Source organism: Gemmatimonadaceae bacterium (assembly GCA_019637355.1).
Lineage (GTDB): Bacteria > Gemmatimonadota > Gemmatimonadetes > Gemmatimonadales > Gemmatimonadaceae > Pseudogemmatithrix.
Genome location: JAHBVT010000001.1, coordinates 975,752 through 1,033,422 on the forward strand (window position 1 = coordinate 975,752; position 57,671 = coordinate 1,033,422).

50 protein-coding genes, 1 tRNA gene and 1 pseudogene (2 of these 52 running past the window's edge) are annotated in these 57,671 nt (G+C 69.0%); 40 read left to right on the forward strand and 12 right to left on the reverse strand.

All coding sequences use genetic code 11. The annotated features are described in order from the left end of the window. Nucleotides 1-1,246: the 3' portion of an HlyC/CorC family transporter gene (locus KF689_04425; protein MBX3132616.1), read on the forward strand. 71 nt of this gene lie to the left of the window's left edge; only the last 1,246 of its 1,317 coding nucleotides appear in the window; its start codon lies off the left edge, out of view; the stop codon is at nucleotides 1,244-1,246. Nucleotides 1,247-1,268: 22 nt separating this feature from the next. Here the strand turns inward: KF689_04425 and KF689_04430 are convergent, their stop codons facing one another. Beyond that, the gene (locus tag KF689_04430; protein MBX3132617.1) at nucleotides 1,269-2,066 is read right to left on the reverse strand and encodes a phenylalanine 4-monooxygenase; all 798 of its coding nucleotides are present in this window, start codon (nucleotides 2,064-2,066) and stop codon (nucleotides 1,269-1,271) included. Between the two features lie 83 nt (nucleotides 2,067-2,149). Further along, a complete protein-coding gene (locus KF689_04435; GenBank protein MBX3132618.1) occupies nucleotides 2,150-2,872 on the reverse strand; it encodes a hypothetical protein in 723 nt (240 codons plus the stop codon). 141 nt (nucleotides 2,873-3,013) lie between these two features. Here KF689_04435 and KF689_04440 point away from each other — a divergent pair. The 8 genes and pseudogenes from KF689_04440 (at nucleotide 3,014) to KF689_04475 (ending at nucleotide 6,417) form a co-directional block, all read left to right on the forward strand. Further along, nucleotides 3,014-3,087 (forward strand) — tRNA-Pro (locus KF689_04440). 97 nt (nucleotides 3,088-3,184) lie between these two features. Further along, nucleotides 3,185-3,523, forward strand: a complete 339-nt coding sequence (locus KF689_04445; GenBank protein ID MBX3132619.1) for a winged helix-turn-helix transcriptional regulator — start codon at nucleotides 3,185-3,187, stop codon at nucleotides 3,521-3,523. Further along, complete coding sequence (locus tag KF689_04450; GenBank protein MBX3132620.1) at nucleotides 3,520-3,894, forward strand: hypothetical protein; 375 nt, start codon at nucleotides 3,520-3,522, stop codon at nucleotides 3,892-3,894. Before KF689_04445 ends, KF689_04450 begins: the two co-directional genes overlap by 4 nt. Continuing rightward, a complete protein-coding gene (locus tag KF689_04455; protein ID MBX3132621.1) occupies nucleotides 3,891-4,433 on the forward strand; it encodes an SRPBCC domain-containing protein in 543 nt (180 codons plus the stop codon). The genes KF689_04450 and KF689_04455 overlap by 4 nt, the downstream gene beginning before the upstream one ends. Nucleotides 4,434-4,478: 45 nt before the next feature. Beyond that, on the forward strand, nucleotides 4,479-5,144 hold the full coding sequence (locus KF689_04460) for a hypothetical protein (protein ID MBX3132622.1): 666 nt from the start codon (nucleotides 4,479-4,481) through the stop codon (nucleotides 5,142-5,144). Between the two features lies 1 nt (nucleotide 5,145). Next, nucleotides 5,146-5,411, forward strand: a pseudogene (locus KF689_04465) (DUF423 domain-containing protein). 90 nt (nucleotides 5,412-5,501) lie between these two features. Continuing rightward, a complete protein-coding gene (locus tag KF689_04470) occupies nucleotides 5,502-5,783 on the forward strand; it encodes a rhodanese-like domain-containing protein (protein MBX3132623.1) in 282 nt (93 codons plus the stop codon). A 40-nt stretch (nucleotides 5,784-5,823) separates the two neighbouring features. After that, on the forward strand, nucleotides 5,824-6,417 hold the full coding sequence (locus tag KF689_04475) for a hypothetical protein (GenBank protein MBX3132624.1): 594 nt from the start codon (nucleotides 5,824-5,826) through the stop codon (nucleotides 6,415-6,417). Between the two features lie 66 nt (nucleotides 6,418-6,483). Here the strand turns inward: KF689_04475 and KF689_04480 are convergent, their stop codons facing one another. Continuing rightward, a complete protein-coding gene (locus KF689_04480) occupies nucleotides 6,484-7,422 on the reverse strand; it encodes a hypothetical protein (GenBank protein ID MBX3132625.1) in 939 nt (312 codons plus the stop codon). 34 nt (nucleotides 7,423-7,456) lie between these two features. Further along, on the reverse strand, nucleotides 7,457-9,241 hold the full coding sequence (locus KF689_04485) for a hypothetical protein (GenBank protein MBX3132626.1): 1,785 nt from the start codon (nucleotides 9,239-9,241) through the stop codon (nucleotides 7,457-7,459). Between the two features lie 48 nt (nucleotides 9,242-9,289). On the opposite strand from KF689_04485, the gene dut reads away from it, so the two are divergent. Genes dut through KF689_04500 form a run of 3 tightly spaced genes read left to right on the forward strand, consistent with a single transcriptional unit; the run spans nucleotide 9,290 to nucleotide 13,247 of the window. Beyond that, nucleotides 9,290-9,793 (forward strand): dUTP diphosphatase, encoded by a 504-nt coding sequence (dut, locus tag KF689_04490; protein MBX3132627.1) that lies wholly within the window; start codon nucleotides 9,290-9,292, stop codon nucleotides 9,791-9,793. Nucleotides 9,794-9,813: 20 nt separating this feature from the next. After that, nucleotides 9,814-11,175, forward strand: a complete 1,362-nt coding sequence (locus KF689_04495) for an insulinase family protein (protein ID MBX3132628.1) — start codon at nucleotides 9,814-9,816, stop codon at nucleotides 11,173-11,175. Beyond that, entirely contained in the window at nucleotides 11,175-13,247 is a 2,073-nt protein-coding gene (locus KF689_04500) for an insulinase family protein (GenBank protein MBX3132629.1), read from the forward strand. The genes KF689_04495 and KF689_04500 overlap by 1 nt, the downstream gene beginning before the upstream one ends. Nucleotides 13,248-13,490: 243 nt before the next feature. On the opposite strand, the gene KF689_04505 is transcribed toward KF689_04500, so the two are convergent. Both KF689_04505 and KF689_04510 read right to left on the reverse strand, forming a co-directional pair. Then, nucleotides 13,491-16,079 carry a zinc-dependent metalloprotease gene (locus KF689_04505; GenBank protein ID MBX3132630.1) on the reverse strand — a complete coding sequence of 863 codons (2,589 nt, stop codon included), beginning with the start codon at nucleotides 16,077-16,079 and terminating at the stop codon, nucleotides 13,491-13,493. Nucleotides 16,080-16,149: 70 nt separating this feature from the next. After that, entirely contained in the window at nucleotides 16,150-17,376 is a 1,227-nt protein-coding gene (locus KF689_04510; protein ID MBX3132631.1) for a DNA polymerase IV, read from the reverse strand. 48 nt (nucleotides 17,377-17,424) lie between these two features. Between KF689_04510 and KF689_04515 the strand changes: the two genes are divergently transcribed. The 7 genes from KF689_04515 to KF689_04545 all read left to right on the forward strand — a co-directional run bounded on the left by KF689_04515 (nucleotide 17,425) and on the right by KF689_04545 (nucleotide 25,172). Further along, entirely contained in the window at nucleotides 17,425-19,548 is a 2,124-nt protein-coding gene (locus tag KF689_04515) for an acetoacetate--CoA ligase (GenBank protein MBX3132632.1), read from the forward strand. Between the two features lie 269 nt (nucleotides 19,549-19,817). Next, complete coding sequence (hppD, locus tag KF689_04520) at nucleotides 19,818-20,942, forward strand: 4-hydroxyphenylpyruvate dioxygenase (protein MBX3132633.1); 1,125 nt, start codon at nucleotides 19,818-19,820, stop codon at nucleotides 20,940-20,942. After that, nucleotides 20,942-22,123, forward strand: a complete 1,182-nt coding sequence (locus tag KF689_04525) for a homogentisate 1,2-dioxygenase (protein ID MBX3132634.1) — start codon at nucleotides 20,942-20,944, stop codon at nucleotides 22,121-22,123. The genes hppD and KF689_04525 overlap by 1 nt, the downstream gene beginning before the upstream one ends. Nucleotides 22,124-22,200: 77 nt before the next feature. Further along, nucleotides 22,201-22,818, forward strand: a complete 618-nt coding sequence (locus KF689_04530; GenBank protein MBX3132635.1) for a flavin reductase family protein — start codon at nucleotides 22,201-22,203, stop codon at nucleotides 22,816-22,818. 9 nt (nucleotides 22,819-22,827) lie between these two features. Beyond that, nucleotides 22,828-23,226 (forward strand): prepilin-type N-terminal cleavage/methylation domain-containing protein, encoded by a 399-nt coding sequence (locus KF689_04535; protein MBX3132636.1) that lies wholly within the window; start codon nucleotides 22,828-22,830, stop codon nucleotides 23,224-23,226. Nucleotides 23,227-23,253: 27 nt separating this feature from the next. Beyond that, entirely contained in the window at nucleotides 23,254-23,637 is a 384-nt protein-coding gene (locus KF689_04540; protein MBX3132637.1) for a hypothetical protein, read from the forward strand. A gap of 68 nt (nucleotides 23,638-23,705) precedes the next feature. Next, the gene (locus tag KF689_04545) at nucleotides 23,706-25,172 is read left to right on the forward strand and encodes a tetratricopeptide repeat protein (GenBank protein ID MBX3132638.1); all 1,467 of its coding nucleotides are present in this window, start codon (nucleotides 23,706-23,708) and stop codon (nucleotides 25,170-25,172) included. 4 nt (nucleotides 25,173-25,176) lie between these two features. Here KF689_04545 and KF689_04550 read toward each other — a convergent pair whose 3' ends face one another. Then, nucleotides 25,177-25,554 (reverse strand): cupin domain-containing protein, encoded by a 378-nt coding sequence (locus KF689_04550; GenBank protein ID MBX3132639.1) that lies wholly within the window; start codon nucleotides 25,552-25,554, stop codon nucleotides 25,177-25,179. An 81-nt stretch (nucleotides 25,555-25,635) separates the two neighbouring features. Between KF689_04550 and KF689_04555 the strand changes: the two genes are divergently transcribed. Further along, a complete protein-coding gene (locus KF689_04555) occupies nucleotides 25,636-28,947 on the forward strand; it encodes a hypothetical protein (GenBank protein MBX3132640.1) in 3,312 nt (1,103 codons plus the stop codon). A 10-nt stretch (nucleotides 28,948-28,957) separates the two neighbouring features. On the opposite strand, the gene KF689_04560 is transcribed toward KF689_04555, so the two are convergent. Then, on the reverse strand, nucleotides 28,958-29,320 hold the full coding sequence (locus KF689_04560) for a carboxypeptidase regulatory-like domain-containing protein (GenBank protein ID MBX3132641.1): 363 nt from the start codon (nucleotides 29,318-29,320) through the stop codon (nucleotides 28,958-28,960). A gap of 119 nt (nucleotides 29,321-29,439) precedes the next feature. On the opposite strand from KF689_04560, the gene KF689_04565 reads away from it, so the two are divergent. From KF689_04565 to KF689_04580, 4 genes are all read left to right on the forward strand, one after another. After that, nucleotides 29,440-30,612 carry an aminotransferase class I/II-fold pyridoxal phosphate-dependent enzyme gene (locus KF689_04565; GenBank protein MBX3132642.1) on the forward strand — a complete coding sequence of 391 codons (1,173 nt, stop codon included), beginning with the start codon at nucleotides 29,440-29,442 and terminating at the stop codon, nucleotides 30,610-30,612. Beyond that, entirely contained in the window at nucleotides 30,609-31,208 is a 600-nt protein-coding gene (locus KF689_04570; GenBank protein ID MBX3132643.1) for a hypothetical protein, read from the forward strand. Before KF689_04565 ends, KF689_04570 begins: the two co-directional genes overlap by 4 nt. A gap of 74 nt (nucleotides 31,209-31,282) precedes the next feature. Then, nucleotides 31,283-33,403, forward strand: a complete 2,121-nt coding sequence (locus tag KF689_04575; GenBank protein ID MBX3132644.1) for a S9 family peptidase — start codon at nucleotides 31,283-31,285, stop codon at nucleotides 33,401-33,403. 89 nt (nucleotides 33,404-33,492) lie between these two features. After that, nucleotides 33,493-35,088 (forward strand): sodium-dependent transporter, encoded by a 1,596-nt coding sequence (locus tag KF689_04580; protein ID MBX3132645.1) that lies wholly within the window; start codon nucleotides 33,493-33,495, stop codon nucleotides 35,086-35,088. Between the two features lie 167 nt (nucleotides 35,089-35,255). On the opposite strand, the gene KF689_04585 is transcribed toward KF689_04580, so the two are convergent. Continuing rightward, nucleotides 35,256-35,813, reverse strand: coding sequence for a DUF502 domain-containing protein (locus KF689_04585; GenBank protein MBX3132646.1), 558 nt, complete (start codon nucleotides 35,811-35,813; stop codon nucleotides 35,256-35,258). A 79-nt stretch (nucleotides 35,814-35,892) separates the two neighbouring features. Here KF689_04585 and KF689_04590 point away from each other — a divergent pair, with 79 nt between their 5' ends. Beyond that, entirely contained in the window at nucleotides 35,893-38,766 is a 2,874-nt protein-coding gene (locus KF689_04590) for a S9 family peptidase (protein MBX3132647.1), read from the forward strand. Between the two features lie 81 nt (nucleotides 38,767-38,847). On the opposite strand, the gene KF689_04595 is transcribed toward KF689_04590, so the two are convergent. Continuing rightward, entirely contained in the window at nucleotides 38,848-39,750 is a 903-nt protein-coding gene (locus KF689_04595; GenBank protein MBX3132648.1) for a c-type cytochrome, read from the reverse strand. A gap of 145 nt (nucleotides 39,751-39,895) precedes the next feature. Here KF689_04595 and KF689_04600 point away from each other — a divergent pair, with 145 nt between their 5' ends. The 11 genes from KF689_04600 to KF689_04650 all read left to right on the forward strand — a co-directional run bounded on the left by KF689_04600 (nucleotide 39,896) and on the right by KF689_04650 (nucleotide 50,308). Next, a complete protein-coding gene (locus KF689_04600; GenBank protein MBX3132649.1) occupies nucleotides 39,896-40,381 on the forward strand; it encodes a Na+/H+ antiporter subunit E in 486 nt (161 codons plus the stop codon). After that, nucleotides 40,378-40,650: a hypothetical protein gene (locus KF689_04605; GenBank protein MBX3132650.1), complete on the forward strand. Its 273-nt coding sequence runs from the start codon at nucleotides 40,378-40,380 to the stop codon at nucleotides 40,648-40,650. Before KF689_04600 ends, KF689_04605 begins: the two co-directional genes overlap by 4 nt. Further along, a complete protein-coding gene (mnhG, locus tag KF689_04610) occupies nucleotides 40,647-40,949 on the forward strand; it encodes a monovalent cation/H(+) antiporter subunit G (protein MBX3132651.1) in 303 nt (100 codons plus the stop codon). The genes KF689_04605 and mnhG overlap by 4 nt, the downstream gene beginning before the upstream one ends. 2 nt (nucleotides 40,950-40,951) lie before the next feature. Beyond that, nucleotides 40,952-41,479 carry a DUF4040 domain-containing protein gene (locus KF689_04615; protein MBX3132652.1) on the forward strand — a complete coding sequence of 176 codons (528 nt, stop codon included), beginning with the start codon at nucleotides 40,952-40,954 and terminating at the stop codon, nucleotides 41,477-41,479. Beyond that, on the forward strand, nucleotides 41,476-41,916 hold the full coding sequence (locus KF689_04620) for a hypothetical protein (GenBank protein ID MBX3132653.1): 441 nt from the start codon (nucleotides 41,476-41,478) through the stop codon (nucleotides 41,914-41,916). Before KF689_04615 ends, KF689_04620 begins: the two co-directional genes overlap by 4 nt. Then, nucleotides 41,913-42,263, forward strand: a complete 351-nt coding sequence (locus KF689_04625) for a cation:proton antiporter subunit C (protein MBX3132654.1) — start codon at nucleotides 41,913-41,915, stop codon at nucleotides 42,261-42,263. The genes KF689_04620 and KF689_04625 overlap by 4 nt, the downstream gene beginning before the upstream one ends. Then, nucleotides 42,260-43,735 (forward strand): hypothetical protein, encoded by a 1,476-nt coding sequence (locus tag KF689_04630; GenBank protein ID MBX3132655.1) that lies wholly within the window; start codon nucleotides 42,260-42,262, stop codon nucleotides 43,733-43,735. The genes KF689_04625 and KF689_04630 overlap by 4 nt, the downstream gene beginning before the upstream one ends. After that, complete coding sequence (locus tag KF689_04635; GenBank protein ID MBX3132656.1) at nucleotides 43,732-45,210, forward strand: hypothetical protein; 1,479 nt, start codon at nucleotides 43,732-43,734, stop codon at nucleotides 45,208-45,210. Before KF689_04630 ends, KF689_04635 begins: the two co-directional genes overlap by 4 nt. Before the next feature lie 11 nt (nucleotides 45,211-45,221). Next, nucleotides 45,222-46,895, forward strand: a complete 1,674-nt coding sequence (locus KF689_04640; GenBank protein MBX3132657.1) for a hypothetical protein — start codon at nucleotides 45,222-45,224, stop codon at nucleotides 46,893-46,895. A gap of 40 nt (nucleotides 46,896-46,935) precedes the next feature. After that, complete coding sequence (speA, locus tag KF689_04645) at nucleotides 46,936-48,918, forward strand: biosynthetic arginine decarboxylase (protein MBX3132658.1); 1,983 nt, start codon at nucleotides 46,936-46,938, stop codon at nucleotides 48,916-48,918. 100 nt (nucleotides 48,919-49,018) lie between these two features. Beyond that, a complete protein-coding gene (locus KF689_04650; protein ID MBX3132659.1) occupies nucleotides 49,019-50,308 on the forward strand; it encodes a cation:proton antiporter in 1,290 nt (429 codons plus the stop codon). Between the two features lie 116 nt (nucleotides 50,309-50,424). Here the strand turns inward: KF689_04650 and KF689_04655 are convergent, their stop codons facing one another. Both KF689_04655 and KF689_04660 read right to left on the reverse strand, forming a co-directional pair. Next, nucleotides 50,425-51,033 carry a superoxide dismutase gene (locus KF689_04655; protein MBX3132660.1) on the reverse strand — a complete coding sequence of 203 codons (609 nt, stop codon included), beginning with the start codon at nucleotides 51,031-51,033 and terminating at the stop codon, nucleotides 50,425-50,427. 97 nt (nucleotides 51,034-51,130) lie between these two features. Beyond that, nucleotides 51,131-51,760: a VTT domain-containing protein gene (locus KF689_04660; GenBank protein MBX3132661.1), complete on the reverse strand. Its 630-nt coding sequence runs from the start codon at nucleotides 51,758-51,760 to the stop codon at nucleotides 51,131-51,133. A 63-nt stretch (nucleotides 51,761-51,823) separates the two neighbouring features. On the opposite strand from KF689_04660, the gene KF689_04665 reads away from it, so the two are divergent. From KF689_04665 to nrfD, 4 genes are all read left to right on the forward strand, one after another. Next, complete coding sequence (locus KF689_04665) at nucleotides 51,824-52,576, forward strand: hypothetical protein (GenBank protein ID MBX3132662.1); 753 nt, start codon at nucleotides 51,824-51,826, stop codon at nucleotides 52,574-52,576. Nucleotides 52,577-52,705: 129 nt separating this feature from the next. Next, complete coding sequence (locus KF689_04670; GenBank protein MBX3132663.1) at nucleotides 52,706-53,428, forward strand: cytochrome c3 family protein; 723 nt, start codon at nucleotides 52,706-52,708, stop codon at nucleotides 53,426-53,428. Between the two features lie 7 nt (nucleotides 53,429-53,435). Further along, nucleotides 53,436-56,513 (forward strand): 4Fe-4S dicluster domain-containing protein, encoded by a 3,078-nt coding sequence (locus KF689_04675; protein ID MBX3132664.1) that lies wholly within the window; start codon nucleotides 53,436-53,438, stop codon nucleotides 56,511-56,513. Nucleotides 56,514-56,528: 15 nt separating this feature from the next. Next, nucleotides 56,529-57,671: the 5' portion of a polysulfide reductase NrfD gene (gene nrfD / locus KF689_04680; GenBank protein ID MBX3132665.1), read on the forward strand. It continues 261 nt past the right edge of the window; 1,143 of the gene's 1,404 nt are visible here — the first part of the coding sequence; its start codon is at nucleotides 56,529-56,531; its stop codon lies beyond the right edge, outside the window.

Consider the following 57,671-nt stretch of genomic DNA (forward strand, 5'->3'; position numbering starts at 1 on the left):
CGTCGCCGCCGAGTTCGCCATCGTCGGCGCGCCGCGCGCGACGATCGACCGCCTGGCCAACGCCGGCAACCGCGCGGCCAGGCTGGTGCGCCGGATCGTGAGCAGCACCCAAGAGGTGGACCGCTTCATCGCGACGGCGCAGCTCGGCATCACGCTGGCCTCGCTGGGACTCGGGATGTACGGCGAGCACCTGCTCGCCGTGTGGCTGGCCGAACGCTTCGAGGCGCTGGGCGCCGGGCGCTGGGTGGCCGCGCACACCTTGGGCAGCGTCTTCGCCATCGCCTTCCTCACCTACATCCACATCGTCATCGGCGAGATGGTGCCCAAGAGCATCGCGTTGGCCAAGGCGGACCGTGCAGTGCTCTGGATCGCGCCGGTGATGCGCCTCGTCCAGTTCGCGCTCTACCCCTTCGTCGTCGTGCTCAACGGCATCGGGAACGCGGCGCTGCGCGCGTTCGGCGTGCGGCGGCAGGAGGCCAGCGCCGAGTCCGTGCGCACACCCGACGAGCTGGCGTACATCGTGCGCGAGAGCTCGGCCGGCGGCTTGCTCAAGAAGCAGAGCGCCAGCGTGGTGCAGGAACTGCTCGAATTCGGCGACCTGACGGCCGCGCAGGTGATGGTGCCGCGCGTCAGCGTCGTCGGCCTCGACGTGGCGGACGATGCCGTGGCCGTGCACGCCGTGCTCGCCCGCACGCCGCACTCACGCTATCCGGTGATGGACGGCGACCTCGACAACATCACCGGGATGCTGCACGTGAAGGACCTGCTCGCGGGGCTCGCCGACGGTGCGCGCGTGGCCGCCTTGCCCGTGCGGCCGGTGCCCTTCGTGCCCGAGACCGCCAGCGCCGACCAGGTGCTTGCGGCGATGCGCCAGCAGCGCTCGCAGCTTGTGGTGGTGATGGACGAGCACGGCGGGACCGCCGGCATCATCACCCTCGAAGACTTGATCGAGGAGATCGTCGGCGAGCTCACCGAGAACGCGACCGCGCCGGCCGAGCTGCGCGCGCGCGGCGATGGCAGCTTCGTGGTGGCCGGCACGGTGCGCGTCGTGGACGCCGGCGTGGCCCTCGGCGCCGCCGTCGAGCATCCCGACGTGGAATCCGTCAGCGGCCTGGTGCTCGCGCTGCTCGGCCGGCCCCCCAAGGTCGGCGACGTGGTGGAGTTCGAGGAGCTCCGCATCGAGGTGCAGGCGTTGCGCGGGCGCGGGGTGCGCGAGGCGCTGGTGAGCCGGCGCGCCCCGCGCTGATGCCTGTGCTTGGCCGCTGCGGCTAGCCAACGCGCCGCTTGCCCAGGGTCTCCACGGCGTGGAAGAGCTGGTCGAAGGACTCCACGACGAAGAGCACATCCTGCAGCCGGTCGATCGCGAAGTCCTGCGCGATGACGTCGTCCAGCACGAACGGACGCCGCTCGCAGTTCGGACCCAGCGCGTTGGCCGCATCGCCGTGTGAGGAAATGAGCCCGCTGCCGTAGATGCGCACGGCGCCGCGTTCGCGGATGAGGCCGAACTCCACCGTGAACCAGAACAACCGCGCCATCTGCGCCGTCTCCTCCGGCAAACGCGCGCCGGCGGCCAGCGCACCGAAGCGCTGCAGGAAGTCCGCGAAGACCGGGTCCGCGTGCAGCGGGACGTGGCCGAAGACGTCGTGGAAGATGTCCGGCTCCGGGAGGTAGTCGAGCTGGGCGCGCGGCCGCACCGGCAGCGTGGTGGGGAAGCGTCGTTGTGCCAGGCAGCGGAAGAACTGCGCTGCGGGAATGAAGCCACCCACGCCCACCGCGTTCCATCCCGTGCTGGCGTCGAGGCGGCGGTTCACTTCGCGCAAGTCCGGCACGCGATCCGCCTCGAGCCCGATACGGGCCATTCCGTCGAGGAACACGTGGCTGGCCGTGTGCTCCAGCGTGGCCATCCGGCGCTCGAAGAGCAACTGCCAGACGGCGTGCGACTCGGCGTCGTAGGCCTCGTAGCGCTGCGCTTGGAAGGCAGGCAGGTCGGAATCGGCAGGTGCGTCGGTGGCGTGGGCGGTGTGGTCGGCGTGCTGGTGGCCGTGATTGTGCGTGAGCGAAGACACGAGGTGCTCCGGGTTGGGGGACGACAAAAAGCGCCCCGTGGACAATCCACGGGGCGCTGGGGGAACCGAGTGCTGCTGCGACGCTACCTGCGCACGCCTCGAGAACCGCGACCCGTGGGACGGGGCGCGTAGAAATACGAGTTGGTGCGGAGGGAGGCGGACATCGTGTCGGATGCTAGTGGGGTGGAGAGGGCCGCGTCAACCTCGACCGCGACCTCGCTGCCGCAGGCGCTGCCGGATACCTGCAGCCCGGCGCCGATCCCGACGATGGCCAGTGCGAACTCGCAGCGGCTGTCGAGGCTGTCCACCTCGAAGCGCAGGCGGCCCGTGACGCTGCCGAGCAGCCAGGGGTCGGACTCGTTCTCCGTAGGCAGGATCGTCATCTCGTTGCGCAGCGGGGTGTCCGCCGTGAAGCGCCACTCGCGGCCTTCGGCGTGCGGGGTGGCGCAGGCGCGGAAGTCGTCCCGGAAGTCGAAGACGATCGTGCCGTTGGGGGCGCCGAAGTCGATGAGTCCCGTGACGACGTTCACGCCGGCGAGGGGGCAGGGTACGGTGTCGACGAAGAACTCCGGCGGCGTGCCGAGGCCGGCCGGTTGCGTCGGCCCCGGATAGAGCAGGGCCGAGAGGTCGACCGTGGCGATCTGCGAGAGCGCCTCGACCAGTTCGCGCCGCAGCGGCTCCGGCAGCGGGGGCGGTGGGACGGGGGCGGCGGTCGGTGCGGTGCCGTCGCAGGCCGCCGCGGAGATCAGGAGGGCCGCGAGCGCGGTCAGGGAAAGGCGGCGTGGATGGTTGCGGAGTGCGGTCATCGTCGGTCCGAGGCGTGAGTGGTGGATTCCTTCCTCGGATGCGCAACGTGGGCGTCCGGGGCGACAGGCGCCGTGAATGCGGCAGTGGCATCGGGTGTGGGGGTCCGTTAGCTTTCGCGTTCTGTCCGAAGAGCAATCGGACGGGACGTAGCGCAGCCCGGTAGCGCACCTGAATGGGGTTCAGGGGGTCGCGGGTTCGAATCCCGCCGTCCCGATGCACGTGCAAGCGCCCGGCCTCCCTTGGGATGCCGGGCGCTTCACTGCGGCTGAAGGTGCCTTGACAGGTATATACCGACTAACGTATATACAGGTATGCAAGCCGTCTTCGACGTCCTCGCCGAACCCACCCGACGCGCCATTCTCGGGCTCCTCCTCGACTCCGAGCGCTCCGTCGGCGACCTCCAGCGACGCCTCCGCCTCCCGCAGCCGACCGTCTCCAAGCACCTGCGCGTGCTGCGCGAGACGGGCTTCGTTGAAGCCAGCGTCGACGCGCAGCGACGCCTCTACCGCATCCGCCCGGAGCCGCTGCAGGAACTCGATGCCTGGCTCGGCCCCTACCGACGCTTCTGGTCCACGCACATTGACGCGCTCGAACGCCATCTCGCCCGCGTCGCGAAGTCCAAATCCCCCCAACGGACACCACGCAAATGAGCATCCTCCTCTGGATCCTCCAAGCCGCGCTGGCCTTCCTCTACTTGGCCGGCGGCGCCTACAAGACGTTCAAGTCGGCCGACCTGGTCGCGACGATCCCATCGCTGCCGCTGTTCGGCTGGAAGGTCTTCGGCCTCATCGAAGTCGCGGGCGCGCTGCTCCTCATCCTCCCGCCGCTGCTCGGCCGGGGGCAGGCACTGACGCCGGCGGTCGCGGCGGCACTGGCGGTTGAGACGTTGCTGCTCGCGGCGCTCTACGCGCGGCAGTCGCTAAGCTTCTCGGCGGAGAACCCGCTGGTCTGGGCATTGGCGATGGGCCTGATCGCCGCGCTGCTGGCGTACGGACGCTACGCGCAGGGAGCGGCCGCGTGAGCGCGCGCGACCGCTACGCGCCGGGCCCGGAAGACCACGCGCACATCGAGAAGGACGGCGCGCGCTGGGTGCTGGTCCTGCGCCGCGACCTGCTGCATCCGCCGGAACTGGTGTGGGATGCGATAACCGACCCGGCGCAGTTGCGCGAATGGGCGCCGTTCGACGCCGACCGCAACCTCGGCAGCGCCGGCGCACCGGTGCGACTGACGACTGTCGGCGCGCCGATGCTGCACGTGACGGAGACGACGATCGAGCGCGCCGAGCCTCCGACGCTCTTGGTCTATGACTGGGGCGGCGAGCAGATGCGTTGGGAGTTGGAGGCGACAGCCGAGGGCACGCGGCTCACGCTGTGGACGAGCATCGACCGGCAGTATATCGCGATGGGTGCGGCGGGCTGGCACCTCTGCCTCGATGTGCTGGCTCACTCACTCGCCGGGGAGCCGATGGGCCGCATCGTGGGGATGGAGGCGTTGAGCTTCGAACCGTGGCAAACGCTGCACCAGCGGTATCGCGAGCGATTCGGCGTGGAAATGAGCTAGCCGGAAGGGATTCCCGCTCGGGCGCGGCGGCGTATCTTCCCACTCGTGTCCGACCCCATCCCGCTCACACCAGAATTCGCCGAGCCCTCCGGCAAGCCGGAGAAGCTCGAGAAGGCCCTGCGCAAGCTCGAGGCGGAGCGCGGCCTGCTCGACCCGGCCGACCGCTACAAGGCACTCGTCAACGCGATGAAGTACGCCCAGGACCTCATAGAACTGGGCGACCGCAAGGCGCGCTTCGCGTTGGTGGTGATGAGCGTGATGAACGCGGTGCTGGTGCTGCTGGTGGCGCGGGGCGGCACGGGCATCGTGCCGCCGTCGGGCCCGTGGGCGCTGGCGGTGGCGGCCGAGCTCGCGGTGTACGTGGTGCTCACGGTGTTCTACCTGACGCAGGCGATCTCGGCGCTGCGCCCGCGCGCGGCGGCCCCGCCGCCCGTGCAGGAGTTGCCATCGTCGGTGCGGCCAGGCGAATCGATGCGGGTGCTCTTCCACGCCGACGTGGCCGCGCGCGACAAAGCCGCCTACCAGGAGATCTGGGGCGCCCTGCGGATGGACAACCTCAACACCGAGCTGACGGACCAACTGCACACGGTGTCGTGGATCACGCAGCGCAAGTACGAGGCGCTGGACCGCCTCTACGGCGGCCTCAGCAAGATGACGCTGCTGCTCGGCCTGCTCTTGGCGACGCTGGGCCTCTACCACCTGCTCTACTAGGATGCGGCGCTTTGCCGTGCTGGGCGCGCTCTCGGGCGCGCTGGCGGTGGGCGCCGGCGCGTTCGGTGCGCACGCGCTGCGGGCGAGCTTGGAACCGCGCCTGCTCGAGGTCTTCGATACGGCGGCCCGCTACTGTTCTCCGGCTCGCTGTACGCGATGGCGCTTACCGGCCTGCGCGCGCTCGGCGCGATCACGCCGCTGGGTGGCGTGGCGTTCATCGCCGGGTGGCTGCTGCTGGCGCTGGCTGGGAGCCGCCTCGAGCGCTGACTCCAAGGCGGGCTTGACCTGCGGAATGCCACCTAATATACTACTGACTAGTTATGAAGTAGTACAGCGACCTCCCTTTCCTCAAGACCGATGCCTGCCTTTCGTGACAAGCCCGTCGACATTGCCATTGACGTCCGCTCCAAGCTCGAGTTCTGGATGGGTCACCTCGAGGGCGCGGTGAACATCCCGGTGGACCGCTTGCCCGAGGGCTTGGCCGGTCACCAGCTGACCCCCCAGAGCCGGATCCTGGTGTACTGCGCCAGCGGGATGCGCTCGGCCCAGGCGGCGACCATCCTCAAGCAGGCCGGCTACACCCGCGTGGTGGACGGCGGGGGCATCGGCGAGGCCAGCCAGAGCTACCAGGCCGCCTAGCTCCATTGCCGAGCGGCGCGGGCTGGCGTTGTTTTATAGGATGCTCTGCGCCGTCTGCAACAAGGAAAGCAAGAACCAACGGGTCTGCCCCTACTGCTTCACTCCGTATCCGGCGGAGGGGCCGTCGGCCAAGCGTCCGACGCGCGCCTCGCCGGTTGCGAACAGCGGCTCGGCGGCCGGCGCCGCAGGACCATCGCTGATCGACGGACTGCGCGAGAAGGCCGAGGAGGCGCGCGCCTGGTTCCTTCGGCAGACCCCGACGGTGCGCTACACCTCGGCGGCCATCCTCGCGGTGCTGCTGCTGATGTGGCTGACGCGATCGGAGCCGCAGTTCGAGGCCGGCGTGGTGCAGTCAGAGATCATCGCCACACCACTGGAGCGCGACGAAGCGTTGGCGACGATCCGCTCCACGCGCGAGACGGCGTTGGTGGACATCCAGCAGGATGAGGTCTTCGTGACCTACTCCGCCGCGACCTTCCCGGTGCGGGAAGAGGGTCAGTTGGCACTGGTGCAGCTCTTCACGCGCGCCGACGAAATCGTCGAGGGCCGTAAGCGCCGCATCTATTTCTATAATCCCAACGGCAAGATGTTCGCGCAGGCCGATGGGGTGCGAGGGGTGGTGTTGGTGAGATGAGAGACGTGAGACGTGAGACGTGAGCGTTCGCTCATCTCTCAAGTCTCCCGTCTCAAGTCTCCCGTCTCATTGGTACTGCACATACATCACCTTGGGCCGCAGCGTCAGGATCTCCGCGATGGTCGTGCGCGGGTTGTCGTTGCGCTCCTTGTAGAACTGCTTCCATCCCACGAACTGCACGGGTTCGGTGCGGATGTAGGAGTTGAACGTGCTCCGCTTGAGCGTGGGCGTGCCGAAGCCGTCCATATGCATCACGATCTGCACGTGCGGGTCGAGGCGGATGTTCTGCGCGTTGGTGACGCCGCGGCGGGTGAAGCGGTGCACGACGAGGATCTTGGGCGGGATGTTGGCCTCGCGCGCGAGCTCGGAAAGGAAGCGCACGGCGTAGTTGATGTCCTCGGCGTCGAAGGTGCCGATGCGACGCCCCGGGATGCCGCCGTCCTTCATCGAGAACTCGGGGTCGATGCCGAGGTGGAAGTTGGGGCGGCGGAGGAAGGGCGCTAGGCGTGGCAGCTCTTCCTGCAACGTGGAGAGGCCGACCTGCAGGTCGAGGAAGACCAGCGCATTGCGCGTGGCAGCCCACTGTGCGACGCGCTCGACCAGGGTGTCGGCCATCCGGCCGCGATGCTTGCCGTCCGGGCCGGGGTGCTCGCGCGCCACGACGGCGATCAAGTGCAGCGCGGGCACGACCGGCGTCTCGGGATCGGCGGCGCGCCAGGCGGCGACCTCGGCGTCGAGCATCGCGAGCATCTGGTCGGGCGGGTACTCGCCCATCACGCCCATGCGGCGGGAGAGCGGGTTGCCGTAGTAGGCGATGATGCGGTTGTGCGGGAGGATCGCGCCGGGCCGTGGTGTGCCGCCGGGAATGGGCTCGGCGCCGCTGGCGGGCGTCGCGGCGGCTGGACGCGAGGCCTGCTGGGCGGCGGCGACGCTGAACGCGGCGGCGCTGAAAGTTGCCGCGCCGAAGACGGCGGCAAGGGCGGCGACGAGAACGGGGGGGCGCATAGTGGCGTGCAAGATAACCGGCGGCGCGAGGGGCCTACGGGATGACGACCATCCGGCGGTCGGCGCGGATGCTGTACTGCCCGGCGACGGTGACTTCGAGCTGCACCAGGTACTCACCGCGCCGGAGCGTGGAGATGTCAAGCTCGAGCGCGCGGGCCGAGCGGCTGCTGCCGCGGGCGGAGACATCGGTGACGGTGATGCTGACGGGCGCGGATTCCCGGGCCAGCCGCAGGGCGCGGGCGGCGCGGCGCACGGCGCCGGCTTCCTCACTGTCGGTGACCACGGTGAGCGAGATGGTCATCTGCTCGCCGTCGGGATTGGTGCCGTAGGCCTCCCAGAACACACCCAGCTTCTGCGAGCTCCGCACGACCTGGGTGGGCAGCGCGTGCGGGAGGGCTTCCTCGATGCTCGTGGGGAAGTCGCCGTAGGGCTCGTAGAACAACAGGTCCGAGAGTGAGACGCGCGTCCCGGTGGCCAGCGGTGGGCGGATGCCGTAGCGCGCGCGGACGAGCGTGGAGGAGTCGGGCGCGGCGATCTCGGCGCTCATCAGCAGCGGCCCCCAGGGCGCGCGGACGATCAGCGTGCCGCGCGCGGGCGCGGCGCGGCGGATGGTCTGGTTCTGCTGCGGATCGCCGGTAGGCGTGGCAATCAATGCGGCCTCGAGCGTGGTGCCGCGCAGGCGTTCGACCTTGGTGACGTCGTAGGCGAGTACCACGAGGGCAGTGTCGCCGCGGCGGAAGAGGCCCTTCTGGTGCTCCAGCATATAGAGGTGCTTGGCGTACGGCGGCTGGTAGCGCGCGACCACCGGCGGCAACTGCACGGCCCAGTCGGTGGAGTCCGACGTGACGGGCGACGTGAGGACGTAGTACGGCGGGATGTAGCGGTAGGCAGGCGAGGGATCGTGGCCGATGATGTTGACTTGCCGCGGTCCGCCGGCGCCCATCGGGACGTCGGGTCCGCGCGACCAGTGCCGCGACCAGCCGAAGCGCAGCAGCAGTTCCCGCTCGTCCTCGTCGAAGCCGAACATATACGCGCTCGGCGCGGCCCGGAGGAACTCGCCGTAGGTGGTGCGGGCGAAGTGCTCTGACCGCGAATCATTGCCATCGAGTCCGTAGCGCGCCCGCGAGAGCCACCAGGTGCGCCGCTCGAAGGCCTCGCGCTGCGGCGAGCCACAGGCGTTGCGCGAGTACTGGCGGCGCGTGTCGTCGTCGAGGTACAGCGCGATGTCCGTCCAGAGGCAGCGCATCGGCGCGGACATCTGCGCGAGGGTGCTGTCCCAGGCCACCTCGGCCTTGGCGTAGCGCCCGAGTTGGTGCAGCGCGAATCCTTCGAGGGCGTGGCACCACCAGCCGTAGGAGCGGCACTCCCGCGCCGCGGTGAGCGCCTCCTCGTTGCGGCCGGCTTCGTCGAGGTAGCGGATGCGCTGACCCACGAGCCACTCGTCGGAGGGCAGGGAGCGCGCGAGGGAGTCGAGCTGGCGGATGAGCTCGGTGCGCATCCTGGTGACCGCCGGCAGTTCGGGCGCAGGCGGGGGACTCTCCTCGTCGTACCAATAGCAGAACCGCCCGACGCGCTCCTGACATTCGCGGGCCATCCGGCCGCGGTGGGCCGGCAGGTTGGCGCGCCGGAAGCTCTCGAAGCGGGCCTGTGCCCGCTGGCCGACGACACGCGGATCGTCGAACACGGCGGTCGTGGAATCAGTCGGTTCGGACTGTGCCGCCACCAGGCGTGGCAGCATCGCGCAGAGCGCGGCCAGCAGCAGGGCGGCGCCGAGAGCCGTCGGAGCGAGGGAGCGCGCGGCGCGGGCGGAGGGAATCACAGGGGAATGATACCCCGAAGCCCGCGCCACGTTGTAGCTTACGCACCTATGCCTGCCATCGTCTTTGAGGCCCTGCACGAGGGGGTGCAGCCGCCGCGCCGAGCCACCACCGCCAGCGCCGGGCACGATCTCGCCGCTTGCCTGCTGGGCGAAGGGGTGCCGGTCTTCGTGGACGGGGTTCGCGAGACCCGCGCCGCCCAAGCCGGACCGGATGGCCCGAGCGTCACCCTCGCGCCCGGGGAGAAGGCCTTGATTCCGTTGGGGTTCCGCGCGCAGCTCCCTGTGGGGTATGAAGCGCAGGTGCGGCCCCGCTCGGGGACGTCGCTCAAGACGGACCTGGTCATCGTCAACAGTCCGGGCACGATCGATGCCGATTTCCCGGACGAGTGGATGGTGCCGGTGAAGAACGGGGGCACACGCCCCCTGCGCATCACCCACGGCGAGCGCATCGCGCAGATGGTGCTCGCCCGCTACGAGACACTGGAGTTCGAGTCCGGGGCCGTCGCGCGCAGCACGGAGCGCGCCGGGGGCTTCGGGTCCACCGGGCGCTGAGCGCCCCCGAATCCTCGCGTATGCCCCGATTCCGAATCCGCTCGCTTCTCTCGCTGGCCTTGGTGTTCGTCGCCACGGCGCTGGCGCTTCCGCTCGCCGCGCAGGAACCGGCGCCGGTGCGCGTCGAGTCCTTCACGCTCACCAACGGACTTCGTGTCCACGTCGTCGAGGACCGCTCGGCACAGGTGGTGGCCGTGAACCTCTGGTACGACGTCGGTTCGCGCGACGAGCGTCCGGGGCGCACCGGCTTCGCGCACCTGTTTGAGCATATGATGTTCCAAGGCTCCGCCAACGTGGGGAAGATGGAGCACGGCCAGTTGGTGGAGCGCGCCGGCGGCGCGTATAACGGATCGACGCAACCGGACCGCACCAACTACTACCAGGTGCTGCCGTCCAACCGGCTCAACCTCGCGATGTGGCTCGAAGCCGACCGGATGCGTTCGTTGGCGATCACCGAGGAGAACCTCGAGAACCAGCGGCAGGCGGTGAAGGAGGAGCGCCGCCTGCGCGTGGACAACCAACCGTACTTCGGTGCCTTGGTGGACTCGCTGCCGTTGCTCTTTGATGCGGAGCGCTGCTTTGCCTACGCGCACTCGATCATCGGCTCGATGCCCGACCTCGACGCCGCCAGCGTCGAGGACGTCAGTGAGTTCTTCCGCACGCACTACGCCCCCAACAACGCCACGCTGGTTGTGGTCGGCGATGCCAATGTGCCGCAGGTGATGCGGCTGGCGCAACAGTACTTCGGCAACATCCCGGCCGGGCCGCAGCGTCCGGCGGTGACCTGCGAGGCGGTGGGGGGCAGCGGCGAGCCACGGGTGCGCCGCGTGCTTGATGCCAATGCCACCTTGCCGGCAGTCATCGTCGCGGTGCCGGGCGTGCCGCCCGCGCACGCAGACTATCCGGCCCTCTCGCTGCTCTCGACGGTCCTCGGCACGGGCGAGAGCAGCCGGCTCAACCGCACGCTGGTGCGCGAGTCGCAGACCGCGGTCGCCGCGCAGGCCCTGCACGATCCGTTCGGGCCGATGCGCGGCGCGGGCGTGTTCGCGGCGCTGGCCATCGCCAACGCCGGGGTGGACGCAGAGGCAATGCGCGCCGAACTCGCTGGGCAGCTCTTCGATCTGGCCGATGCGGTGACGGCTGAGGAACTGGCGAAGGCCAAGAGCATCTGGCGCGCGACGACGATCTTCGGGCGCCAGCGCGCCGAGGCGCTCTCGGAGGCAGTGCACTACGCCGCGATGTATCTCGGAGGCCCCGAAGCCGTGAATACCGAAGCCTCACGCTACGCGAACGTCACGTTGGCGGACCTGCGCCGAGTGGCCCGTACCTATCTGCGACCGGAGCGTTCGCTGACGCTGGTCATCGCCCCGGAGGACCGCTGATGCGCCCGATCGTGAAGGTGGCCCTCGCGGCCGCAGTGCTCCCGACGCTCGCGATGGCGCAGGAGCGCCAGCGGCCGCCGGCGCCGCTCCCGCTGGCCGAGGCGCAGTTCCCGGCCTTCGTGGAGTTCGAGTTGGAGAACGGGCTGCGCGTGGTGTTAGTGCCGAGCGAGAAGCAGCCGGTGCTCTCGATGCAGTTGTCGGTCCTGGCCGGCACGGTGTTCGATCCGCCGACCAAGAGCGGGCTCGCCGATCTCGTGTCGGGACTGATGACGAAGGGTGCCGGCTCGCGCAGCGCCGATGAGATCGCCGAGACCATCGAGCGCGTGGGCGGATCGCTCTCGGCGGCGGCCGGACCGGACTTCCTCAGCGTGTCGGCGTCGGTCCTGACGACCGACCGCGAGCTGGCCTTCGAGCTGGTGGCGGACGCCCTGCTGCGCCCGACGTTCCCGGCGGACGAGCTGGACCTGCTGCGTACGCAGACGCTCTCGGCCTTGGCGCTGGCGCGCTCGCAGCCTGACGCCATCGCCGGCCGGATGTTCGCCAAGCACATCTACGGCGATCACCCGTATGGCCGTCGCGCCGACGAAACCAGCGTGCGCGGCATCACGCGTGCGGACCTAATCGAGTTCCATCGCCTGCGCGTGCGGCCGGCGCAGGGCTTGTTGGTGCTGGCCGGCGCCATCGACAGCACCGAGGCGCACCGGCTCGCGCAGCGCGCGTTCGGCAGTTGGGCGGGGCGCGGTGCGTTGATGCCGCCGTCGCGGCCGGCGCCGCAGCGCCAGCGCACGGAGATCGTGCTGGTGCACCGGCCGGGTTCGGTGCAGTCGAACATTATGGTTGGCAACACGACCTGGCAGCCGACCGATACGCGCAGCCACGCCTTGGCGATGGCCAATCAGGTGCTCGGCGGGGCCAGCGACGCGCGGCTCTTTACGATCCTGCGCGAGGAGAAGGGCTGGACCTACGGTGCCTACAGCGATGTGAACCGTGTGCGTGGCCTCGGCACGTTTATGGCCACGGCCGAAGTGCGCACCGAGGTGACCGACTCGGCGCTGGTCGAGTTGCTGCGGCAGGTGTACCGGATGGGCGCCGAGCCGGTGCCGGCGGACGAGTTCGAGCGACAGCAGCAGACGCTCACCGGGCGATTCCCGCTTACGGTGGAGACGGCGCAGCAAGTGGCGGCGCAGGTGGCGACGTCGCGGCTGCTCGGGCTCCCCAACGATTATGTGCAGACGTATCGGCAGCGGATCGCGGCGCTGACGCCGGAGCAGGTGCAGGCGGCGGCACGAGGCGGGATGCGTGCCGAGGCGGCGCTGGTGGTGGTCGTCGGTGACGGCGCGGCGCTGAAGTCTAAGCTCGAGGCGATCGCGCCGGTGACGATGGTAGACGTGGACGGCGCCCCGATCGCGGTCGAGGAGACGGTGGTGCGGGCGGTGCCGCTGGCCTTCGACCCCAGTGCACTGCGCGCCACCAGCGACTCGTTCACGGTGATGGTGCAGGGGCAGAACTTCGGCTACCAGAGCTTCACGCTGGAGCCGACGGCCGACGGCTGGCGCTTCTTCGAGAAGTCGGTGCTCGGGCCGATCATCCAGCAGGAGACGACGGTCGAGTTCACGCGCGAGATGGAGATGCGCTCGACGACGCAGTCCGGCCGCTTTCAGGGCGAGGAGATGAACCTGCTCGTGCGCTACGGCGGCGGCCGGGCGACAGGGAGCGGGCGCGCGCCGGGGCAGCAGGGAATGCAGGAGGTCTCGTACCGCGATGCGACCGTGCCCGACGGCGCGGTGGATGACAATCTGCTCGTGGCGCTGCTGCCGTTCTTCGCCTGGCGCGACGGCGCGACGGTGGAGGTGAACGTGTTCCTGTCGGGGCGCGGCACGGTGGAGCGGCGCACGCTGCGCGTGGATGGGCAGGAAGTGGTGACGGTGCCGGCGGGAACGTTTGGCGCGTACCGGGTGCAGCTGGTGGGTGGGGATGCGGCGGGGACGTATTGGATCGAGGTCGCACAGCCGCATCGGGTGTTGAAGTTCGGGCCGGCGGGGGTGCCTCTCGAGATCGTTCGAGTGCGGTGAGTGCGGTGAGTGCGGAGGGTGCGAGATGGGAGATGGGGAGGTGGGTGACGGCGGGGAGATGGGAGAGGGGAGACGGTTGGGAGAGGGGAAATGGTTGGGAGAAGAGAGAAGGGGGATGGAGCCGGTTGGCTCCATCCCCCTTCCTTCCTTCCTTCCTTCCTTCCTTCCTTCCTTCCTTCCTTCCTTCCTTCCTTCCTTCCTTCCTTCCTTCCTTCCTTCCTTCCTTCCGGCTGCTTCGACCTGTTACGGGTTCAGCAACCGATCAATCTGCCAGCGCGCGTCCTGCAGGTGTGCGCGGGTGGCGGCGTCGCCGGCCTTGGAGAGTGCCGAGGCAAGGGCGGCGTCGAGGGTACGGAGTTCCATCCGCAGCATCGCCTTCACGTCCGTGGACGGGCGGGCCGGGGCGGTGTAGCTCTGCCCGGTCTGCGCGCTGGACGAGATGCGCGGCGTGGTGGAGGGGTTCGCGTTCAACTTGCCCGCGACCGTCTCCAGATAGATGCGCTGCAGACCACGACGGTACGGATCCACCCGCACCGAGGCGGCGCCCAGCTCGCTCCACAGGCCCGTCCGCAGGTCGGCGAGGAACTCCGAGAGCGGATACGGACGCACCGTGCCCGGGATGGCCTCGTACTCCACGAGCCGGGCGAGGCGGTTGTCATCCATCATATAGTTCAGGATGGACCGCTGCGTGCTGTTGATGCGGGCCACCGAGCCTTCCGGCTCGAGTCGACGCAGGATCTGCGGGTCCAGCAGCCAGGTCGGCGTCTGGAACACGTTCGCGTGCACGAACTGCACCGCCGCACGCTGCCGCTCGCGCGGGATCGGCGTGAAGCGCGCGCCCGGCTGCGAGCCGTACTTCTCCTGGCCGTCCGACGAGCCGACGATGGCGGCGACGTGCCGCATCTCGTTCGTGTACTGCCCGAGGATGCGGTTGTAGCCTTCCTTCGTGTACGAGACGTCTTCCGTGGTCTGCGTGGTCGCCGGCAGGAGCATCGGGATGAGTCGCTTCAGATTGCGCAGGCCCAGCTCGCTGCTCTTGAGGGCATCCTGGTCACCGACGGCTTCCGAGTACGCGGTGTACGGGATCGCGCCGAAGTCATCGGGCACGCCGTAGCGGAACCACGGCACCGTGTCCTGCTGGCGCGCGAGCGCGTCGAGCATCGGACGCTCGTCATCCGGCCCGGTGGTGCCTGGGAACACCGAGTAGCCCCACTTCACCGAGAAGTGGTCGTAGGGCCCCACCTTCGGGATCAGCGTATGCAGCGGGAGGTTGTCTTCCGGCTGCGCCACGTAGTTGAAGCGGGCATAGTCCATAATCGTCGGGGCGTGGCCCATCCGCTCCACCCAGCTGCGCGAGCGCACGGAGTCGGCGGGGTACATCGCCGAGGCGATCTGGTTGTGCGGCAGGCCCAGCGTGTGGCCCACTTCGTGGGCGACGACGAATTGCACGAGGCGCCCCTGCAGCGAATCGGGCAGCGGCAGGCGGGCGGCGCGCGGATCGAGCGGGCCGACCTGCGTCCAGTACCACCAGGTCTGCAGGTTCATAATGTTGTGGAACATCATCACGTCGGCTTCGATGATCTCGCCCGAACGCGGGTCGACGACGCTGGGGCCGACGGCGTTCTCGGTGGTCGAGGCCAGCCAGCGCACCACGGAGTAGCGCGCGTCATCCGGCGACCAGTCGGGATCCTGCTCCTTGCTCGGGGCGTCGGCGGCGATGATGGCGCGGCGGAAGCCCGCAGCCTCGAAGGCCGGCTGCCATTCCTCGATGCCCGCCTTCACGAAGGGCACGAGCCAGGTTGGCGTCGCCGGGTCCACATAGTAGACGATCGGCTTCACCGGCTCGGAGATGGCGGCATTGGGGTCCTTCTTCTCCAGACGCCAGCGCGAGATGTACGCGCGGGACTGCGCGCGCTGCTCGGGGCGGGAGAAATCCACGCGGGTGCTGTGGAAGTACCCGACGCGCGAGTCACGCAGGCGCGGGCGCATCGGCGTTTCCGGCAGCTTCACCATCGACCAATGCACGACGAAGGACTTCGTGGTCGTCGGCGTGCCCGGCGGCGGCTGCGTCGGCGGCAGGCCAGGCAGGAACGACTGCGCCGTGGGCTGCGCGTTGATCGTCAGCACGGCCTCGACCTCGACGTTCGTCGGGAAGGACGCCACGGTCTCGATGAACGAGCGTGCCGCATCCACCGTGCCGCGGGTCTGGCGCACGATGCTGATCTCGTTCGGCGGCGCGGTGTAGAGGCGCGACACGTCGATGACGGCGGCCGAGTCGGCACCGTAGGCTTCGACGTTGAACGAGGCGAGGATCGCGGGATAGTTCGAGCGATCGACCGCCTCGGCAATGGGGTCGTTCGGATCCGCCACGATCGCGAAGCTCATCCGGCGCAGCAGCACGCGGTGGCCGCGGCGCTCCCAGCGGATGACTTCCCGCGAGATCTCGTCGCCGCCGAGCCCGTCAGTGCGGGTGTTGTAGGCCACGCGCGTCACGAGCAGCAGATCCTTGTTGAACTCGCTCGCCGGAATCTCGAAGTACAGCCGGCTGGCGCCGATCATATGGGTCTTGAAGAGCCCGTCACGGGTCTTCACGTCGCCACGAATGACCTGCGCGTACGGACGCGGCTGCGGGTCTTGGCCCTGCGCGGCGCCTTGCGCGCCCTGGGCATTGCCCTGGCCGCCGGTGCCGGTGCCGCCTTGCTGAACGGCCGGTGCGCCGGCGGGACGCGCCGGGCTGGGGCTGGGGGCCGGGGTGCTGGCGCCAGCTGACGTGCACGACGCCAGGACGAGGGCCAGACCGGCGGAGACAATGAACGGTCGTGTGGGTCGCATTCGACTCAGGGTGTGGGTGACGGCGGGGGAGGGAGAACCAGAGGAATCTGCCTGCGGGACAGCCGCGAGGCTACGGTGCGCGACGCACTGGCGTTGAGGCGGCGCGGATGGCGCCGTCGCCGAAGCGCGAGCGCACTTGGTCCATTGCCTTGGCCAAGGCGCGGTCCTCGGCACGCTCGACGGTGCCGGTCGGGCCAGCGAACAGGCCCAACTGCTCGGCGTCGCGGGCAGGGCCGAGTCCGCCCAATGCGACGCCCACCAGTCGCGCCGGATGGCGTCGCGCGGTGCGGAGCTTGGTCAAGAGCTGCACGGCGACGTCACCGATTGCGCGGTCGCTCTCCAGCGGCTCGGCAGTGCTGCGACTCGCCAACCGCGTGGTGAAGTCGGCGTCGCGGAGCTTGACCGTGACGCTGCGCGCGGCCAAGCGCTCGTCGCGCAGCTCGGCGGCCGCCTTGGCCACAAGGGCGCGGAGGTGCGCCGCAAGTTGCACGTTGTCGGAGACATCGCGGGCGAAGGTGCTCTCGCGCGAGATCTGCTTGGCCGCGCCGCGCGCTTCCACCGGCGCGGTGTGGATGCCGCGCACGCGGGCCCAGAGCCATTCGGCCGGACGGCGCCCGAGCCAACGCGCGAGCGTCGCGCGGTCGTGCGGGAGCACGTCGGTCACGCGCTCCAAGCCGAGTCCCTTGAGCTTGACCTGCAGCTTGGGCCCGACGCCTGGAATCTCGGCCAGGGCGAGGCCCTTGAGGAAGTCCTGCTCGGCGCCTGCGGGCACCACGTACACGCCGGTAGCGGTGGTGCCCGGTCGCGGCTTTGCCCGCTCGGCGGCCAGCTTGGCGACGAGCTTGGAGCTGCCGCCGCCGAGCGAGATCCACATTCCCGTCTCGCGGTGGACGTCGTTGCGAATGCGCGCGGCGGTCTGCTCGAGCGTCTCGTGGCCGTGCAGGGCCTCGGTACCGGTGAGGTCGAGGTACCACTCGTCGATGCTGGCGCCTTCGACGACGGGCGTGAATCGGCCGAGCACGGCCGCAATCGCCTTGGACGCAGCGCTGCAGGCGCCGCGAGGCACGGGCACGCACATCGCATCGGGGCAGAGGCGCAGGGCCTGCGCGATGGGCATCGCGCTGCGCACGCCATAGGCGCGGGTCTCATACGATGCCGAGCAGACGACGCCGCGTCCGCCGGGCCGGCCACCGACGATGAGCAGTGGGGCGCGCCCGGCGCCGTCGGGATCCGCCATCCGCGCCACCGCGACGAAGAACGCGTCGGCGTCGGCGTGGAGAATGCGGCGGGCGGTCATCACCAAAGCATAGAGCGTGCGGGGCCGCGTCGCTACATTCCCCCCACGATGACCGCCCTTGACAGCCGTCCCTTGTGGACTCCGCGTCCCGAGGCCGCCGAGACCTCGCAGATGGCGCAGTTCTTCGCGCAGGTCGCCCGACGGATTCCCGGCGCGCCCGGTGCCAGGGACGAGTACGCGCGCTGGCACGAGTGGAGCGTGCGCGAGCCGGCGGCGTTCTGGTCGGCCTTCTGGCGCTGGGCGAGCGTCGCGGCCGGACGCGATGACGGACGCGGCGATGCGCAGACCCCGTGGCGCGAGGTGCTGGTGAACGGGGATCGGATGCAGCCACCCTCCGCGCCGGATGGCCCGCGCTGGTTCACGGATGCTCGGCTCTCATACACGGGGCATCTGCTCCAGCGCCGCGACGAGACCCCGGCCATCATTGCGCGCGATGAGCGCGGGCGCCGCGTCGAGCTGTCCTGGAAGGCGCTCAACGGCGAGGTCGCGCGCGTGGCCGAGGGGCTGCGCGCAGCCGGAGTGCGGCCGGGCGATCGCGCGGCTGGCTTCCTGCCCAACGTGCCGGCGGCGGTGATCGCGGCGTTGGCGTCGAACGCCGTGGGCGCGGTGTGGTCGTCCTGTTCGCCCGACTTCGGTGCACAGGGCGTGCTCGACCGCTTCGGCCAGATCGAACCGGTCGTGCTGTTCGTCGCCGACGGCTACACGTATGCAGGCAAGGGGCAGGATTGCCTGGACCGCGCGGAGCGCATCGTCGCGGCGATCCCGAGCATCCGCCAAGTGGTGGTGCTGCCGTTCCTGCACGACGAGGTCTCGGACGCCTCGCTGGCCCGCGTGCAGCCCCGCAGCGGTGCGGCTACGCGCTTCGCCGACTTCGGTCTCCGCAACTGGCGCAGCGAGGGTGGCGACAACGCCCTCGATGGCGGCGGCATTGCCGGGCCGACGCCAGAGGTCCCGCGGCTGGAGGCGCTGCCCTTCGATCATCCGCTGTTCGTGATGTACTCCTCGGGGACTACCGGGCTGCCCAAGTGTATGGTGCACGGGCAGGGCGGCACGCTGCTGCAGCACCTGAAGGAGCACCGCCTGCACTGTGACCTGCGGCCGGGCGACCGGATGTTCTACTTCACCACCTGTGGGTGGATGATGTGGAACTGGCTGCTGAGCGCGCTGGCCAGCGAGGTGACGATCGTGCTCTACGACGGAGCCCCGATGCCGAAGGGCCACGACGACGCCTGCTGGGACCTCGTGGCCGAGGAGCGCGTCACGCACTTCGGCACCAGCGCGAAGTTCCTCGCGCTCTCCGAGAAGGCGGGCCACCGGCCGGGGCGTTCGCACGACCTCTCGGCCCTGCGAATGATCCTCAGCACGGGAAGCCCGCTGGCCGAGCACTCGTATGACTTCGTGTACCGTGAGGTGCATCCGCAGGTGCATCTGGCGAGCATCAGTGGCGGCACCGATCTCATCTCGTGCTTCGCGCTGGGCAATCCGTTGTTGCCGGTCTGGCGAGGCGAGCTGCAGTGCTTCGGGCTGGGGATGGCGGTGGACGTCTGGGGTGACGACGGCAAGCCGCTGCGAGGTGCGGCGGGGGAACTGGTGTGCACGCGACCGTTTCCGAGTATGCCGGTGGCGTTTTGGAACGATCCGGACGGCGCCAAGTATCGCGGGGCGTACTTCGAGCACTTCCCTGGCGTCTGGCGCCACGGCGATTGGGCGGAGATCACGCCACACGGCGGCCTCGTGATCCACGGCCGCAGCGACGCGACGTTGAACCCCGGCGGCGTGCGCATCGGCACCGCGGAGATCTACCGCGAGGTGGAACAGCTCCCCGAGGTGGTCGAGAGCGTGGTGATCGGACAGGAGATCGTGACCGATGGCGACAAGGACGTGCGCATCGTGCTGTTCGTGCGGTTGCGCGACGGTCTCGCGCTGGACGGCGCGCTGCGCGAACGGATTCGGCAGGCGATCCGAGCGCGGACGAGCCCGCATCACGTGCCGAAGGTCATCGTGCAGGTGACCGACATTCCGCGGACGATCAGCAACAAGATCAGCGAGATCGCGGTGCGGGAAGTGGTGCACGGGCGGCCGGTGAAGAACACGGAGGCGTTGGCGAATCCGGGGGCGCTGTCGCTGTACCGCGATTTGGCCGAGTTGAGGGCCGGGACGGATGACGGATGACGGATGCTTCCGTCATCCGTCGTCCGTCATCCGACGCTATATTGAAGTGGATTCGACAGCCGAGGCCAAGATGTTCATCGCGACCTGGAATTCGTGCTCCGCGTGGGGGCGCTGGTGGACCAGCGCACGCACGGGTGCGCGCGGGGCCTGACCGCGACGGATAACGGAGGACGGATGCCTGAGGTCGCGGTCCATTCCGTCATCCCGTCGCACGACTGAAGGTTCCGCCGATCTCCGCATCCGTCATCCGTCATCCGTCCGAGTCACACATGGCCACCATCGCCCATCCCCAGCACGCCGCCGGCACCGACACCTTCCCGATCAACGGCACCGATTACATCGAGTTCTGGGTCGGGAACGCCAAGCAGTCGCAGCTCTTCTACCGCGCGGCCTTTGGCTTCAAGCTCATCGCCTACCGCGGCCCGGAGACGGGGGTGCGCGACCGCGCCTCGTACCTGCTGGAGCAGGGCAAGATTCGCCTCATCCTCACGACGCCGATGGGGCCGGAGGGCGAGATCGCCGCGCACATCGCCACGCACGGCGACGGCGTGCGGGATATGGCCTTCTGGGTGGACGACTGCCGCGACGCGCACAAGAAGGCGATCGAGCGCGGCGCCGTCAGCGTGCAGGAGCCCACGGTGCTCAAGGACGAGCACGGCGAGATCGTCATCGCCGGCATCCGCACCTACGGCGACACCATCCACAGCATCGTCGAGCGCAAGAACTACAAGGGCCTGTTCATGCCGGGCTTCGTCGCCGCGGACTCGCCCTTCCAGCCGGAGCCGGTCGGCCTCAAGTACGTGGACCACTGCGTCGGCAACGTCGAACTCGGCAAGATGAATCACTGGGTCGAGTTCTACTCCACGGTGCTCGGCTTCTTCAACCTGCTGTCCTTCGACGACAAGACCATCAGCACCGAGTATTCGGCGCTGATGTCGAAGGTGATGTCCAACGGCAACGGGCGCATCAAGTTCCCGATCAACGAGCCGGCGCAGGGCAAGAAGAAGTCCCAGATCGAGGAGTACCTCGATTTCTACCGCGGTCCCGGCGTGCAGCACATCGCCGTGGCCACGGACGACATCATCACGACCGTGCGGGCGCTCAGGAGCCGCGGCGTGGAGTTCCTCTCGATCCCCCGCACGTACTACGAGACGGTGCTCGACCGCGTGGGCAAGATCGACGAGGACATCGCGCCGCTGGCCGAGCTGGGCATCCTGGTAGACCGCGACGACGAGGGCTATCTGCTGCAGATCTTCACCAAGCCGGTGCAGGACCGGCCGACGCTGTTCTTCGAGATCATCCAGCGCAAGGGCGCCAAGAGCTTCGGCGCCGGCAACTTCAAGGCGCTGTTCGAGAGCATCGAACGCGAGCAGGCGCGGCGAGGCAACCTGTAATGCCGTTCTATCACACGCTGGGGCAGATCCCGCGCAAGCGGCACATCGCCTTCCCCAAGCCGGGGGGCGGCATCTATAACGAGCAACTCGTGGGCATCGAGGGCTTCACCGGTCCGGCGGCGCTGCTGTACCACATCCATCCACCGACAACGGTGAAGGCGGCGAAGCGGCTGCGCGAGACGCCCTACGAGGCCGATCCGGACAAGACCCTCAAGCACCGGCACTTCAAGACGGCGCAGGTCGCGCGTGGGGGTTCGCCGACGCTGGACCGCGTACCGCTGCTGTTTAACAATGACATCGCGATGCTGTACGTGGCGCCGGACCGCGAGGACGAGCACTTCTATAGAAATGCCCAGGGCGACGAGGTGGTGTACGTGGCCGAGGGCGAGGGCACGCTGGAGACGCAGTACGGCGACCTGCCGATCGTCCCCGGGGACTACCTCGTCATCCACCGGCACATCCTGCACCGCTATCGCTTCACCAAGCCGGCCAAGCTGTTGGTGATGGAGTCGCGCGGCCACGTGCGCCCGCCCAAGCGCTACCTCAACAACGTCGGCCAGTTGGTGGAGGGCGCGCCGTACTCCGAGCGCGACGTCCGCGTGCCGCGCGAGCTCCGGACACACGACGAGAAGGGCGACTTCCCGATCGTCATCAAGCAGTACGACGGCCTCAACGAGATCGTGCTCGACCACCATCCGCTCGACGTCGTCGGCTGGGACGGGCAGTTCTATCCATGGGCCTTCAACATCCACGACTTCGAACCGATCGTGGGCCGGGTGCACCAACCGCCGCCGGTGCATCAGACCTTCCAAGGTGACGGGTTCGTCATCTGCTCGTTCTGCCCGCGGCCCTACGACTTCCACCCGCAGGCGATTCCCGCGCCGTACAACCACTCGAACGTCGACTCGGACGAAGTGTTGTTCTACGCGTCGAGCGAGTTTATGAGCCGCAAGGGCATCGAGTACGGCAGCATCACGCACCATCCCGACGGCATCCCGCACGGCCCGCATCCGGGACGCTACGAGGCGAGCATCGGACAGACGCACACCAACGAGCTCGCGGTGATGATGGACTCGTTCCGCCCGCTCAAGGTGGCGAAGGCGGTCCTGCCGTATGAGGACAAGAACTATATGTTCAGCTGGATCGAGGGCGGGCAGGGGTTTTCGCCGCCGACGAGTTAAGAGCGCGGACGGATGACGGATGACGGATGCTCACCGCACCGCGTCCGTCATCCGTCATCCGTCCACCAACTGCGCGCATGGAAATCACGCTTGCATCCCTGAGCCCCCGGGATCGCCACGCCCTCCTCACCCCCCTCATCGCGCCGAGGCCGATCGCCTTCGTGAGCACGGTGAGCGCGGGCGGGGTCGGCAACCTCGCGCCCTTCTCGTTCTTCGCGATGGGCGGGCAGAACCCGCAGGGCGTGGCCTTTTGCCCGACGGCGGATCGCAACGGGGAGCCCAAGGACACGCTGCGCAACGTCCGCGAGACAGGGGAGTTCACGATCAACGTCGTCTCGCGGGCGATGGCCGAGCGCGTGAACCAGGCCTCGGCGCCGTACCCGTTCGAGGTGGATGAGTTCGACGTGACAGGGTACACGCGCGTCGCGAGCACGCTGGTGAAGCCGCCGTACGTTGCCGAGGCGCCGGCGGCGCTGGAGTGCCGCGTGTTCCAGCTCGTGCCGCAGGGCAGCGGGCCGATGCACGGCACCTGGGTGATCGGCGAGGTGCTTGTCGCGCACATCCGCGACGAGATGCTGGGCGCCGATGGCCTGCCCGATACCGCCAAGATCCAGCCGGCGGCGCGGCTCGGCCGCAACGAGTGGGCCTCCGTCACGGCCGACGTGATGTTCACGCAGGACCGACCGACCACCTGAGGAGGCACGATGCAGGTCTCGACTGTCCGTCGCGGATTCACGCTGATCGAACTCTTGATCGTCGTGGTGATCATCGGCGTGCTGGCCGCCATCGCCATCCCTAAGTTCGCGGCGTCCAAGAACCGTGCGCATCTGGCGGCGTTGCGCTCTGACCTGCGCAACCTGACCGGCGCGCAGATGATGTACCGCAGTGAGCAGTCGCCGCCGACCTACGCCGCGGACCTCGCGGAACTCGGCGCGCGCTTCCAGGCTTCGTCCGGCGTCACCGTCACGATTGTGGCCGGCGATGCCAGCGGCTTCCGCGCCACCGCGACGCACGCGTCACTCGGCGGCCGCAAGTGTGCGATCTTCCGAGGCGCCACGCCCGAACCACCGGCCACGGTGGAAGGCGAAGTGGCCTGCGAGTGAGTTATTCGACCTTCTGAGGAGCCCCCGATGTCCCGAGTCCGCTCGATTGCGACCGCCGCGGCGGTCCTGCTCGTCTCCGCTACCGTCGCCGTGGCGGCCGTTGCCCACGATCTCACCGGCCGTTGGCAGTTGGCGGTCGTCACTGACAATGGCACGGGCTACCCCATCCTTGAGCTCAAGCAGGACGGGGAGCGCGTCACCGGCAGCTACACGTCAAACGCGATGGGCAGCCGCACGATTTCCGGCACCGTCCGCGGCGATACCGTATCCTTCGCGCTCTCGGCCAGCGGCGCGGGTGAGGGGATGGTCCTGACGTACACGGCGCGCATCGTCACGCCCGACAGCCTCAATGGCTTCGTGGACTTCGCGGGGCAGGGCGGCGCGTCGTTTACCGGGCGGCGCCAGCGCTAGGCGACTCCCGCCGTCCGTTCCGTGAATTCCTGATTGACCCGTCCGCACGAACCCAGCTTCTTTCAGGGATGCTCCGACCGCAGACCTTCGATCGCCTCCGTCACGCCGTGCTCCTCAGCGTGCTGGCGGCCGGCGCGGCGACGGCGGCTGAATCGCAGTCACTGCGGCCGGATTCGATTCCGCGGTTTCGCTACGAGTTGGAGCTGGCGCAGCAGTCCGGCGACTCCACCGCGATCGCCGATGCGCATTTCACGCTTGGGCTCGCCCACTGGCAGGACGATCGCTACGACAGCGCGCTCGTGCACCTGCTCCGCGTGCGCGCGTTGCGCACCGCGTTGCGCGACAGCGCGGGACTTGGCAGCGTCCTGAACAGCCTCGGGGCCACGCACTACCAAGCGGGAAACTACGAGCCGGCCCTTGAAGCCTACCTCGGCTCGCTCGCCCTGCGGCGCGCCATCGGAGACCTGCGCGGGATGGCGTTCAACTACGCCAACATCGGCAAGGCCTATCAGGATTGGGGCGACTATGATCGCGCGTCGGTGGCGCTCGACTCGGCCATCGCCATTGCCGAGCGTTCAGGCAACGGTCCGACGCTCGGCTACGCGCTGAACACGATGGCCGCGGTGCACGTAGATCTGCGGCGCCACGCCTCGGCGCGCGACTTCGCCGAGCGGTCGTTGGCCGCGTACTACTCCGGCACGCCGCGCATCGGTGCGGTGGACTCCTCAAGTGCGTGGTCCATCAACAACCTGCTGCTGGGGCGCATCGACGTCGCCGAGGGTCGGCTTGAGGACGCCGAGCGTCGCTTTCGGCGCATCTACGACACGGCGATCCGCGGGCAGACGCGCCGGGGGCAGGCAGAGGCCCAGATTGGCCTCGGGAGCACCTACGAGGCCGGGCGGCAGTGGGGACGAGCTGACGCGGCATACGCCGACGCCCTCACCGCGTCGCGCGCCATCGCCAACCGTGCGCTGTCACTGCGCGCGCTCGAGGGGCTCGCCCGCGTCGCCGAGGCGCGCGGCGATGCCCCTGCGGCACTCCGGCACCTGCGGACGCACGCGGCGTTGCGGGACTCGGTCTTCAGCCTGCGGACCTCGCAGCGCGTCTCGGCGATGGAACTCGAGGCCGAGGCGGCGCGACAACTGGCGGCGACGGCCGAGCTTCGCGCGGCGCAGCGGCAGGCCGGTGAAGACCTCCGGCGGCAGCGCATCCTCACCAGTCTCGCGATCACGCTGTTGGCGCTGACGCTGGTGATGCTGGGTTCGCTGCTGCGGACCAACCGGCGACTGGAGGTCGCACGCGCCGAGGTCCGCGCGCTCTCGGGCTTCATCCCGATCTGCGCGCACTGCAAGAACGTCCGCGACGACGCCGGCTACTGGCAGTCCGTGGAGGCGTACGTGGCGTCGCGCTCCGAGGCGCAGTTTTCGCACGGCATCTGCAACAACTGCGGGCCGGCACTCTACGGTGAGGACTGGGTGCCGCATCCCGGCACCGACGCGGGTGCGGCGCCCGCAGCGCCCTCGTCCGCGGGCTGAGGCGCTAGGGCTCCACCAGCGTTACGCGGTCCGGCTTGTCGGGCACCACGCAGATGAACTCGAAGGGGCCCTCGACGACCTCGTAGCTGTGCGGCACGCCCGCCGGAATGAACAGCGTGTCGTCGGCGCCGACCTCGTGCACCGCGTCGGCGATGCGGATCCGCGCGCGACCGCGCAGCACATACTGCTGGTGCTCGACGAGGTTCGTGTGGTAAGGCATCCCGCCGCCGGCGCCGAAGGTGAAGCGGCGCAGCACGAAGCCGGTCTCGCCCTGCTGCGGGCCGACGAGCACGCGGAAGGCGGCGTCGTGGCCGGCAGGGATGGAAGTGGGGGCGACGGCGTCGGCGGGGCGGACGGTCGCGGCGGGTTGGGAGGTGGCCATAGGCGGGACAACGGGTGAGGGATGCCGTACGTTATCTGACATTGCCCGATCGCGCAGGCTCCCTTCCTTCGGAGACCCACTGTGTCCCGCTCGCTGTCCGCCGTCCGTCGCGCCCTCGGCGCCGCGCTCGCCCTCAGCCTGGCCGCTCCGTTGGCCGCCCAGATTCCCGTCGCAGAGGAGCTGAACGCGCTCCATCTCCGGAGCATCGGGCCGGCGACGATGTCGGGCCGCATCGCCGATGTCGCCGTGGTCGAGTCGAATCCGGCCATCTGGTACGTGGCCACCGCCCACGGCGGCGTGTGGAAGACGACCAACAGCGGCACGACCTGGGCGCCGATGCTGCAGGATCAGGGCTTGATGTCCTTCGGCGACGTGACGGTGTCGCAGCAGGATCCCAATCTCGTGTGGGCCGGCGGCGGCGAGAGCAACAACCGGCAGTCCACGAGTTGGGGCAGCGGCGTCTGGAAGTCCACCGATGCGGGCGAGACCTGGACGCATATGGGGCTCGCGGAGTCCAAGCACATCCATCGCATCGTGATCGACCCGACGAACAACGACGTGGTGTACGTCGCGGCGACGGGGCCGCTGTTCGGCAGCGGCGGTGAGCGCGGCGTGTACAAGACGACCGACGGGGGGCGCAGTTGGCGCCGCGTGCTGGCCGGCGATGCCGACACCGGCGCGAACGACATCGTGATGCATCCGCGCGATCCCAAGGTGCTGTTCGTCTCGTTGTACCAGCGTCGGCGCAGTGAATGCTGTATGAACGGCGGCGGGCCCGGCAGCGGGCTGTTCCGCACGGCCGATGGCGGCGAGACCTGGTCGCGCGTCGAGGGCGGGTATCCCAGCGGCGTGCTCGGGCGCATCGCGGTGGACATCTCACGCTCGCATCCCGACGTGGTGTACTCGTTGGTCGAGGCGCCGGCGCCGGCGCAGGGCCAGACGGCGCAGACCGGACTGTGGCGCTCCAACGACGGCGGCGCCAGTTGGGAGAAGGTGAACAACGCCAATCCGCGCCCGATGTACTTCTCGAAGGTCTTGGTGGACCCGACGACGCCCGAGACCCTGTACTTCGGTGGCGTTGGCCTGCATATGTCGCTCGACGGCGGTAAGTCCGTGGAGCCGGACGCGGCGCTGGCCACGCACGATGACATCCACGCGCTGTGGGTGAATCCGGCCAACCCGCTGCACATCGTCATCGGGAACGACGGTGGGATGGCGGTCTCGCACGACCAGGCCAGGCGCTGGCATTTCGTGCCGAACTTGCCGGTGGGGCTGTTCTATCACGTGAGCTTCGACAACAGCGTCCCGTTCAACATCTGCGGCGGGATGCAGGACAACTACAACTGGTGCGGCCCCAGCCGCTCGCGCTTCAGCCGCGGCATCCAGAACTACGACTGGTTCCAGATCCTCGGCGGCGACGGCTTTCACGCGATTCCCGACCTGCGCGACCCGCAGATCGTGTATACCGAGTCGCAGAACGGCAATATGATCCGCCGCAACATCGTCACTGGGGAGTCCAAGAGCATCCGGCCGACGCCGCTGAACGTGTCGCCGGCACCGGCGCAGGGCGAGACATACCGCTACCAGTGGGATGCGCCGATGATGCTCTCGCCGCACGATCCGGGTGTGCTCTACGTGGCGGCCAACAAGGTCTTCCGCTCGACCGACCGCGGCGATTCGTGGACGGTGATTTCGCCGGACCTCACGACCCAGGCCAACCGGGACACGATCCTGACGATGGGCGTGGCGGGCCGCGACATCACGATCGCGCGCAACGACGGCATCTCGTTCTGGCCGGCGATCGTCTCGCTGGCAGAGTCGCCGGCGCAGCGCGGCGTGCTCTGGACCGGAACCGACGATGGCACCGTCAGCGTGACGCGCGACGGAGGTGCGACGTGGACGAATGTGACGGCGAACATCCCCGGGTTCCCGCGCGGGGCCTACGTCGGTGAGGTGGTGCCGTCCAAGGCGGCCGCCGGCCGTGCCTACGTGGTGGTGCCGAACTACCGGCAGAACGACTACGCCGCCTACGTGTGGGTGACCGAGGACTTCGGTGCCAGCTTCACTCGCGTGGACGCCGGGCTGCGCGGCGAGACGGTGCGCACCCTCACCGAGGATCCGCGCAACGCCGACGTGCTCTACGCCGGCACCGAGACGGGCCTCTTCGTCTCGCTCGACCGCGCCCGCAGCTGGCGCCGCTTCAAGTCGAACCTGCCGGACGTGCGCATCGACGAGATCACGATCCATCCGCGCGACAACGCGATGCTCGTCGCCACGCACGGGCGGGCGCTGTTCGTGCTTGATGACCTCGCGCCGGTGCAGGAGCTGGCCGCCGCGACGGCGTCCGCCCGCGCGGCGACGCTGTTCACGCCCGCGAACGCGCTGCAGTGGAAGCTGAAGGATGACCGCAACGAGGAGTTCTGGGGGCACCAGTGGTTCGCGGGAGAGAACCCGCCGGTGGAAGCGGTGCTGCACTTGCACGTGGCCAGGCCTCCAGCGGCGATGGAGCTTCGCGTGCGGAGTGCGCGCAACGAGCTCGTGCGCACGATTCCCGTGCCGGATGCGAAGCGCAGTGCCGGGTTGCAGGCGCTGTGCTGGGATATGCGCTACGCTCCGATTGCGACCGGTAGCGCGCCCGCCGGAGGTCCGGGTGGTGGTGGCGGCGGCTTCGGCGGGCAGGGCGCGCCGCGCCCGATTCCCGACGTGCGCGCCCCGATTCCCGAACCTGGCTACAAGCCGAAGAACATCTGCGGCGGTGGCGGCGGTGGCGGCTTCGGCTTCGGCGGGGGCGCGGCCAATGCCGGTCCGTACGTCTCGCCGGGCCGTTACGACATCGAACTGGTCGCCGACGGCGCCGTGATCGACCGCAAGTCACTGACGGTGCTCGCGGATCCCGCCGTGCGATTCACGGCCCAGGAGCGCGCGGGCTACGACCGCCTCACGCGTGAGTTGCACGAGGAGCACCAGCGCGCGGCCACGGTCGTGTCGCGGCTCACGACGCTGCGCAGTCAACTGACCACGGCGACGCAGCGGGCGGACTCGCTTCAGCTCAGTCCGGATGAACGCGCGCGCATCGAGGCGCTGTCCACGCGGCTCGAGGCGATCCGACCGACCTTCGGTCTCAGCATCACGCCGCCGCAGGGCGGCGGGGGTGGGGGCGGAGGCGGCTTCGGCGGCGGTGCCGCGCAGACTGGCAACGTCTACGCGCGCTTCACCGGACTCAAGGCCGGCGTCATCGGACTGTGGGAGACGCCGAGTGCCGGCGTGCAGCGGCAGCTCCGTGATGTGCGTGCGGCGCTGGCGCCGGCGCTTCGTCAGGCCGACGCGCTGCTGGCCGATGCGACGCGGCTCGGCCAGGCGCTGCAGGCGAAGGGGGTGACGCTCGCGCCGTGAGGCGCGGGCGTCACTGCTCCGCTTTCCTGATCCAGAAGTTACGGAGCTGGTCGCCGCCGGAGAGGGCGAGTTGTACCGAAAGGGGATCGTAGCCGTCCCGCGAGACGATGAACAGCGCGGCCCACGCCTGGATGCCGTCGAGGTTGTAGTTCCCGTCGGCATCCGTGGTGGCGGAGACGGAGGCGGACTGGACCGTGACGGTCGCGCCGGCAACCGGCTGGTTGGTTGCCAAATCGAACACGCGTCCGCGCACCAACGTCGTCGGGTAGTTGGACGGCGGCTCTGGCCAGTCCACCCGGTTGGGTTCGCCGTAGATGGCATTGCAGCCGCTAAGCGCCAGGATCGAGAGGATGAGCAGGCGGCGAATCGGCATCGGGCGGGACGGCGAGTGAAGAGTTCGCGGGCGGGTACTGCACCCGTCTAACTTTGTTCGATCCCGCCCCCTGACACAAGCACCTGGGCGACCATTCGCCGCCACTTCCAAATTCCGCCGTGAAGACCACCGCCCGCTTCGACTCGCTGCCCGTCTACCTGCTCGCCACCATCCCGCAGAAGAAGCGGGACCTCCTCGCGCGCGGCGTGGACGTGATCGACCTCGGTGCCGGGGATGCCGACCTGCCGGCTCCGCTCGCCGCCGTCGAGGCCCTGGTGCAGGCGGTGCGGGATCCGGCGATGAGCCGCTACGGCTTCGGGCTCGGCCTGCCGCGCTATCGCGAGGCTGTCAGCGCGTGGATGCAGCGGCGTTTCGGCCAGCGCTTCGATCCCCTCAAGGAAATCGTACCGCTGATCGGCTCCAAGGAAGGCATCGCGCACTTCTGCCTCGCGACGCTGCAAAAGGGTGATGTCGCCATCATCCCGGACCCGGGCTACCTCGCGTACCTGGGCGGCACGCTATTGAGCGAAGCCGAGCCGTATCTCTATCCAATCACACCGCGCACGAACTTTCTTGTCGAGTTGGACGACATCCCGGCCGACGTCCTGTCGCGGGCCAAGGTGCTGTTCCTGAACTACCCGAACAACCCGACCGCCGCCATCGCGCCGATGGAGTACCTCGAGCGCGTGGTGCGTCGCTGCAAGGAGTTGGGCATCGTCCTGCTCTTCGACAACGCGTACTCGGAGATGACCTTCGACGGCTACGTCGCGCCGAGCATCTTCGACGTGCCGGGGGCACGAGACGTGGCCATCGAGTTCCACTCGATGTCGAAGACCTACAATATGACCGGCTGGCGCTGCGGCTGGGCCTGCGGCAATGCGGAGCTGATCGGCGTACTGGCCAAGACGAAGAGCTTCCTCGACACCGGCCAGTTTATGGCGGTGCAGGCGGCGGCGGTGGCGGCGTTGGAGGCACACGCCGATTGGGTGCCGGGTAACATCGCCGTGTTCAAGGAGCGGCGCGACGCGGCCGTGGCTGCGTTTCGCGCCAATGGCTTCGAGGTCGAGGCACCGAAGGCTTCGATGTACCTCTGGGTGCCCTTGCCGACCGACGTGCCATCGCTGGCCTTTCACGAGCGACTGATGGAGGAGGAAGGCGTGATCGTGCTCGCGGGGTCCTCGCTGGGAGCGGGCGGGGAAGGCTTCTTCCGCATCTCCTTCATTACCGGCCCGGCGCGGATCGCCGAGGCGGCCGCGCGCGCGGGACGTGTGCTCGCGCGGATGCGGGGATGAGGCGCGCGGCGGGGCTCGCGGGAATTGCGCTGCTGCTCCTCGTGGGCGCGGGCTGCAGTCGCGCCACGCGTACCGGCGCCGCGCCGCCGGTGCCGGTGGGCCCGACGGATCGCATCCGCCTCGACACGCTCCCCTACGGCGCACGGTTCCGATGGGCGGACCCGCGTTCCGTCTTCGCGGGCGTTTCCGACCGCGACGTCGAACGCGCGATGAGCTTCGAGGCGCACGAGCAGCGCCGATTCTTCCTCGCCGTCCTCGACGCAAACGGCTGGCGCGCCGTCCCGGATAGTGCGGAGTACGCCCTCGTCGCGTTGAAGAGCACGCGTGCGATACGGAATGTCACCTTCGTGCCGGACCCGAGGAACGAAGAGCGGCCTGATCCGTGCGCAGGGCAGTTACCGCAGAACTGCCGCCCGCCACGACAGATTCACTATCCGCCGCGGAGGGTTGTCGAGGACCAGACCGAGGTCCGGCAGCTGTATGCCGTCGTCCGGCTGCGCGACGGCGCCACACGCTGGTGGATCGTGCTCGGCGAGAACCCCGGCGGTGTGCCGGTCGCACTTCTGCAGATGCTCCGGAACGGCCACGAACACTGAGTCGCGCCGTTCAGCAGGCCACCGTCGACGCGCGTAGTCTTCCTGTGCGTCTTCACTCCAGCCTCGACCAACCGATGCGTCTACTGCGAAACAGCCTCCTTGCCCTCCTGATCGTGCCCGGGGCGCTCGCCGCCCAGCGGGCGATGCAGCCCAACGACTGGCATCGCCTCACGAACGTGTCGCAACCCGCGATGTCGCCGGACGGCCGCAGCGTCGCCTTCACCGTGACGACCGTCAATGAGCGCGAAAACAAGCGGCACCAGGAAGTCTGGGTGGTGCCCACCGCCGGTGGCGATCCGCAGCGCTATACCGCGTCAGCCTTCGAGAGCAGTTCGCCGCGCTTCTCCCCCGACGGCAAGTACCTGTTGTTCTCGTCGCAGCGCCCGGGCGGCAGCGGCAACACCTGGGCCATCCGAATGGACGCACCGAGCGGAGAGGCGACACAGTTGGAGAATTGGCCGAACGGGTCGTGGCCGCGCGACGGCAAGTTCGCCGTCTTCTCGGCGCCGGTCGCGACGGATTCTGCGCCGGCGGCCCCCGCAGGGCCGGACCCCTTCGCACGGATGCAGGCGATGGCGCGTCCGCCCTTCGGCGCCATCACCAAGCCGGTGGACCCGGCACGCTTCGACGGCCGACACATCGTGCACCAGCGCTACAAGGCCAACGGGCCGGGCTTCCTGCCCGGTGCGCGCACGGCGCCGCAGGTCCGTCCGCAGCAGCTCTTCACGCAAGCGCCGGGCGCGCGTCGCACGCAGCTGACGAGCACGGCGTACTCCCATCGGAGCCCGGTGGTCTCGCCGGACGGACGCTTCATCGCGTTCATCGCCGACGCCGAGCTGCGCCCGGATTCCCTCGTGCAGGCCATCGCCGATTCGCTGAGTCGGCTGCCCTACGACACCGCGCGCGATGAGGCGCCGCGCAACGACGCCGACATCTATATCATCCCCGTCGCCGGCGGCACGCCGCGCAAGCTCGCGGCGCTGACGGGCACGGAGACGAACCTCACGTGGTCGCCGGATGGTCGGCAGCTGGCGTTCGTGCACCGCGAAACGCGGGCGTCGAACGCGCGGCTGATGGTGATCCCGGTGGCCGGCGGCACGCCGACCAACCTCACGCCCACCTGGCAGTACGAGCCGGGCGGAATGGAGTGGCTGCCCAGTGGCGAGATCGCGATGTGGGCGGAGATCGGCGGCAGCTCCGCGCTGCACCTGGTGAACCCGCGCACCGGACAGATGCGGACCGTGCTGAGCGGACGTCGCAAGATGAATGGCTACAGCTTCGACGCTGCCGGGCGGCAGGTCGCCTACGTATCGACGAGCGTCACGCAGCCCACGGAGCTGTATGTCGCCGGCGCCGACGGGCGGAACGAGCGCAAGCTCACGGGCTTCAACGACGCGCTGAACCGCGAAGTCGCCTGGAGCGACGCCGAGCGCATCACGTACAAGTCGGTCGGCGACGTGGAGATCGAGGGCTGGCTGATGAAGCCCTTCGGCTACCAGGCGGGTCGGCGCTATCCGCTGGTGCTCTACATCCACGGCGGACCGCACTCGCAGTACGGGGAGCAGTGGTTCGACGAGACGCAGAACCTCGCGGCCGCCGGCTTTATGGTGCTGTACACGAATCCGCGCGGGTCCAGCGGCTACGGCGCCGACTTCACGTACAGCACGCGCGGCCGCTGGTTCGCCGAGGACTACGAGGACCTGATGAAGGCCGTCGACATCGTCGCCGCGCGGCCGGACGTGGATTCCACGCGGATGGGCGTCACCGGCGGCTCCTACGGCGGCGTGATGACGGCGTGGGTCACGGTGAAGACGAACCGCTTCAAGGCGGCGCAGGCGGACCGAATGATCTCCAACTGGTGGTCGTGGTGGGGCACCTCCGATGCCCAGGGCCTCACCGAGTTCGAGTTCTTCGGCCGCCCCTGGGACAACCCGGCGATGTACGACTCGCTCTCGCCGATCCGCTACGTGCGCCAGGTGCAGACGCCGACGTTCATCCTGCAATCCGAAGAAGACCACCGCACGCCGATGACCGACGCCGAGCAGTGGTTCGCGGCGCTGGTCCGCCAGGGGGTGCCGGTGGAGTTCGTGCGCTATCCGCGGTCCACCCACGACCTTTCGCGCACGGGCGAGCCCTGGCTGCTGGTGGACCGGCTCGGGCGGCTCCGCGACTGGTTCGGGCACTGGTTGCAGTAGCCGCGTCGCGCATCCCGTCGCATCTTCTGCGGGGTCCCGCCGGCCAGTAGGCGCGGCGGGCTCCCCCTTTCCCCCCGAGCGCACCCCGTATGTCTGAACAGAAGGAAGAGTGGGGCACCAAGTTCGGCGCCATCCTCGCCGTCGCCGGATGTGCCGTCGGACTGGGCAACTTCCTCCGCTTTCCCGGCCAGGCGGCCGCGAACGGCGGCGGCGCCTTCCTGATCCCGTACTTCTTCGCGCTCGTGTTGCTCGGCATTCCGATCGCCTGGGCCGAGTGGACGATGGGGCGCTACGGCGGCAAGAAGGGGCTGCACGGCGCACCGATGATTCTCGGTGCCGTCGGGCGCGGCCGGCTCGCGCGGTACCTCGGCGTGCTGGGCGTGCTCGTCCCGCTGGGTGTCTCGACGTACTACGTGTTCATCGAGACCTGGACCTTCGCCTACTTCCTCAAGTACGTGACCGGCGGCATCGGCATCGACGCCACGGCCAGCATCGCGGAGCAGACGGCACAGTCGGGCAGCTTCTATTCGCTGGTCACCGGTGCCGACGGCGACGGCAATCTCTTCACTGGCGATTCGCGCTTCACCGTGATCAGCTGGGCGGTGGTGTTCGCGATCAATATGACGTTCGTATTCCGCGGGCTCGCCAAGGGCATCGAGCGCTTCATCACCTACGCGATGCCGGTGATGGCCGTGTGCGCCCTTGTCGTGCTCATCCGCGTGCTGACGCTCGGTACGCCGGACCCGGAGCGGCCGGACCAGAACGTGCTCAACGGGCTCGGCTATATGTGGAACCCGGACTTCACGGCGCTCACCAACTTCCGCACCTGGCTGGCGGCGGCGGGGCAGATCTTCTTCTCGCTCGGCGTGGGTTTCGGCGTGATCATCAACTTCGCGTCGTACCTCAAGCGCAAGGACGACATCGCGCTCTCGGGACTGACCGCCAATGCCACCAACGAGCTGTTCGAAGTGGGCTTCGGCGGAATGATCACGCTCACGGCCGCCTTCGTGTTCCTCGGGCTCAGCGGCACGGCCGGTGCCGTGGCGACCGGGTCGTTCGGCCTCGGGTTCAATACCTTGCCGGTGGTCTTCGCGCAAATGGGCGGTTTCCAGAACGTAATTGGTGCCGTGTGGTTCCTGATGCTCTTCCTCGCCGCCGTCACCAGCTCGCTGACGATGTACGCGCCGGCGGTGGCGCATCTGAAGGAAGCCACGGCCTGGTCGCACAAGAAGTCCACCACCGTCATCGCGGTGATCGGCACGATGGGTGCGCTGCTCACGCTGTGGTTCACGGCCGGCGGCGCCTTCTGGAGCACGGTGGACTTCTGGGTCGGGACCTACCTGATCTTCGTGCTGGCAATGGTGCAGATCATCTACTTCGGCTGGGTCTTCGGCATCGACCGCGGCTGGGCCGAGCTGCACCAAGGCGCGGCCATCCAGGTGCCATCCATCTTCAAGCTCGTGATGAAGTACGTCGCGCCGGCGTACCTCATCATCGTCTTCGTCGGCTTCTCGGTGCAGAGCCTGGCCGCCGAGCTGCGCAACTCCTGGGCGAGCACGGGCTCGCGGATGGGGCTGCTGACCATCGCGGCGCTGCTGCTCTACTTGGTCGTCGTGACCTGGTGGGGCGAGAAGCGCCTCCGCGCCGCCGGCGTGGACATCGACGACACTACTCCTGCTGACTGAGGCCCACCGATGACCATCTGGGGTTGGATCTTCATGACGGTGTCGCTGGCCTGCGTGTGGGGCGGCGTCATCTGGTGCTTCCGCAAGGTCCTCAAGACGACGCAAGAGGAGAAGGTGCCGGTCGGCTTCGGCCCCTGACCTGCGCGGCGACGGCCGGTGAGCCCGCGCTACGCCTTGGGCGCGGGCACGCCGGTCACACCGCCGGACACGATGAACGCCAGCACGTCCGAGCTCGGCGCGCCGATTGGCGTCACCCGCGCCGCCGGCACCACCACCAACTGCCCCGCGAAGTTGTACGACTGCGGGAAGTACACCGCGACGTCGTCGGCGAGCCCGAGATCCGCCAGCGATTTCTGCGTGATGAAGCCGAAGGTGCGCACCGCACCGTCCGCGCTCAGCGCCACCAGCACCGGCGAGTCGAAGCGCCGCTTCTCGCCCACGAACGCGTCGAGCAGGTCCTTGGTCGCGTTGTAGAGGATCCGCACGAAGGGCAGGCGGTCCAGCATCGCCTCCAGCGACTCCACGAGCGAGTTCCACAGCAGGTTGGAGCCGAGGAAGCCGACGAGGGTGATGGCGGCCAACGTGATCAGCAGGCCCAGTCCGGGAATCGGGATGCCGAGCCAGCCGTCGATCGTCGTGAGCGTCACCCACACCACCGCGGCGGTCACGGCGAGCGGGATCGTGAGGACGAGGCCGCGGAGGAAGTACGAGCCGAGTCGTTTCATTGGACGGGGCAACGGCAGAGGGAGACTGCGCGTACATTAGGCGTCGCTCGCTGAAGATAACCCCGACCCGACAGAACCGATGCGCCCTCGCTCCCTGCGCCGCCTTGCCTGCGCCGCCGCACTGGCCCTCGTCCTCCCGACGCTCCTGCTCGCCCAAGGCGAGCGCAAGGTGCTCACGCAGGACAGCTACGATCTCTGGCGCACCATCCTGCAGCCGACGCTGTCGCCGGACGGTCGTTGGGCGGTCTACACGCTCACGCCGACGGTCGGAGACGGCCAGCTCATCGCTCGCGCGACCTCCGGGAGCACGGAGTACCGCGTCTCTCGCGGCAGCACCGGGCGCCCGCTACAGTCGGTGACCGGCCAAGGGTTCACTGCGCAGGCTGCCCAGATCACGGGAGACTCGCGCTTCGTGGTCTTCCTGCAATACCCGACGCAGGGCGCGCTCGACTCGGCTCGCGCACGCCGCGCACGCCCCGCCGACCAGCCGCGGTCGGCGCTGGCCATCCTCTCGCTCACCGACGGCAACGTCGCGACCGTCGAGAAGGTCCGCGGCTTCCAACTCGCGCGTGATGGCGGCCGTGTCGTCGTCTACCAGCTTGAGGCAGACACCGCCGCCGCTGGCGCGGGTGCCGGTGGCAACGCCCGCGGCGCGCGTCCGGACTCCGCGGCCCGTCCTGCGCGCCGCAAGGACAGCGGCAGCCCGCTCGTCATCCGCGACCTCGCCAGCGGCGCCGAGACACGCATCGAGGGCGTGACGAATTACGTGTTGCACGACAGCGAGCGCTGGATCGCCTACAGCCGCACCGGTGCCGACTCGCTGGGCGTGGACGGTGTCTACGTGCGTGACCTCGGCACGGGCGCCGAGACCGCGCTGATGCGGGCCACCGGCAACTACAGGTCGCTGGCCTTCGACGAGGCGGGCACGCAGCTCGCTTTCATCAGCGATGCTGACACGTGGGGTGCCGAGACGGCGCGCTACGCGCTGTACCACGCCGCGCTCAGCGGGCCGCGCAACCGGCCGGGGCCACAGGCCGCCACGCGCATCGCCACTGCCGCCGACGTCGCGACGGGGATGGAGATCGCCGAGCGTTCGCGCGTGCAGTTCGTGAAGGGCGGCGGCGTGCTCGGCTTCGGCATCTCGCGTGAGCTGCCCGACTCGATTCCCGCCGACTCGCTGGCCGACAAGGCGGTCGTTGACCTCTGGCACTGGCAGGATACGCGCACGCAGCCGATGCAGCGCCAGCAGGCGGGGCAGGACCGCAACCGGCAGTACACCGCCGTCTGGCACGTCGCGTCGCGGCAGCTGCGCGTCCTCGGCTCGCCTGACCTCCCCAACGTCTCGCTCTCGGACGACGGTCGCACGGCCATTGCCGTGACGAACGTGCCCTACCAACTGGATGCCATTAGCGGGGAGGGCGGCAACGACGTTCACCTCATCAACACCGTCACCGGCGCATCGCGCCAGCTGGCCATCAAGATCCGCGGCGGTGCGCAGCTCTCGCCGGGCGCCAAGTACGTGACGTGGTGGGAGAACGGGGCCTGGCGCGTGCACGACGTCGCGGCCAACCGCACGCGTGAGCTGACCGCGGGCATCAGCGGCGTCTCGTTCGCGCAGGAGACGCACGACACGCCGAGCGAGCCGGGCTCCTGGGGCCTCGGCGGTTGGACGCGCAATGACGCCGTCGTGCTCGTCAACGACCGCTTCGACATCTGGGAGGTGGATCCGACCGGCCGGAGCGCGCCGCGCAACCTCACGGATGGCGTCGGGCGCCGCGACAGCATCGTGTTCCGCATCGTGAACCTCGATCCGGACGCGGGCGCCATCGACCCCGCGCAGCCGCTGCTGCTGCGCGCCTTCGACCGCCGCACGAAGGATGCCGGCGTGTACCGCGAGCGCCTCGGCGTGGCCGCCCAGCCCGAGCGGCTGCTGATGGCGCCCAAGACCTGGCCGGTGCTGCAGCGCGCGCGTCGTGCCGAGCAGTACCTCGTGGCCCGCGCCGACTTCCGCGAGTATCCCGACCTGTGGACGGGCGCGCGCTTCGACGCCCTTACGCGCATTTCGGATGCGATGCCCGAGCAGCGAGAGTACCGCTGGGGCAATGCGCGACTGCATCGCTGGCTCAACAGCGACGGCGTGCCGATGGAAGGCATCCTCTACACGCCTGAAGGCTTCGACCCATCCAAGCAGTACGCGATGGTCGTGTACTTCTACGAGCAACTCTCCGACAACCTGCACCAGTACCATCGGCCGGCCGGGCGCAACATCGTGAACCCGTCGGTCTACACCTCGCTCGGCTATGTGGTGTTCTTCCCGAACATCCACTATACACCGGGTTATCCCGGGCCCAGCAGCCTCAAGAGCATCGTGCCTGGCGTGCAGTCGCTGATCCAGGCGGGCTTCGTGGATCCCAAGCGCGTCGGCATCGGCGGCCAGTCGTGGGGCGGCTACCAGACGGCGTACATCGTGACGCAGACCAACCTGTTCGCGGCGGCCGTGCCGAACGCGACCGTCTCGAATATGACCTCGGCCTACGGCGGTATCCGCTGGGAGAGCGGCGTCGAGCGGGCGATCGTGAACTACGAGCGCGGGCAGAGCCGCATCGGCGGTTCGCTCTGGGAGTACCCCGAGCGCTACATCGAGAACTCTCCGTTGTTCTTCCTCGACCGCGTGACGACGCCGATGCTCTTCATGGCCAACGACAACGACGGGGCGGTCCCGTGGTACCAGGGCATCGAGCTGTTCGTCGGATTGCGCCGCCTGGGCAAGGAGGCGTATATGCTCAACTACAACGGCGACGCGCACAACCCGCGGAAGTATGCGAACCAGAAGGACATTGACCGGCGGATGCAGGAGTTCTTCGCGCACCACCTGCTCGGGCAGCCTGCGCCGGACTGGATGGTGCGGGGGATTCCGTTCTTGGAGCGGGGGAGAGATCAGCTCAATAGGTGACGGATGACGGATGACGGAAGGGGTGCGCACCGAATGCTGCGGTGCGCACCCCGTCCGTCTTCAGTCTTCCGTCTTGTAGCGCTACTTCGCGCCCGTCTCCGCCGGCGCCACCGTCTGCAGGTACTTCCAGATCGCCGTCATTTCCACCGGCGTCATCAGCTTGGTGGCCTGCACCGGCATCACGGGATTGATGGCCGAACCGTCCGGGCGCGTACCGTCCGTGAGCGCCTTGACGAAGGCTGGATAGTCGTAGGCGGCCAGTCCGGTCGGCGTGAGGTTGGATGCCTGCGGCCAGCCCGGCGGCGCACCGGAGATCGGGCCGCCGCTGTAGTTCGCGCCGTGGCAGCCAGAGCAGCCGCCTGCGGCCAAGTAGCGACCGTACTCGACGGTCGAGTCAGCGGGCACCGACGCCACCACATCCGTGGTGTGCGTGACCGCGTCGGCGGGGAACAGCGGCATCTTCCCGGCGGCGTAGAGGGCGCGCGCCACCGGACCGATGCGCATCGGGGGCGTCTCGCGGTCCACCGGGGCGACGGTGCGCAGGTAGGCGATGAGCGTGCCGACGTCCTCGTCCGAGAGCAGTTGGTACTCGTGCGAGGGCATAATGACGAGGCGGCGGCCGTCAGCCGCGACGCCGTGTCGGATGGCGCGTTCGAGGTCGGCATCGCTCATCTTGGCGAGCAGTCCGCCGCGTCCGGCGGTGATGTTGGGACCCGAGATGCGGCCGATGGGGAAGTTGTCGAGCAGCGTGAGGCCGCCGTAGTCCTCGCCGTGGCAATCGGCGCACTTGGCCAGCGCCTTCATCACGTGCTCGCCGCGGGCAACAGACGCGGAGTCGGTGGGTGCGACGAACGCGTGTGTGGCAGGCGGAACAGTCGCGTTCAGCTGCGCGTTGGACCACGTGTACAGACCGGTGACGCCAAGCAGGATCGCCACCGCGAAGATCGCCGCCGCGAGGCGTACGACCCGGAAAATCCGATTCACACAATACTCCTGTCAGGGGGTGCGGCAAACCTACGGCCGCCCCACCGGACAGGTTACAAGCCTCTGTCCGGGCACTAGGTTTGAGAAGCCATCGAACGCGGCCGCGTCCGCATCCGTCCCCCATCACGACCGTGGAGCTCGCTCGATGACCCTCGGACAGCGGCTATACGCCAACGCGCTGTACGCCGCGGCCCTCCTGGCCGTCTGGTACATCCTTTCCGGTAAGGCTGACCTCGTGCACTTGGGCACCGGGGCCCTGGCCGTCATCGCCATCGCCGCGACCATCGTGCCGGTAGAGGACGGTACGCGCATCCGCTGGTTGCGCGTGATGCTGTTCCTGCCCTGGCTACTCAAGGAAGTCATCGCCTCCAACCTGCACGTGGCGCGCGTCGTGCTCACCTGGCGCTCGCGCGTCAGCCCGCGCCTGCTGCAGCTCGATCCCCCGCTGCGCTCGCCGCGGGCCCGCGCCGTGCTCGGGATCGCCGCCACGCTCACACCCGGCAGTCTCACGGTGGACGTGGACGAGCAGACGATGCAGGTGCACGCCCTCGACGACGTCTCCGCCCAGGATGCCACGGACGGCGAGATGATGCGGCGCGTCGCCGAGCTCTTCGAGGAGTCGGCCCCGTGAGGCAGGTCTTCCTCGTCGCCCTGGTGCTGTTGCTCGCGCTGCTCCTGCCGTTCCTCGTGCGCGTGATCCGCGGGCCGTCGATCTTCGATCGCGTGGTGGCGCTCAACGGGCTCGGGACCGTGGTGCCGGTGATGCTCGTGCTCATCGGCCTGCTCTACGGCGCCGTCGAGCTCTACGTGGACATCGCGCTGGCCCTCTTCCTGCTCAACCTCTTCACGACGCTGCTCATCGCGCACTACGTGCGCCGCGGACGCGGGGCGGACGCGTGAGCGTACTCGACATCCTCGCCACGGCCTCCATCGCCATCGGGCTGTTCTTCCTGCTCGTGGGCGCGATGGGCATCCTCCGCCTGCCGGACCTCTTCTCGCGCCTGCACGTGACCGGTGTGCTCGACACGCTGGCGGTCCCGATGATCTTGGTCGGCGTGGCGCTGCACCTGGGGCTGCGACTGGTCTCGGTGAAGCTCGTGCTGGCGACGATCTTCCTCGCGGTCACGAGTCCGCTCGTGGGCCACCTGCTCGCGCGCGCGGCGCTTGAGGCGGGCGAGAAGCCGGCCCGCCAGGACTGACCGTGCTCATCTACGTCGCCGAAGTCCTCAGCCTGCTCGTCGCCGTGGTGGCCATCGCGCTCCTCGGCGTACGGCATCTGCTCACATCGGTGGTCCTGCTCTCGGTACTCAGCGCCGCGCTCGCGCTCACCTTCGCCATCCTCGGCGCCGTCAGCGTGGCCTTCTTGGAAGCCGTGGTCGGCACGAGCATCTCCACGATCTTCTTTATGGGCCTGATGCGCTGGGTGGATCCCTCGCAGCTCACGCGCAAGAGTCTTGGCGACCGCCTGCGCGCCGCGGTGCCGGCGCTCGGCCTGGGCGCGGTGCTGATGTACGGCATCAACGCCCTCCCGCGCTTCGGCAATCCGGCGGCGCCGGCGACGCAGCACGTCAGCCCCTACTACGCCGCCAATAGCGTCGCCGATATGGCCTCGCCGAACGTCGTCGGCGCGATCCTCGCGGACTACCGCGGCTTCGATACGATGATCGAGGCGGCGGTCGTCGTCACGGCCGTGCTCGCCTGCCTCCTCGTGCTCCGGCAGCGCGTATGATGCGGCCCTTCAATTCCCTGATGCTGCGCCTGCTGATGGCGCTGCTGCGCGGCGCCATCCAGCTCTTCGGTGTGTACGTGTTGCTGCACGGGCACTATGCGCCTGGCGGCGGCTTCGTGGCGGGGGCGCTGTTTGCCGCCGCGATGATCCTGCCGCGGCTCACGCGCGGCACCGCCGATGACGCGCTGACGCTCTCGCCGCGCGGAGCGCTCGTGCTCTCGGCGACGGGTATCCTGCTCTTTGCACTGGTCGCGGCCGTGCCACTGGCCCTAGGCGGACCCTTGCTCGACTTCGGCACGCTGCCGCTCGCCGACACCCTCGCCGAGCGCCGCTCGCTTGCCGCGCTGCTCATCGAGACCGGCGTGGCGATGGCGGTCGCCGGCGCGATGCTGTCGATCTTCCTCTCGCTCACCGCCGAGGAGGGCAAGACCGCGTGATGGACTACCTCGTCGGCCGGGGGCCCCTGTTGCTCTTCGTGGTGCTCGCCTGCCTGGGCGTGTACCTGATGATGAGCGAGCGCAACCTCTTCAAGGCCGTTGTCGGGCTGTACCTCTTCCAGACCGGCGTCATCGTGCTGTTCATCGCGATGGGCTTCCGCAGCGACGGCACGATCCCCTTCGCCGCCGAAGGCCGCGTGATGCACAACGCCTTGCCCCACGCAATGATGCTCACGGCCATCGTCGTCGGCATCGCGACCATCGGCGTCGCCATCGCGATCCTCCGGCGCATCCAAGCGGAGTTCGGCAGCATCGAGGAAGGCGGGGCGGGGGACGAGGGCGCGTGAGCCAGTCGCTGCCGGCGCTGCTTTTCTTCATCCCCTTCGTCGCGGCGCTGGTGGTCACGGCGCTCGCGCCGTTCGCACCCCGCGCCGCCCGGCCGCTCGGTATCGTCGCCTTGCTGGGGAGCACGCTCGCCGCGGTCGTCGGTTGGCAGCGTGTGCTTTCGGACGGCACGCTGCGGACCAGCCTCGGAGGATGGGCGGCGCCGCTGGGCATCGAGCTGGCCCTCGATCCGCTCTCCGCGTTGATGGCCGTGCTCGTACTCGGCACCGCGTCCATCGTGCTCGCGGCCACCGGCGCCTGCCTGCGCGAGGAGTTTGCCGGCCGCGAACCGTTCTTCGTCGCGCTGGCGCTGTTGCTGGTGGCCGGCCTCACGGGCATCGTCGTCACCGGCGACCTCTTCAACCTGTTCGTGCATCTCGAGGTCGCGAGCCTCAGTGCCTACGCCTTGGTTGCCGCCGGCGATCGCGGTGCGCCGCGCGCTGGCTTGCGCTACCTGCTCATCGGCAGCTTCGGCGCCTCGCTGTTCCTAGCGGGCATCGGGTTCATCTACGGCGGCACCGGCACGCTGAATATGGCTGACGTCGCCGAGCGCATCGGCAGTGCGGACCCGCGCCTGGTGCGCGTCGGCGGCCTGCTGATGGTGACGGGCCTCGCCGTGAAGATGGGCCTGTACCCGCTGCATCTCTGGATGCCGTCGGCGTACGCGCGCGGTCCCATCTCCTCGGCCGCCTTGATGGCGCCGCTGGTCACGAAGGTCTCCGCGTATGCGTTGCTGCGCGTGCTGTTCTGGACCTTCGGGCTGGGGTTGGCGGTCGGGGACTTGCCGCTGGCGGAAGCGACGGCCTGGCTCGGCGCCGCAGCGGTGGTCGCCGGCGGCGCGATGGCCTTCGTGCAGACCGACCTGCGCCGCCTGCTCGCGTACTCCAGCGTCGGGCAGATCGGCATCGTCGCACTGGGCATCGGGCTTGCCGATGTACCCGGCCTCACCGGTGCGGTCCTGCACATCACGAGCGATGCCATCGTGAAGGCGGCACTGTTCCTCGCCGCCGGGACGGTCGCGTTGCGCCTCGGCATCACCGAGGTGGCAGAGCTGCATCGTCTGCGCGGGCGAGCGCCGATTACCAGCGCGGTGCTCGCCATCGGTGGGCTCTCGCTCGTGGGCATTCCGCCGCTGGCCGGCTTCTTCGGCAAGTGGTACGTGCTGAACGCCGCGCTGGCCGAGGGCCGCTGGGCCTTCGTCGCGGCACTGGTCTTCGGGAGTCTCGCGAGCATCGGCTACGTGTTCCGGATGATCGAGCGGCTGTACTTCGTGCCCTCGCCGCTGGTGGCGGACGATCCCTCGCACGAGGGCCGCGGCGGGCTGGTGCTGGCGAGTGCGCTGTTCATCGTCGCTACCATCGCGCTCGGGCTCGGCAACGCCTGGCTGGTGGAGTACGCCGTCGTGCCGGCATTGCCGATGGCGGTGCTGCCGTGAGCCCGGGCACGCTGAGCCTCGTCGCGCTGGCCGCGCCTGTCGCGGCCGGCGTGGCGGCGCTGGTGGTGCCGCGCAAGCTCGCCGGATGGGTGGCGTTCCCGGCCGCAGCGGTGGCGGTGTGGGCCGTGGCGGGCGTGCTTCGCGCGGTGCTGGGCGGCGTGGCGGTCGAGCAGCAGTTGCTTGGGCTCACGCCGACGCTGCCGTTGGCCTTCCGCGTGGACGCACTCGGCGTCACGTTCGCGATGCTGGCCGCGGGGTTGTGGTTGGTCGCGAGCGTCTATGCCGCTGGCTACGCCGAGGCGACCAAGCTCAAGCACCCGCGCCGCTTCTTTGCGGCCTTCGCGGTATCGATCGCCTGCGCGACGGGCGTCGCCTTTGCCGCCGACCTGCTGACGTTCTTCGTGTTCTATGAACTGCTGACCGTCGCGACGTACCCGCTGGTGGTGCATCAGGAGACGGCTCGTGCCTACGCGGCAGGTCGGCGCTATCTGTTGTTTGCGCTCGGCGGCGGGCTCGCTTTGCTGGTCGCGGTGATCTGGACCTGGCAGGCGACCGGAGCGCTGGCGTTCCGCGCCGGCGGGATGCTCGCCGGCAGCGAGGTGGCGACCAGCGCGGCGTTGCTCGCGCTCTTCTTGCTCGGCGTGGCGGTGAAGGCGGCAGTGATGCCGCTGCACGCCTGGCTGCCGGGCGCGATGGTCGCGCCGACGCCGGTCTCGGCGTTGCTGCACGCCGTGGCGGTGGTGAAGGCCGGCGTGTTCGGCCTGTTGCGCGTCGTCGGCTTCGTGTTCGGGCCGGACGCGTTCATCGCGACGGGCGGGCGCACGGCGTTGATGGCGGCGGCGTTGCTCACCATCGTCGCCGGGTCGGTCATCGCGCTCCGGCAGGAGCATCTCAAGCGCCGGCTCGCGTATTCGACCATCGTGCATCTCTCGTACATCGCGCTCGGGGCGGCACTGGCCACGCCGGCGGCCTTCGCGGGCGCGACCGTGCATCTCGTGAACCACGGCTTGGCCAAGATCACGCTGTTCTTCGCCGCCGGCTCCATCTACGCCGCCACCAAGGCCGAGGGCATCGGCGAACTCGCCGGCCTCGGCCGCCGGATGCCGTGGACCTTCGGCGCGTTCACGGTCGCCGCGATCGCGTTGATGGGCATCCCCGGCCTCGCGGGCTTCCCCGGCAAGCTGCTCCTCGCGCGCGGCGCGGTCGAGGCCGACGCCGTGCTCGCGCTCTTCGTGTTGCTCGGCGCGTCCATCTTCACCGCGGCGTACCTGCTGCCGATCCTGCGCATCGCCTACTTCCCTGACGCCGAGCGCATCGGGGCGCAGGCGCAGGTCGAGTCACGCTGGCCGCTGGTGCTGCCGTTGGTGCTGACCGCGGTGGCGACCGTGCTCTTCGGCTGGTGGGCACCGGCGTTGGCGGTGCAGTCGGCGCTGGCCGATGCGGCGGCGCAAGCCGTGTTCGGGGTGGGCCAATGACGTCGGTGGTGATGCATCCAGCGCTGCCGTTCGCCGCCGTGGCATTGGCCAGCCTCGTGCTGCCGCTGCGCGCACAGCGCATCGCGATGTTGCTGGCGTCGGCGCTCGCCCTCTGGATGCTCACGCTGCTGGCCGATGGCGCGGTCACCTCGGTGATGCTGCACGGACACGACTGGGTGCTGCTGTCGATGGACGGGCTCTCGCGCGCCTTCGCGATCGCCTTCGCCGCCTACGGCGGCATCGCGGCGCTCTTTGCCTGGAGCGACGAGGAGCGCGGAGGTGTGCGTGCACAGGCGGCGCTGGTTGCGGGCGGGCTGCTCGTCGTGCTCGCGGGCGACTTGCTCACGGTGTTCGTCGGCTGGGAATGGCTGACCGTCGCGTCGCTGTTCTTGGTCTGGCAGGGCCGCACGCCGGACTCCTGGGATGCCGGCCTACGCTACGTCGCCCTGCACTTCGTGGGCGCGACGCTGTTTCTCGCCGGCATCCTGCTGCGCGCGCCCGTGGCCGGAACGGGGCTCGAGGGCCTCGCCGACGGCAGCACGGCCAGCACGTTGATCCTCCTCGGCGTGCTCGTGAACGCGGCGATGCCGCCGCTGCACGCCTGGCTGCCGGATGCGTACCCGCGGGCGAGTATCTTCGGGACGGTGTTCCTGGCGGCCTTCACGACCAAGGCGGCGGTGTATGTGCTGGCGCGTGGCTTCGCCGGCGCTGAGGTCCTCGTGTACGTCGGCACCGGGATGACGCTCGTTGGCGTGACCTTCGCATTGTTGCAGGACGAGCTGCGCCGCCTGCTGGCCTACCATATCGTGAGCCAGGTGGGCTATATGGTGGCTGGCGTCGGCCTCGGGACGGCGCTGGCGCTCAACGGCACTACCTCGCACGCCGTGGCCCACATCTTCTATAAGGGGCTGCTGCTGATGGGAGCGGGGGCCGTGCTGCACGCCACCGGACGCGAGCGGCTCTCGGAACTCGGCGCGCTCGGGCCCCGCCTACGACTCGTCGCGCTGCTGACCGTCATCGGCGCGGCGTCAATCTCCGGCGTGCCGCTGCTCAATGGCTTCGTGAGCAAGAGTATGATTGTCTCGGCGGCCGGCTACGCGGACCGCGGCGTCATCGCGGCGCTGCTGCATCTCGCCGCCGCGGGGACGTTCCTCAGCGTGGGCCTCAAGCTCCCGTGGTTCGCCTTTGCGGGAGAGGACCACGGAGCGGACGTGGAGCGCCCCGTGCCACGCTCGATGCTGCTCGCGATGGCCCTGGCGGCGGCGGTCTGCGTCGTCACTGGCGTGATGCCCGGATCCACGCTCTACGCCTTGCTGCCCTTTGCCGCGACGTACGCGCCGTTCACGCTCGGTCACTTCGTGGAATCGGCAGCCCTGCTCGGCGTGACGGCGGTGGTGTTCTGGGTCGCGCGGCGCTGGCTGGCGCCGTCGGCCAAGGACATCCCCGACGTGGATCTGCTCTACCGGAAGCCGCTCGGCGCGCTGGTGGACGGGCTGGGCCGGGTGGCCGAGGGGCTGGGGCGCCGCAGCGGCTGGTCCAGCGAGATCGGCCTCGCCCTGCTGTGGCGGCGGCTGGAGCGCTACGGCGAGGCGCACCGGAACCCGACCGTCGCCGTGCAGACCACGGCCATCGTCGCGGTGCTGGTGGCGCTGGCGGTGGTGGCCGGCATCAGCGCGCGCGGCTGAGCGAGTACCGCCGCCGCCCGGCAGTCCGTAACTTTTCCGGATGACTTCGACTTCCCGCCCCGAGACCGCCGCCGGTCCGTCGAGCGCCGCCAAGGCCGCTCCGGAGCCGACGCCCTGGTCCATCGAACGCGCCAAGGCTCTCTACAACATCGAGGGCTGGGGCGACGGCTTCTTCGACGTCAACGAAAAGGGGCGCGTCGTCGTGCGGCCGGACAAGGATCAGCCGACGCGCACGCTGGACCTGCTCGAGCTCGCGCACGACCTCGAGGCGCAGGGCGTCGGCCTGCCCGTGCTGCTGCGCTTCTCCGAGATCCTCAAGGCGCGCATCGAGATGCTGCACGCGCGCTTCGCCCGCGCCATCGAGGAGTTCCAGTACGAGGGCCAGTACACCACGGTGTACCCGATCAAGGTGAACCAGCAGCGCCACGTGGTCGAGGAGATCGTCGAGTTCGGCCACGCGACCGGCGTCGGGCTCGAGTGCGGTTCCAAGCCGGAGCTGCAGGCGGTGCTGGCGCTCTCGGACCGCACCGACCACCTGATCATCTGCAACGGCTACAAGGACGAGGAGTTTATGCGCCTCGCCCTGATGGGCCAGCGTCTCGGACACCGCGTGATCCTCGTCATCGAGCAGGTCAGCGAGCTCGAGGTGCTGCTGCAGGTGGCGGCCGATATGAAGATCGAGCCGACGATCGGCGTGCGCATCAAGCTCTCGGCCGAGGGCTCGGGGCGCTGGGCGCAGAGCGGTGGCGAGAAGTCCAAGTTCGGCCTCACCGCGGCGCAGCTGATGCAGGTCATCGAGCGCCTCAAGGTCACCGGACACACCGACTGGCTGCGACTGATCCACTTCCACCTCGGCTCGCAGATTACCGATATCCGGTTCATCAAGCGCGGCTTGCAGGAGGTGAGCCGCTTCTACGTGGAGCTGCGGCGCCTCGGCCTCGACATCACGTACGTGGACGTCGGCGGCGGCCTCGGCGTGGACTACGACGGCACGCAGAGCACGGCGCAGGCGTCGATGAACTACTCGGCGCAGGAGTACGCCAACGACATCGTCTACACGCTCGCAGAGACCTGCCGTGAGGAGTCGCTGCCGTATCCGCACATCATCTCGGAGTCTGGGCGCGCGTTGACGGCGCACCACGCGCTGATGCTCATCAGCGTCATCGACGTGGAGTCCGCCAACGAGCCGGTGCCGCCCGTCATCGGCGACGAGGATCACGCGCTGCTGCACGAGATGGCCGAGGACCTCAAGACGCTGGGGCGCAAGAACCTCTCGATGCGCCGCATCCACGAGATCTACCACGACGCGACCTTCGACAAGGAGCGCGCCCAGCAGCTGTTCAACTCCGGCGTGCTCTCGCTGCGCGAGCGCGCGATTGCCGAGCAGTTCTACCTGTGCGCGCTCAACGCCGTGGCGCGCGTGGTCAACGGCAAGCGCGAGCGCTTCGACGACATCGTGCGCGACCTCGACGCCGCGCTGGTGGACCGCTACTTCGCCAACTTCTCGCTCTTCCAGTCGCTGCCGGACAACTGGGCCATCGACCAGCTGTTCCCGATTATGCCCATCCACCGGCTCGACGAGGAGCCGACGCGGCGCGGCACGATCCAGGACGTCACCTGTGATTCGGACGGCAAGATCGACCGCTTCATCGGCGGTCGCGATGGTCAGCCCTCGCTGCCCCTGCACGTCTTCCGCGACGGCGATGCGTATTACCTCGGCATCTTCCTCACCGGCGCGTACCAAGAGATCCTCGGCGACCTGCACAACCTCTTCGGCGACACCAATGCCGTGCACATCCGGTTGCGCGGCAACGCCTACGAGGTCACGCACCTCGTGCACGGCGACACCGTCACCGAGGTGCTCGATTACGTCGAGTTCCGTGCCTCCGACCTGCTCGCCACGTTCCGCCGCAAGGTGCAGAACGCCAAGGGCCTCTCGCGCGAGGAGGCCAATATGTTCATCGCCGAGTACGTGGCCGGGCTGGAGGGCTACACGTACTTGGAGGGCGAAGCGGCGCGCTGATCGAGGCGGGCGAACGATTCGCCCGCGATGCACGTAAGTTGGATTGTGCGGCGCGGCGTCTCGCCGTCGCCACCTGATCGATTCCTCTCCCTCGGCACCCGTGCTTCCTGAATTTCACGCCCTCCTGGCCAACGTCGGCCACGACGCTGGATTCGAACACCTGCTGTTGGTCCTCGTCGCCGTCATCGCGGCGACCAAGGCGCTCGGCGCCCTCGCCCAATGGATTGGCCAGCCCGCCGTGCTCGGTGAACTCGTCGCCGGCGTGCTGCTCGGGGCCAGCGTGCTCGGGATCTTCGATCCCAACGATCCCGTGCTCCACGCGATGGCCGAGCTCGGCGTCCTCATCCTGCTCTTCCAGATCGGCCTGCACACCGACCTGAAGTCGCTGACCAAGGTCGGTCCGACGGCGCTGGTGGCGGGCCTCGTAGGTGTCATTCTGCCGTTTGCTGGCGCCCTGGCCGTCACGTCGGCGATGGGGATCGCGCCGCTGCCCAGCGTCGTGATCGGGGCCGCGCTGACCGCGACATCCATCGGCATCTCGGCCCGTGTGCTGTCCGACCTCGGCCAGCTCAAGACGCCCGAGGGTCAGGTCGTCATCGGCGCCGCCGTGTTCGATGACGTCGTCGGCCTGATTATCCTCTCCATCGTCGCCAGTATGGTCGCCGGCGCCGACCTCACGCTCGGCGGTGTCGGGCTCACCGCGGGTGTGGCCATCGGCTTCATCGTCGTCGCGCTCGCGCTTGGCACGCTCACGATCCCGCCGCTGTTCCGGCTGGTCGAGCGAGTGCGCGTGTCCGGCACGCTGAGCACGGTGGCGCTGGGCTTCGCGCTGCTGCTGGCGCTGATGGCCACGCACGCCGGCTCGGCGATGATCATCGGTGCGTTCGCGGCCGGGCTCATCCTGCACCCGACGCCGCAACGGCACGAGATCGAGGAGAGCGCGACGCAGCTCGGCTTCTTCTTCGTGCCGATGTTCTTCGCGTCGGTCGGCGCCTCGGTGGACCTCTCGGCCCTGGTGACGCGTGAGGCCCTGCTCGTGGGCAGCCTGCTGATCGTCGTCGGCGTCGCCGGCAAGGTGCTCGCGGGCTTCGCGCCTTGGTGGTTCAAGGGCAACAAGCTGCTGGTCGGCGTGGCGCTGGTGCCGCGCGGTGAAGTGGGCCTGATCTTCGCGAAGCTCGGTCTCGCCTCCGGTGTGCTCAGTGGGCCCCGCTTCGGTGCGCTGATGCTGATGGTCGTCGTCACGACCTTCCTGACGCCGCCGATGCTGAACCTGATCGCCTCGCGGCGTGCGCCGGACGACGAGATGGCGCCCGACCACGTCGGCATCGACGACCTCGTGGTCGGCAGCAGCAGCCGCAAGTCGCGGAAGCTGAAGAAGCTGCACGAATGACGGATGACTAATGACGGATGACGGATGACGAATGACGAATGACGGATGACGAATGCTTGAACGGCGCGAGAACCGAAGTCTTCGCGCCGTTCACGCTTCCGTCATCCGTCCGGAAGTCAGCGCGCCCCGTACCGCTTCGCGACCTCGGCCCAGTTCACCACGTTCCACCACGCGTCGATGTAATCGGGCCGGCGGTTCTGGTACTTGAGGTAGTAGGCGTGCTCCCAGACGTCGAGGCCGACGAGGGCGTGGCGGCCTTCCATCAGCGGGTTGTCCTGGTTGGGTGTGGACTCGATGCTGACGCTGCCGTCCTTGGCGGCCACCAGCCAGGCCCAGCCGGAGCCGAAGCGGCCGACCGCAGCGGCCTTGAAGGCGTCGCGGAACTTGCCGAAATCACCGAAGGCTTTGGTGATGGCGGCGCCGAGCGCGTCGCCGGGCTCGCCGCCGGCCTTGGGGGCCATCGTGGCCCAGAACAGCGAATGGTTCCAGTGGCCGCCGCCGTTGTTGCGCACGGCGCCGCGCACCGCCTCGGGTACCTTGGCGATATTGGCGCACAGGTCATCCAGCGACCACGAGGCGAGCTCCGGCGCCTTCTCGATCGCGGCGTTGAGGTTCGTCACGTAGGCGTTGTGGTGCTTGCCGTGGTGGATCTCCATCGTCTGCGCGTCGATGTGCGGCTCGAGCGCGTTGCTGGCATAGGGCAGGGCAGGAAGCGAATGGGCCATCGGGGGACTCCGGATGAAGTGCGAGGAGACTGGCGAACTGACTCGTGCAAGATATATCCGCACGCGCGGCGTTACGCTCCCGCGAGCGGCGCCCGCGTCACGCCGGTGCGGAGCGCCGCGCCTTCCACCAGCCGTAGATGCCCGGCGTGATGGAGAGCAGGATGATGCCGATGATCAACTTCTCGACGTGCTGGTCGAGGCCGGGCACCATCTTCACCACATAGTAGCCGGTGAGCAGCATCGACCAGATCCAGAGCAGGCCGCCGATCACGTTGTAGAAGACGAAGGTCGGGTAGTGCATCCGGGCGGCGCCGGCGACGACCGGCGCGAAGGTGCGCGCGAACGGCATGAAGCGGGCGAGGATGATGGTCTTGCCGCCGTGCTTCTCGTAGAAGCGGTGCGCCGCCTGCAGGTGGCTTTGCTTGAACCAGCGCGAGTCTTCCTTCTTGAAGAGCGCCTCGCCGGAGCGGCGGCCGATGCCATAGGCGATCTGGTCACCGACGATCGCCGCGACCGAGCAGAGGACGCCGAGCGTCCAGACGTTGAGTGGCGAGTTCACTGCCGCGGCGGCGAGGCCGGCCGTCACCAGCAGCGAGTCGCCCGGTAGGAAGGGGAACAGCAGCCCCGTCTCGATGAAGATGATCGCGGTGATGCCGACGTAGCCGGCCGTGGCGACGAGCGACTCGAGGTCGCGGAGCTGGTGGAACAGGTCGAGGAGGAAGTCCATATCCGGAGAAAGCTAAGCGTGGCGCGCACCGCGGCGCATCGCGCGCCGCTAGTTTTCGCCCCTATGTCCGTCCTGCACCGCGTCGCCATCGTCCTCAACCGTCCGCAGGACCCGGTCAACATTGCCGGCGTCGTGCGGGTGATGAAGAACTTCGGGTTCGTGGACCTGCGGCTCGTCGCACCCGTGCCCTACGACCCGTGGCGCATCGAGGGTGTCGCCCACGGCACCCGCGACCTGGTCGAGCGCATCAAGCATTTCGACACGCTCGAGCAGGCGCTGGCCGACTGCGTGTTCGTCGCGGCCTTCGGGGCCAAGCGCCGCGCGCACCGTTGGCCCGTGACCGAACCGCGCGCGCTCGCGCCGGTGGTGCTCGAAAAGGTGGCCGGCGGGACGGCGGCGCTGCTCTTTGGCCAAGAGGACCACGGCTTGCCGAACGAGGCCATCGACGTGGCCCAGGTGCTGGTGCGCATCCCGACCACCGAGCACGCCTCGCTCAACGTCGCGCAGGCGGTGCTGGTCGCCGCGTACGAACTGCACCTCGCGGCGGGTGACGCCACGCGTGAAGTCGCGCGGCACAAACATCACGCCGCGCTGCCGAAGCACGACGAATGGGAGCGTGCGCTCGGCGATATCGACCGCGCGCTGGCAGCCATCGCGTTCTACCGCACGCGCAACCCGGAGCACATTATGCGGAGCGTGCGTTCGCTGCTCAATCGCGCCGGTCCCGACAGCCGGGAGCTCACCTTGGTCCGCGCGATGGGCATCGAAGTGCTGCGGACGATCGACCGCGTCAAGCGCGGGTTGGATGTGGAGTAAGACGCCGCATCGCACGGGGTTGCGATAGGCGAGTAGGGCGGTCACATTTCCGTGTCGTCAAAACCCTTGTGAATCATTTCACAAGCCGAGTAGACCATTCGGGAATCCCTTTCTCCGAGTCATTTGCAAATGACGGGTCGCAGCAAGTGGGTCCTTATCCCTGGTACCGTCGCGATTGCCATCGCGGCCACGATGCTCTCCGCCTACGCCGGCTCGCAGGCCGCGCAGGATGCCGCGCCCGCGGGCGCGCCGGAGACCGCCACCCAGGCCGCCAATCGCGAAGCCGCAGGCAAGGCCGTTCCGGGCCCTTGGGCCTATAGCGGCTCCTCCGGATACACCTTCTATGTTGGTGGCGGCATCGGACGCTCGCCGGAACAGCCGGTGAAGTTCCCGCATCCGGTGCACGTGAACTCGCTGCAGATGAACTGCGCGTTCTGCCATAGCGCTGCAGGGCAGTCGCCGGACCCGGGCCTGCCGGCCGTCGGCACCTGTATGGCCTGCCACACCATCGTCGGCGCCGACCGTCCCGAGATCCAGAAGCTCTCCGAGTACTGGGCCAAGCGGCAGCCGGTGCCGTGGGTGCGCGTGCACAAGGTGCCGGAGTACGTGCACTTCCCGCATATGCGCCACGTCAACGCCGGCGTCACCTGCCAGACCTGCCACGGGCAGGTCAACAATATGCCGCAGGTGTTCCAGGCCCAGTCGCTGAATATGGGCTGGTGCGTCCAGTGCCACGTGAACGGCTATTCGCCCGCCGAAGGGATGCGCGCCGCCGGCTATGAGCCGGACTCGGCCACCCTCGCCCTGCCTCGCAAGCGCGCGTCGTACGACTGCGCCACCTGCCACTACTAGGACCGCGATGACTCCGAACACCACGGAAGCCACCAAGGACGCCCTCACCGAAGGCCACGAGGAGCGCCAGGCCGTCAAGCGCCGCGAGTTCCTCAAGGTCCTCGGCGTCTCTACCGCCGCCACCGCCGCCGTCGGCTGCGGCACGGGCGAGGTCGAGAAGCTGATTCCGTATCTCGTGTCGCCGGACAACACCGTCCCGGGCGTCTCCAACTACTACGCCACCACCTGCCGCGAGTGCTCCGCCGGCTGCGGCCTCATCGTCGAGGTCCGCGACGGCCGCGCCATCAAGGCCGAGGGCAATCCGGAGCACCCGGTGAACCGGGGCGCGCTCTGCGCCCGCGGGCAGTCGTCACTGCAGGCGCTGTACAATCCCGACCGCTTCCGCGGCCCGATGAAGCGCGAAGGCGCGGCGCTGGTCCCGACCACTTGGGACGACGCGATCGGCATCCTCGCGCAGAAGCTCGGTGAGGCCAAGAGCCGCAACCAGGGCAGCAAGGTCGCCTTCATCAACCAGCACGAGCAGGGCAGCTTCCCCGCGCTGCTGGACCAGATCCTCGCCGGCTACGGTGCGCCGGCGCACCTGAGCTACGACGCCGAGGCGCCGGCGGCGGTGGCCGCCGCGAACCGCGCGGCGTACGGCACGAGCTGGCCGCACCACGATCTCGCCGCCGCCGACCTCATCGTCTCCTTCGCCGCCGACTTTCTCGATGGCTGGGGCCTGCCGGTGCCGCAGCAGCTCGCGTTCGCCGAAGCCCGCGGCAAGGTCGAGGGCGCACCGCGCTTCATCTACGTCGGTGCCCGCCGCACGCTCACCGGCCTCAACGCCGACTCCTGGATCCCGGCGCGCCCGGGCTCCGAACTCGCGATCGTCAACGCGCTGCTCGGTCGCGGTTCGTTGGCCGCGGCCGCCGAGCAGGCGGGCGTCGCGGTAGCGCTGCTGGAGGGGCTGCGCGACGAGATCCGCGCCGCCTCGGCCTCCGCCATCCTCGGCGGTGGCTACACGGCCAACAGCGGGGAACTCGCTGCGGCGGTCGCCGAGCTGAACCGGCAGCGGGGCAACATCGGCAAGACGATCGATCCGACGCGCGGCCTCAACGCCTTTGACGGCGTGGCCACGCTCGCCGAGCTCCGCGCGCTGACGCAGCGGATGAACAGCGGCGACGTGCAGTTGGCGATGGTGCGTGGGGCCAACCCGGCCTACACGACGCCGCCGTCGCTGGGCTTCGCGGCCGCCTTCGCCAAGGTGCCGTTCAAGGTGGCCTTCTCGAGCATCCCCGACGAGACGACGGCGCTCTGCGACCTGGTCCTGCCGGACCACCACGGCCTGGAGAGCTGGGGCGACGCCGAGCCGGTGCGCGGCATTCTCTCGCTGCAGCAGCCGGTGATGGATCCGGTGTTCGACTCGCGCTCCACGGCCGACGTGCTGCTGGCGGTGGCCAAGAGCGATCCGACGCTGGCGTCGCGCTTCCGTGCCGCGGACTATCGCGCGTGGATTGCCGACCGAATCGGCGGCAACGCCGCGCTGCGCACGGCCCTCCCGACGGCGCTCACGCGCGGCTCGTCGGCCACGCGGTCGCTGAGCGCGGCCCGCGTCGCGCCGGCTGCGGCGCCGACGGGAACGGGCGATTACCACCTCGTGACCTACCTCTCGCCGACGCTTGGCGACGGCCGCGGTGCCAACAAGCCTTGGCTGCAGGAGCTGCCGGACCCGGTCACCAAGATCTGCTGGCAGACCGTCGTCGAGATGCACGGCGAGACGGCCGAGGCGCTGGGCGTGAAGGAGGGCGACCTCGTCACCGTCACCACCGACGCGGGCAGCCTCACGGCGCCGGCGTTCATCTACCTCGGCATTCGCCCGGACACGATTGCGGTGATGGTCGGCCGCGGCCAGGGTGAGGCGGCGGGTCGCTACGCGGTGGCCGGCGAGAACGCCTACGCGCTCGGCGCGGTGGCCGAGGATTCGCGCAGCGGTGCCGCCGTGTACGGCGCCACCAAGGCGCGTCTCGAGAAGGCGCGCGGTAACAACCGCCTCGTCACCACCGAAGGCTCCGGCCGTCAGCACGGGCGCAACATCGCGCAGGCGACCAGCGTCGCGGCGCTGATCGCCGGCGAGAATGCCGTCAAGCATCACCACTTCGACGGGCAGGCCAGCACCGAGTTCGAGCCGGGCCTGCGCTCGCCGACGGCCAACGACGCGCAGGGCGTGTTCGGGGTGCCGGGCTCCAAGGACAAGGGGCAGTACGACCCCGAACATTGGAGCGGCGCCGCCAAGCGGCGCTGGGCGATGACGATCGACCTCGCCAAGTGCACCGGCTGCTCGGCCTGCGTGACGGCCTGCTACGCCGAGAACAACATCCCGACGGTGGGCGCGGACTGGCAGGGCCCGGTGCTGCTGCCGGACCGCACCGGCTTCGGCGCCAACATCACGCGTTCGCGCGAGATGGCCTGGATCCGCCTGGAGCGCTACTACGAGATCGACCGCGAGCCGCGCGACGTGAAGTTCGACCCCGCGCATCCGGACTTCGACACGCGCTTCATCCCGATGATGTGCCAGCACTGCGGCAACGCGCCCTGCGAGCCGGTCTGCCCCGTGTACGCGACGTACCACGCGCCCAACGGCCTCAACGTGCAGGTCTACAACCGCTGCGTCGGCACGCGCTACTGCTCGAACAACTGCCCGTACAAGGTCCGCTACTACAACTGGTTCGGCTACGGCGACCCCTCGCGCGCGCAGTACGCGTTCCCGGAGCCGCTGCACTGGCAGCTGAACCCGGACGTCACGGTGCGCAACAAGGGCATTATGGAGAAGTGCACGTTCTGCGTGCAGCGCATCAAGGAGGCCGAGAACCGCGTGGCGCTCGAGGGCCGGGAGCTGCAGCCCGACGAGTTCACGACGGCCTGCGCGCAGGCCTGCCCGAGCCGGGCGATCGTGTTCGGCGACGCGGCGGACGAGAACTGGTCGGTGGCCAAGTGGGCCAAGGACCGGCGCGCCTACCACGTGTTCGAAGAGCTCAACACCTATACCGCGGTGGTCTACTTGCAGAAGGTCAACCATCCGGCGCCGTCGGCGTCGGCCCACGCGTAAGGAGGACGGCACCCAATGGCTACGCTCGCGCAGCCCGTGGATGAACCCCGCCGCCCGAACATCGCGTCGGCGGACATCCAGCTCCCCGCGGTCACCAGCTACGAGCAGGTGGACCGTGAGATCCTCTCCATCCTCAAGCCCACCAAGGCCTGGTTCGGCGGCCTGCTGATCGCGCTGGCCTGCCTCGGGCTGGGCATCTTCTCCTGGGCCTACCAGATCCATCAGGGCCTGGGCGTGGCGGGCTACAACCCGCCGGTGATGTGGGGCGTCTACATCATCACCTTCGTGTTCTGGGTCGGTATCGGCCACGCGGGCACGCTGATCTCGGCGATCCTCTACCTCTTCCGCGCCGGCTTCCGCACGACGATCTACCGCGCCGCCGAGGCGATGACGGTCTTCGCCGTGATGACGGCGGGCCTGTTCCCGATCATCCACATCGGGCGGCCCTGGAAGTTCTTCTGGCTGATCCCGTATCCGAACTGGCGCCTGCTGTGGCCGAACTTCAAGTCCCCGCTGGTCTGGGACGTGTTCGCCATCACGACGTACCTGACGATCTCGACGACCTTCCTCTTCGTCGGCCTGATCCCGGACATCGCGGTGCTGCGTGACCGCGAGACCAACCCGATCCGCAAGCGCATCCTCGCGCTGCTCAGCTTCGGCTGGCGCAACAGCGAGCGCGAGTGGCGCCACTTCGCCCGCGCCTACCTGTTCCTCGCCGCGTTCTCGACGCCGCTGGTGCTCTCCGTGCACTCGGTGGTGTCCTTCGACTTCGCGATGGGCATCGTCCCGGGCTGGCACACGACGATCTTCCCGCCCTACTTCGTGGCCGGCGCCATCTTCTCCGGCTTCGCGATGGTCTGGACGATCATCATCCCGATGCGGAAGTGGTTCGGCCTCAAGCACTACGTCACGCTCAACCACCTCGACGCCTCGGCCAAGATGGTGCTCTTCACGAGCCTCGTCGTGGGCTTGGCGTATATGATCGAGTTCTTCATCGCCTGGTACGGCGGCATCCCCTACGAGCAGGACTATTTCTGGAACCGCGTGTTCGGCCAGTGGTGGTGGGCGGCCTGGATCATGCTCACCTGCAACATGATCCTGCCGCTGTCGCTGTTCTCGCAGAAGCTGCGCCGCAATCCGACCTGGCTGTTCATTCTC

Bases quoted from the DNA above. Each gene is read 5' to 3' on its own strand.
- KF689_04435 (MBX3132618.1), bottom strand. From the start codon at position 2,872: ATGACCGCACTCCGCAACCATCCACGCCGCCTTTCCCTGACCGCGCTC.
- KF689_04445 (MBX3132619.1), top strand. From the start codon at position 3,185: ATGCAAGCCGTCTTCGACGTCCTCGCCGAACCCACCCGACGCGCCATT.
- KF689_04450 (MBX3132620.1), top strand. From the start codon at position 3,520: ATGAGCATCCTCCTCTGGATCCTCCAAGCCGCGCTGGCCTTCCTCTAC.
- KF689_04470 (MBX3132623.1), top strand. From the start codon at position 5,502: ATGCCTGCCTTTCGTGACAAGCCCGTCGACATTGCCATTGACGTCCGC.
- KF689_04475 (MBX3132624.1), top strand. From the start codon at position 5,824: ATGCTCTGCGCCGTCTGCAACAAGGAAAGCAAGAACCAACGGGTCTGC.
- KF689_04480 (MBX3132625.1), bottom strand. From the start codon at position 7,422: ATGCGCCCCCCCGTTCTCGTCGCCGCCCTTGCCGCCGTCTTCGGCGCG.
- dut (MBX3132627.1), top strand. From the start codon at position 9,290: ATGCCTGCCATCGTCTTTGAGGCCCTGCACGAGGGGGTGCAGCCGCCG.
- KF689_04495 (MBX3132628.1), top strand. From the start codon at position 9,814: ATGCCCCGATTCCGAATCCGCTCGCTTCTCTCGCTGGCCTTGGTGTTC.
- KF689_04500 (MBX3132629.1), top strand. From the start codon at position 11,175: ATGCGCCCGATCGTGAAGGTGGCCCTCGCGGCCGCAGTGCTCCCGACG.
- KF689_04505 (MBX3132630.1), bottom strand. From the start codon at position 16,079: ATGCGACCCACACGACCGTTCATTGTCTCCGCCGGTCTGGCCCTCGTC.
- KF689_04510 (MBX3132631.1), bottom strand. From the start codon at position 17,376: ATGACCGCCCGCCGCATTCTCCACGCCGACGCCGACGCGTTCTTCGTC.
- KF689_04515 (MBX3132632.1), top strand. From the start codon at position 17,425: ATGACCGCCCTTGACAGCCGTCCCTTGTGGACTCCGCGTCCCGAGGCC.
- hppD (MBX3132633.1), top strand. From the start codon at position 19,818: ATGGCCACCATCGCCCATCCCCAGCACGCCGCCGGCACCGACACCTTC.
- KF689_04525 (MBX3132634.1), top strand. From the start codon at position 20,942: ATGCCGTTCTATCACACGCTGGGGCAGATCCCGCGCAAGCGGCACATC.
- KF689_04530 (MBX3132635.1), top strand. From the start codon at position 22,201: ATGGAAATCACGCTTGCATCCCTGAGCCCCCGGGATCGCCACGCCCTC.
- KF689_04535 (MBX3132636.1), top strand. From the start codon at position 22,828: ATGCAGGTCTCGACTGTCCGTCGCGGATTCACGCTGATCGAACTCTTG.
- KF689_04540 (MBX3132637.1), top strand. From the start codon at position 23,254: ATGTCCCGAGTCCGCTCGATTGCGACCGCCGCGGCGGTCCTGCTCGTC.
- KF689_04545 (MBX3132638.1), top strand. From the start codon at position 23,706: ATGCTCCGACCGCAGACCTTCGATCGCCTCCGTCACGCCGTGCTCCTC.
- KF689_04550 (MBX3132639.1), bottom strand. From the start codon at position 25,554: ATGGCCACCTCCCAACCCGCCGCGACCGTCCGCCCCGCCGACGCCGTC.
- KF689_04560 (MBX3132641.1), bottom strand. From the start codon at position 29,320: ATGCCGATTCGCCGCCTGCTCATCCTCTCGATCCTGGCGCTTAGCGGC.
- KF689_04570 (MBX3132643.1), top strand. From the start codon at position 30,609: ATGAGGCGCGCGGCGGGGCTCGCGGGAATTGCGCTGCTGCTCCTCGTG.
- KF689_04575 (MBX3132644.1), top strand. From the start codon at position 31,283: ATGCGTCTACTGCGAAACAGCCTCCTTGCCCTCCTGATCGTGCCCGGG.
- KF689_04580 (MBX3132645.1), top strand. From the start codon at position 33,493: ATGTCTGAACAGAAGGAAGAGTGGGGCACCAAGTTCGGCGCCATCCTC.
- KF689_04585 (MBX3132646.1), bottom strand. From the start codon at position 35,813: ATGAAACGACTCGGCTCGTACTTCCTCCGCGGCCTCGTCCTCACGATC.
- KF689_04590 (MBX3132647.1), top strand. From the start codon at position 35,893: ATGCGCCCTCGCTCCCTGCGCCGCCTTGCCTGCGCCGCCGCACTGGCC.
- KF689_04600 (MBX3132649.1), top strand. From the start codon at position 39,896: ATGACCCTCGGACAGCGGCTATACGCCAACGCGCTGTACGCCGCGGCC.
- KF689_04620 (MBX3132653.1), top strand. From the start codon at position 41,476: ATGATGCGGCCCTTCAATTCCCTGATGCTGCGCCTGCTGATGGCGCTG.
- KF689_04640 (MBX3132657.1), top strand. From the start codon at position 45,222: ATGCATCCAGCGCTGCCGTTCGCCGCCGTGGCATTGGCCAGCCTCGTG.
- speA (MBX3132658.1), top strand. From the start codon at position 46,936: ATGACTTCGACTTCCCGCCCCGAGACCGCCGCCGGTCCGTCGAGCGCC.
- KF689_04655 (MBX3132660.1), bottom strand. From the start codon at position 51,033: ATGGCCCATTCGCTTCCTGCCCTGCCCTATGCCAGCAACGCGCTCGAG.
- KF689_04660 (MBX3132661.1), bottom strand. From the start codon at position 51,760: ATGGACTTCCTCCTCGACCTGTTCCACCAGCTCCGCGACCTCGAGTCG.
- KF689_04665 (MBX3132662.1), top strand. From the start codon at position 51,824: ATGTCCGTCCTGCACCGCGTCGCCATCGTCCTCAACCGTCCGCAGGAC.
- KF689_04670 (MBX3132663.1), top strand. From the start codon at position 52,706: ATGACGGGTCGCAGCAAGTGGGTCCTTATCCCTGGTACCGTCGCGATT.
- KF689_04675 (MBX3132664.1), top strand. From the start codon at position 53,436: ATGACTCCGAACACCACGGAAGCCACCAAGGACGCCCTCACCGAAGGC.